This is a genomic window from Pedobacter terrae (assembly GCF_900100705.1).
In the GTDB taxonomy this organism is placed as follows: Bacteria; Bacteroidota; Bacteroidia; order Sphingobacteriales; family Sphingobacteriaceae; genus Pedobacter; species Pedobacter terrae.
Genome location: NZ_FNCH01000015.1, coordinates 1 through 57,527 on the forward strand (window position 1 = coordinate 1; position 57,527 = coordinate 57,527).

Annotated in this window: 60 protein-coding genes (1 of these 60 running past the window's edge); 18 read left to right on the plus strand and 42 right to left on the minus strand. The window is 38.1% G+C overall.

The genetic code is table 11. The annotated features are described in order from the left end of the window. A partial coding sequence (locus BLR60_RS25105; RefSeq protein ID WP_208600666.1) for a hypothetical protein occupies positions 1–207 on the minus strand: 207 nt, incomplete at its 3' end. A gap of 654 nt (positions 208–861) precedes the next feature. Here BLR60_RS25105 and BLR60_RS17235 point away from each other — a divergent pair. After that, the gene (locus BLR60_RS17235) at positions 862–1,827 is read left to right on the plus strand and encodes a lipid A deacylase LpxR family protein (protein WP_090502071.1); all 966 of its coding nucleotides are present in this window, start codon (positions 862–864) and stop codon (positions 1,825–1,827) included. Continuing rightward, entirely contained in the window at positions 1,827–2,936 is a 1,110-nt protein-coding gene (locus tag BLR60_RS17240; protein WP_090502072.1) for an acyloxyacyl hydrolase, read from the plus strand. Before BLR60_RS17235 ends, BLR60_RS17240 begins: the two co-directional genes overlap by 1 nt. Here the strand turns inward: BLR60_RS17240 and BLR60_RS17245 are convergent. The 3 genes from BLR60_RS17245 to BLR60_RS17255 are packed head-to-tail and all read right to left on the minus strand — an operon-like array spanning position 2,933 to position 5,368. After that, positions 2,933–3,292 (minus strand): CoA-binding protein, encoded by a 360-nt coding sequence (locus BLR60_RS17245; protein ID WP_090502074.1) that lies wholly within the window; start codon positions 3,290–3,292, stop codon positions 2,933–2,935. The genes BLR60_RS17240 and BLR60_RS17245 overlap by 4 nt on opposite strands. Positions 3,293–3,325: 33 nt before the next feature. Next, on the minus strand, positions 3,326–3,793 hold the full coding sequence (locus tag BLR60_RS17250; protein WP_090502076.1) for a DinB family protein: 468 nt from the start codon (positions 3,791–3,793) through the stop codon (positions 3,326–3,328). 33 nt (positions 3,794–3,826) lie between these two features. After that, positions 3,827–5,368, minus strand: coding sequence for an NAD(P)/FAD-dependent oxidoreductase (locus BLR60_RS17255; protein ID WP_090502078.1), 1,542 nt, complete (start codon positions 5,366–5,368; stop codon positions 3,827–3,829). A 560-nt stretch (positions 5,369–5,928) separates the two neighbouring features. Between BLR60_RS17255 and BLR60_RS17260 the strand changes: the two genes are divergently transcribed. From BLR60_RS17260 to BLR60_RS17280, 5 genes are all read left to right on the plus strand, one after another. After that, positions 5,929–6,510 (plus strand): LemA family protein, encoded by a 582-nt coding sequence (locus BLR60_RS17260; protein WP_090502080.1) that lies wholly within the window; start codon positions 5,929–5,931, stop codon positions 6,508–6,510. A gap of 82 nt (positions 6,511–6,592) precedes the next feature. Beyond that, on the plus strand, positions 6,593–7,036 hold the full coding sequence (locus tag BLR60_RS17265) for a TPM domain-containing protein (RefSeq protein WP_090502082.1): 444 nt from the start codon (positions 6,593–6,595) through the stop codon (positions 7,034–7,036). Positions 7,037–7,039: 3 nt separating this feature from the next. After that, positions 7,040–7,810 (plus strand): TPM domain-containing protein, encoded by a 771-nt coding sequence (locus BLR60_RS17270; protein WP_090502085.1) that lies wholly within the window; start codon positions 7,040–7,042, stop codon positions 7,808–7,810. Positions 7,811–7,933: 123 nt separating this feature from the next. Beyond that, positions 7,934–8,323 carry a hypothetical protein gene (locus tag BLR60_RS17275; protein ID WP_090502087.1) on the plus strand — a complete coding sequence of 130 codons (390 nt, stop codon included), beginning with the start codon at positions 7,934–7,936 and terminating at the stop codon, positions 8,321–8,323. Between the two features lie 51 nt (positions 8,324–8,374). Then, positions 8,375–8,923: an NUDIX hydrolase gene (locus BLR60_RS17280; protein ID WP_208600667.1), complete on the plus strand. Its 549-nt coding sequence runs from the start codon at positions 8,375–8,377 to the stop codon at positions 8,921–8,923. Between the two features lie 110 nt (positions 8,924–9,033). On the opposite strand, the gene dnaA is transcribed toward BLR60_RS17280, so the two are convergent. The 3 genes from dnaA to BLR60_RS17295 form a co-directional block, all read right to left on the minus strand. Next, entirely contained in the window at positions 9,034–10,464 is a 1,431-nt protein-coding gene (dnaA, locus tag BLR60_RS17285; protein ID WP_090502090.1) for a chromosomal replication initiator protein DnaA, read from the minus strand. Between the two features lie 544 nt (positions 10,465–11,008). Then, entirely contained in the window at positions 11,009–12,556 is a 1,548-nt protein-coding gene (locus tag BLR60_RS17290) for an acyl-CoA mutase large subunit family protein (protein WP_090502091.1), read from the minus strand. Positions 12,557–12,694: 138 nt separating this feature from the next. Then, the gene (locus tag BLR60_RS17295) at positions 12,695–13,225 is read right to left on the minus strand and encodes a DUF7935 family protein (protein ID WP_090502093.1); all 531 of its coding nucleotides are present in this window, start codon (positions 13,223–13,225) and stop codon (positions 12,695–12,697) included. Between the two features lie 92 nt (positions 13,226–13,317). Here BLR60_RS17295 and BLR60_RS17300 point away from each other — a divergent pair, with 92 nt between their 5' ends. Together BLR60_RS17300 and BLR60_RS17305 are read left to right on the plus strand one after the other, a co-directional pair. Then, the gene (locus BLR60_RS17300; protein ID WP_090502095.1) at positions 13,318–13,671 is read left to right on the plus strand and encodes a HesB/IscA family protein; all 354 of its coding nucleotides are present in this window, start codon (positions 13,318–13,320) and stop codon (positions 13,669–13,671) included. A gap of 152 nt (positions 13,672–13,823) precedes the next feature. Beyond that, on the plus strand, positions 13,824–15,053 hold the full coding sequence (locus tag BLR60_RS17305; RefSeq protein WP_090502097.1) for an ABC transporter permease: 1,230 nt from the start codon (positions 13,824–13,826) through the stop codon (positions 15,051–15,053). A gap of 137 nt (positions 15,054–15,190) precedes the next feature. Here the strand turns inward: BLR60_RS17305 and BLR60_RS17310 are convergent, their stop codons facing one another. The 5 genes from BLR60_RS17310 to BLR60_RS17330 are packed head-to-tail and all read right to left on the minus strand — an operon-like array spanning position 15,191 to position 19,832. Next, positions 15,191–15,934, minus strand: coding sequence for a tyrosine-protein phosphatase (locus tag BLR60_RS17310; protein WP_244155688.1), 744 nt, complete (start codon positions 15,932–15,934; stop codon positions 15,191–15,193). Positions 15,935–15,948: 14 nt separating this feature from the next. Beyond that, complete coding sequence (locus BLR60_RS17315) at positions 15,949–16,506, minus strand: hypothetical protein (protein WP_090502101.1); 558 nt, start codon at positions 16,504–16,506, stop codon at positions 15,949–15,951. Continuing rightward, complete coding sequence (gene galE, locus BLR60_RS17320) at positions 16,507–17,529, minus strand: UDP-glucose 4-epimerase GalE (protein WP_090502103.1); 1,023 nt, start codon at positions 17,527–17,529, stop codon at positions 16,507–16,509. 1 nt (position 17,530) lies between these two features. After that, positions 17,531–18,520, minus strand: coding sequence for a UDP-glucuronic acid decarboxylase family protein (locus BLR60_RS17325; protein WP_090502105.1), 990 nt, complete (start codon positions 18,518–18,520; stop codon positions 17,531–17,533). Position 18,521: 1 nt separating this feature from the next. Next, entirely contained in the window at positions 18,522–19,832 is a 1,311-nt protein-coding gene (locus tag BLR60_RS17330) for a UDP-glucose dehydrogenase family protein (RefSeq protein ID WP_090502107.1), read from the minus strand. Between the two features lie 133 nt (positions 19,833–19,965). Here BLR60_RS17330 and BLR60_RS17335 point away from each other — a divergent pair, with 133 nt between their 5' ends. Continuing rightward, positions 19,966–21,213, plus strand: a complete 1,248-nt coding sequence (locus tag BLR60_RS17335; RefSeq protein WP_090502264.1) for a 3-deoxy-D-manno-octulosonic acid transferase — start codon at positions 19,966–19,968, stop codon at positions 21,211–21,213. Here BLR60_RS17335 and BLR60_RS17340 read toward each other — a convergent pair. The 7 genes from BLR60_RS17340 to BLR60_RS17375 all read right to left on the minus strand — a co-directional run bounded on the left by BLR60_RS17340 (position 21,191) and on the right by BLR60_RS17375 (position 27,003). Beyond that, a complete protein-coding gene (locus tag BLR60_RS17340; RefSeq protein WP_090502109.1) occupies positions 21,191–21,697 on the minus strand; it encodes a gluconokinase in 507 nt (168 codons plus the stop codon). The genes BLR60_RS17335 and BLR60_RS17340 overlap by 23 nt on opposite strands. A 14-nt stretch (positions 21,698–21,711) precedes the next feature. After that, on the minus strand, positions 21,712–22,722 hold the full coding sequence (gene hemH / locus BLR60_RS17345) for a ferrochelatase (RefSeq protein WP_090502111.1): 1,011 nt from the start codon (positions 22,720–22,722) through the stop codon (positions 21,712–21,714). Positions 22,723–23,137: 415 nt separating this feature from the next. Further along, positions 23,138–23,812, minus strand: a complete 675-nt coding sequence (locus BLR60_RS17355) for a fatty acid desaturase (protein ID WP_090502114.1) — start codon at positions 23,810–23,812, stop codon at positions 23,138–23,140. A gap of 67 nt (positions 23,813–23,879) precedes the next feature. Next, positions 23,880–24,728, minus strand: a complete 849-nt coding sequence (locus BLR60_RS17360) for a 4-hydroxy-3-methylbut-2-enyl diphosphate reductase (protein WP_090502116.1) — start codon at positions 24,726–24,728, stop codon at positions 23,880–23,882. Positions 24,729–24,740: 12 nt separating this feature from the next. Further along, positions 24,741–25,415, minus strand: coding sequence for a carotenoid biosynthesis protein (locus BLR60_RS17365; protein ID WP_090502118.1), 675 nt, complete (start codon positions 25,413–25,415; stop codon positions 24,741–24,743). Continuing rightward, the gene (locus tag BLR60_RS17370; RefSeq protein WP_090502120.1) at positions 25,385–26,482 is read right to left on the minus strand and encodes a glycosyltransferase family 2 protein; all 1,098 of its coding nucleotides are present in this window, start codon (positions 26,480–26,482) and stop codon (positions 25,385–25,387) included. Before BLR60_RS17370 ends, BLR60_RS17365 begins: the two co-directional genes overlap by 31 nt. Continuing rightward, entirely contained in the window at positions 26,479–27,003 is a 525-nt protein-coding gene (locus tag BLR60_RS17375; RefSeq protein ID WP_244155689.1) for a 1-acyl-sn-glycerol-3-phosphate acyltransferase, read from the minus strand. The genes BLR60_RS17370 and BLR60_RS17375 overlap by 4 nt, the downstream gene beginning before the upstream one ends. A 464-nt stretch (positions 27,004–27,467) precedes the next feature. On the opposite strand from BLR60_RS17375, the gene BLR60_RS17380 reads away from it, so the two are divergent. Further along, entirely contained in the window at positions 27,468–28,013 is a 546-nt protein-coding gene (locus tag BLR60_RS17380) for an REP-associated tyrosine transposase (protein WP_090502123.1), read from the plus strand. A 300-nt stretch (positions 28,014–28,313) separates the two neighbouring features. On the opposite strand, the gene BLR60_RS17385 is transcribed toward BLR60_RS17380, so the two are convergent. After that, positions 28,314–28,820 carry a phosphoribosyltransferase family protein gene (locus BLR60_RS17385; RefSeq protein WP_090502125.1) on the minus strand — a complete coding sequence of 169 codons (507 nt, stop codon included), beginning with the start codon at positions 28,818–28,820 and terminating at the stop codon, positions 28,314–28,316. 189 nt (positions 28,821–29,009) lie between these two features. Here BLR60_RS17385 and BLR60_RS17390 point away from each other — a divergent pair, with 189 nt between their 5' ends. Next, on the plus strand, positions 29,010–29,714 hold the full coding sequence (locus BLR60_RS17390) for a head GIN domain-containing protein (protein ID WP_090502127.1): 705 nt from the start codon (positions 29,010–29,012) through the stop codon (positions 29,712–29,714). Positions 29,715–29,846: 132 nt separating this feature from the next. Here BLR60_RS17390 and BLR60_RS17395 read toward each other — a convergent pair whose 3' ends face one another. After that, entirely contained in the window at positions 29,847–30,260 is a 414-nt protein-coding gene (locus BLR60_RS17395) for a hypothetical protein (RefSeq protein WP_090502129.1), read from the minus strand. 82 nt (positions 30,261–30,342) lie between these two features. After that, entirely contained in the window at positions 30,343–31,773 is a 1,431-nt protein-coding gene (rlmD, locus tag BLR60_RS17400) for a 23S rRNA (uracil(1939)-C(5))-methyltransferase RlmD (RefSeq protein WP_090502131.1), read from the minus strand. Between the two features lie 435 nt (positions 31,774–32,208). On the opposite strand from rlmD, the gene BLR60_RS17410 reads away from it, so the two are divergent. After that, complete coding sequence (locus BLR60_RS17410) at positions 32,209–33,918, plus strand: M28 family peptidase (RefSeq protein ID WP_244155690.1); 1,710 nt, start codon at positions 32,209–32,211, stop codon at positions 33,916–33,918. Between the two features lies 1 nt (position 33,919). On the opposite strand, the gene rhuM is transcribed toward BLR60_RS17410, so the two are convergent. After that, complete coding sequence (gene rhuM, locus BLR60_RS17415; protein ID WP_090502135.1) at positions 33,920–34,912, minus strand: virulence RhuM family protein/type II toxin-antitoxin system death-on-curing family toxin; 993 nt, start codon at positions 34,910–34,912, stop codon at positions 33,920–33,922. Between the two features lie 39 nt (positions 34,913–34,951). Here rhuM and crtD point away from each other — a divergent pair, with 39 nt between their 5' ends. Beyond that, entirely contained in the window at positions 34,952–36,439 is a 1,488-nt protein-coding gene (gene crtD / locus BLR60_RS17420; protein WP_090502137.1) for a 1-hydroxycarotenoid 3,4-desaturase CrtD, read from the plus strand. A 166-nt stretch (positions 36,440–36,605) separates the two neighbouring features. Here the strand turns inward: crtD and BLR60_RS17425 are convergent, their stop codons facing one another. From BLR60_RS17425 to BLR60_RS17445, 5 genes are read right to left on the minus strand one after another with little or no spacing between them, the layout of a single operon-like run. Continuing rightward, a complete protein-coding gene (locus BLR60_RS17425; RefSeq protein WP_090502139.1) occupies positions 36,606–37,109 on the minus strand; it encodes a shikimate kinase in 504 nt (167 codons plus the stop codon). A 19-nt stretch (positions 37,110–37,128) separates the two neighbouring features. After that, positions 37,129–37,575, minus strand: a complete 447-nt coding sequence (locus BLR60_RS17430) for a DinB family protein (protein WP_090502141.1) — start codon at positions 37,573–37,575, stop codon at positions 37,129–37,131. 5 nt (positions 37,576–37,580) lie between these two features. Further along, positions 37,581–38,636 (minus strand): ABC transporter permease, encoded by a 1,056-nt coding sequence (locus BLR60_RS17435; RefSeq protein WP_090502268.1) that lies wholly within the window; start codon positions 38,634–38,636, stop codon positions 37,581–37,583. A 1-nt stretch (position 38,637) separates the two neighbouring features. Beyond that, complete coding sequence (locus BLR60_RS17440; protein ID WP_090502143.1) at positions 38,638–39,789, minus strand: BT_3928 family protein; 1,152 nt, start codon at positions 39,787–39,789, stop codon at positions 38,638–38,640. Between the two features lie 20 nt (positions 39,790–39,809). After that, entirely contained in the window at positions 39,810–40,355 is a 546-nt protein-coding gene (locus BLR60_RS17445; protein ID WP_090502270.1) for a DUF1599 domain-containing protein, read from the minus strand. A 99-nt stretch (positions 40,356–40,454) separates the two neighbouring features. Between BLR60_RS17445 and folP the strand changes: the two genes are divergently transcribed. Then, positions 40,455–41,306: a dihydropteroate synthase gene (gene folP, locus BLR60_RS17450; protein WP_090502145.1), complete on the plus strand. Its 852-nt coding sequence runs from the start codon at positions 40,455–40,457 to the stop codon at positions 41,304–41,306. A 236-nt stretch (positions 41,307–41,542) separates the two neighbouring features. Continuing rightward, a complete protein-coding gene (gene cdaA, locus BLR60_RS17455) occupies positions 41,543–42,334 on the plus strand; it encodes a diadenylate cyclase CdaA (protein ID WP_055907998.1) in 792 nt (263 codons plus the stop codon). A gap of 246 nt (positions 42,335–42,580) precedes the next feature. Here the strand turns inward: cdaA and BLR60_RS17460 are convergent, their stop codons facing one another. From BLR60_RS17460 to recJ, 12 genes are all read right to left on the minus strand, one after another. Next, on the minus strand, positions 42,581–42,991 hold the full coding sequence (locus tag BLR60_RS17460) for a BrxA/BrxB family bacilliredoxin (RefSeq protein ID WP_025145566.1): 411 nt from the start codon (positions 42,989–42,991) through the stop codon (positions 42,581–42,583). Positions 42,992–43,088: 97 nt separating this feature from the next. Then, positions 43,089–43,589 carry a CCC motif membrane protein gene (locus BLR60_RS25110; RefSeq protein ID WP_208600668.1) on the minus strand — a complete coding sequence of 167 codons (501 nt, stop codon included), beginning with the start codon at positions 43,587–43,589 and terminating at the stop codon, positions 43,089–43,091. 8 nt (positions 43,590–43,597) lie between these two features. Next, positions 43,598–43,918 carry a DUF2752 domain-containing protein gene (locus BLR60_RS17470; RefSeq protein WP_090502147.1) on the minus strand — a complete coding sequence of 107 codons (321 nt, stop codon included), beginning with the start codon at positions 43,916–43,918 and terminating at the stop codon, positions 43,598–43,600. Beyond that, a complete protein-coding gene (locus tag BLR60_RS17475; protein ID WP_090502149.1) occupies positions 43,902–44,330 on the minus strand; it encodes a YkvA family protein in 429 nt (142 codons plus the stop codon). The genes BLR60_RS17470 and BLR60_RS17475 overlap by 17 nt, the downstream gene beginning before the upstream one ends. Before the next feature lie 18 nt (positions 44,331–44,348). Next, entirely contained in the window at positions 44,349–45,236 is an 888-nt protein-coding gene (locus BLR60_RS17480) for a YARHG domain-containing protein (protein ID WP_090502151.1), read from the minus strand. A 3-nt stretch (positions 45,237–45,239) separates the two neighbouring features. Continuing rightward, on the minus strand, positions 45,240–45,866 hold the full coding sequence (locus tag BLR60_RS17485) for a DUF2306 domain-containing protein (RefSeq protein WP_244155691.1): 627 nt from the start codon (positions 45,864–45,866) through the stop codon (positions 45,240–45,242). Next, a complete protein-coding gene (locus BLR60_RS17490; protein ID WP_090502152.1) occupies positions 45,863–46,273 on the minus strand; it encodes a hypothetical protein in 411 nt (136 codons plus the stop codon). Before BLR60_RS17490 ends, BLR60_RS17485 begins: the two co-directional genes overlap by 4 nt. Before the next feature lie 12 nt (positions 46,274–46,285). Further along, positions 46,286–46,693 (minus strand): putative toxin-antitoxin system toxin component, PIN family, encoded by a 408-nt coding sequence (locus tag BLR60_RS17495; RefSeq protein WP_090502154.1) that lies wholly within the window; start codon positions 46,691–46,693, stop codon positions 46,286–46,288. Positions 46,694–46,698: 5 nt separating this feature from the next. Beyond that, positions 46,699–46,914, minus strand: coding sequence for a hypothetical protein (locus BLR60_RS17500; protein ID WP_090502156.1), 216 nt, complete (start codon positions 46,912–46,914; stop codon positions 46,699–46,701). 41 nt (positions 46,915–46,955) lie between these two features. Beyond that, entirely contained in the window at positions 46,956–48,473 is a 1,518-nt protein-coding gene (locus BLR60_RS17505) for a GH3 auxin-responsive promoter family protein (protein ID WP_090502157.1), read from the minus strand. A 167-nt stretch (positions 48,474–48,640) separates the two neighbouring features. Beyond that, positions 48,641–49,381 (minus strand): LPS export ABC transporter ATP-binding protein, encoded by a 741-nt coding sequence (gene lptB / locus BLR60_RS17510; RefSeq protein WP_090502159.1) that lies wholly within the window; start codon positions 49,379–49,381, stop codon positions 48,641–48,643. A gap of 82 nt (positions 49,382–49,463) precedes the next feature. Next, positions 49,464–51,164, minus strand: a complete 1,701-nt coding sequence (gene recJ / locus BLR60_RS17515) for a single-stranded-DNA-specific exonuclease RecJ (RefSeq protein ID WP_090502161.1) — start codon at positions 51,162–51,164, stop codon at positions 49,464–49,466. Between the two features lie 223 nt (positions 51,165–51,387). Here recJ and BLR60_RS17520 point away from each other — a divergent pair, with 223 nt between their 5' ends. Next, positions 51,388–52,155, plus strand: coding sequence for an MBL fold metallo-hydrolase (locus BLR60_RS17520; protein ID WP_208600669.1), 768 nt, complete (start codon positions 51,388–51,390; stop codon positions 52,153–52,155). A 485-nt stretch (positions 52,156–52,640) separates the two neighbouring features. On the opposite strand, the gene BLR60_RS17525 is transcribed toward BLR60_RS17520, so the two are convergent. Further along, positions 52,641–53,225 carry a YceI family protein gene (locus tag BLR60_RS17525; RefSeq protein ID WP_090502165.1) on the minus strand — a complete coding sequence of 195 codons (585 nt, stop codon included), beginning with the start codon at positions 53,223–53,225 and terminating at the stop codon, positions 52,641–52,643. A gap of 654 nt (positions 53,226–53,879) precedes the next feature. Further along, positions 53,880–56,756, minus strand: coding sequence for an aminomethyl-transferring glycine dehydrogenase (gene gcvP / locus BLR60_RS17530; protein ID WP_090502166.1), 2,877 nt, complete (start codon positions 56,754–56,756; stop codon positions 53,880–53,882). A 478-nt stretch (positions 56,757–57,234) separates the two neighbouring features. On the opposite strand from gcvP, the gene BLR60_RS17535 reads away from it, so the two are divergent. Further along, positions 57,235–57,527, plus strand: the 5' portion of a protein-coding gene (locus tag BLR60_RS17535; protein WP_090502168.1) for a PadR family transcriptional regulator. Its footprint extends 46 nt past the window's final position; only the first 293 of its 339 coding nucleotides appear in the window; the start codon lies at positions 57,235–57,237; its stop codon lies beyond the right edge, outside the window.

Consider the following 57,527-nt stretch of genomic DNA (forward strand, 5'->3'; position numbering starts at 1 on the left):
TGCCTCGCGGCCCGTCTTTATATATCTGCAGATTTCAGTCTGTTCAAGTCTTGTTCGTCTTAAACATGTTTCCGTCTGTTTCAATCCTGTTTGTTGATCTTTCCGACATCCGCCGTTCTGATTTTTTGTTTTCCCTTCGTTTCCATTGGGGTTGCAAAGGTAAGCATCTTTTTTAAACTTCCAAATAAAATAAATTTTATTTTTCAATCTTCTTTTTCTGGATACCCTTATTTCAATATGCCAGATTAAACCGGCTTTCCGTCCTTCCGAACCGGGCTGCAAAGCTAGCAATCTTTTCCGCTTCCGCAATATTTATTTTAAAATAAATCCTGCTTCTTCCAATCACCACTGCACCTTTTCAGTTTATTGCCCTCTCCTCCGGAGCGGGATGCAAAAGTAGGAAAAATATCTTTCCCTGCAAAAGGAATTTATTAAATACTGTATGGTTAAACGTAAGTCAATGGTTTTCAACAGGAAATATTTTTGGCTGAACCAAAACTTTTTGGAAGGATGCCTGTTTAACACGGCGATCCGGCTTGGAACAGATCGTTTTTCCACCATTGAGGGATTAAGGAGATTAAGTTTTTAAAGCTCTTTTATATTTTAGGCGCCATCACAGTGTGCCTTGCACCGCCCATGCCATCTAAACCCCTGCCCGTTGCAGGCGGGCGATAGCAGCGGAAAACCCGCAGGTGAGGAACGAGCCGAGGATTTGGAGCGGATAGCGGGAACATACTTATATAGTAGCACTGAACCTGCTTTGCTAGAAAAAAAAGCATTAAAATAAGTGATTGATACAACTATGGGGATATTAAACAATAATTAATACTTTTACCGCTTAATAAATCAGCCTTATTATCAATGAAAATTGCGCTTAAAACATACTTACCTTTGCTCTTTATCTTTATTGCAAAGCTTGGCCAGGCTCAGAATTATAAAAATGAGCTCGTAGTTATTACAGAGAATGATGCCTACATTGATATTACCAGCGATAAATATTACACCAATGGCTTTTTTATTAAATACAGGCATGCTTTAAATGGTGAAAACCTGAAGACCGGCCGTAGTAAAGAGGTTATTGGTTTTGAGCTGGGGCAGAAAATATACAATCCTTATTATAGTTATGCACCCAACCCTGCCTTGCACGACCGGCCTTTTACCGCCTATCTTTATGGTGAGGCTAATTACAGCAGGTTTTATCAAAACAAACAGCTTTTAAAGGTTTCGGCACAGATTGGCCTTACTGGTAAGGATGCCCTGGGCGAAGAATTCCAGAAAACTTACCATAAACTGGTTGGCCAGAATCAAATTGCTGGCTGGGAATATGGATTAAATAGCGAACCCACTTTGAATCTGGGTATAGAATACAATAAACGCTTATTAGCCACTCCTAACGAAATATTTGATGTTACCGGAACCACTTCTGCTGCAGTGGGGAATGTGATAACCAAAGCCAATGTTGGCGCATTGCTCAGATTGGGAAAATTTAATGAAATGGATGGTTCAGCTGCATTTAATAGCTTAGTAAGCAACCATCATAAAAATAATGCTAAACGCAAATATGAACTTTTCCTTTCGGTTGCACCGCAACTGCATGCAATAGCTTATGACTCTAGCCTACAAGGCGGTTTGTTCTTGAATGATAAGGGGCCGATTACCTTTAAGCCAAAGCCAATGGTTTTTACCACACAGGTAGGTTTAACCTTCGCCATTGCACGCTGGACAGCCAATTACACTGCTAACTTTACTTCAAACGAAGTTAAAAACAGTGCCACTGGTTACCGTTATGCCTATTATAGTCTCGCTTACCGTTTTAGTAAAAACTAATGAAAAAACAACTATTCCTTTTTATTTTCGTTATTACAGGCTGCTCATTTGCGAAGGCTCAAATTGCTCCTGAAAATCATTCTATTATTCTTAAGCCCATATTCGGGACACATATTAATAACGATCAGGGACACCTGTTTCAGGATCAGATTACAGGTTTTGATGCAGCTTATTTTAAAGATATTAGCCAGAACAGCGATAAATGGATTGGCTTTAGTGGTGCTAAATCTTACGGAATCGGTTTCATTTTTAGAGATTTAAGCAAACTTAAAGGTACAAAAGATACTTCGGCCAATGCTTTTGGGCAGGTGTATGGCTTGGTGGCACAGATGGACTTCCAGTTGTTTAAAATCGGAAAAGCCAAATTTAATTTTACGCCTGGCGTTGGCTTAGGTTACACCAACAAGTATTATTATAATAACACTAAAAACAGATTTTTGGGAAGTCCGGTTAACGAAACCATTAAAGCAGATTTAGGTATGGAACTACCAATGAGCAAATACACTGATTTACTGTTGGGTTTTGGTTTCCTACATGTATCAAACGGAGGGGCAACTGTTCCAAATGGCGGACTAAATACCGGGAATATTTATATCGGGCTTAAACTCAACAACCCTAAAACATTGACAGAGGAGCGGAAAAGCACCTATACCACTTTACAGCGAAGTTCGATTGAGCTTAGTGCCGGTTTGGGGGCGAGGGGGGTATTTAATGATAGAAGTAAAAGCTTATACAAGAGCGGAATATATGCGGGTTATAATTTTTACCTGAATGATGTAATGTCGCTTAAGACAGGTGTTGATGCAGTTTATTACTATACCACATTCGATCCCAATAATTATGTTAATACCTTTCAAAACTACGGTACTTCGTATGACAAATGGCGCACAGGCATTAGTATTGGTGCCGACATTAACTTATGGAGAGTAACTGTTGCAGCTCAAATTGGAAAATACATCCATTACAATAGATTCATGGATAAAGCGACCTGGTACTGGACATTTGGACCAACTTTTAACATTACCCCACACCTGGGTTTACAGGCAAAAACTTATATGCACTTTGCCCAGGCTGATTACGTAAATTGGGGTGTAGTGTACAGATTTTAATATTGTCCGGTACTCAGCAATACTAAAGTGCAGGCTTCAACAGGTTCGATACCATTCATATCTAATAATTTCTCCAATTCGTAATTTTCGGTTCCGGGGTTGAAGATTACTCTTTTAGGTTTAGTAGCCAGAATATAATCATGATATTGTGGCTGCAAAGCAGGACCTATATACAAAGTAATCGTATCTATATCCTGATGGATCTCTCCGGGCTTTTCGATTTCAATACCTGCAACTTCTCCCTGTTTTATGCCAACGTTGACAATGTCATGATTGAAACGCTTGAGCATATGAGCTGCCTTGTATGCATACCTGGATGGATCTGGCGATGCGCCAATAATTAAAGTCTTTTTCATAATCAGATTATACAGACGAATAAATTACACAAATTAAAATTTAGATAATAAAGCAATCTGACCGGAGTGATAGGCGTGGTGCTGTGCCAAACCACTTAAAAGCTCGGCGTTGGTTACCCCCGTGCCTAAGGCAGGATTACGCTCATTTTTTACTTCCTCGTTCCACTGGCTGTCTTTTAAGCTTTCGCAAATGCGGATGAGTTCTTCGTTCGCAAGCTTAAAATCGAAAATAATGCGTTCCCAAGCCTGGGCTGTACGCTCTTCAGGTTCAGGCCAATCACCCCTTTCTGGCTCAGCAGCTGGTTTACCAATCAACCTGGAAGAAACTTCTTCTGTCCATGCGGTTAAATGCAAGGCAATTTCTGCAATAGAATGCGCGCCGGGAACAAAATGGCTAAATGCGCTTTCTGGATTAACATTATTAAGTGTCTGCATTACATGGTTACCATGCCAGGCATCTCCGTTAAAAGCTTTTTTTATTTCGTTCGTAATATTAAACATGCCGAAATAACAATTGGCACGCTATAAAGTTTGTTAAGATGCGTTCAATATTGCATTTGCACAGTTAATTCCGTCAATTGCTGCCGAAACAATTCCACCGGCATAACCTGCTCCCTCTGCACAGGGATATAAACCATTTACCTGAAGATGTTGATAGGTTTCTTTATCTCTCGGAATCCTGACCGGAGAGGACGTTCTGCTTTCTACCCCTACCAAAATGGCTTCGTTGGTATAATAACCTTTAATCTTTTTCCCAAATAAGGGTAATGCTGCACGCAAGCTATCTGATACAAAATGGGGTAAAATATTATCTAGCATAGAACTTTTGGTACCAGGCAGATAGGAGTTCTTTGGTAAATCTATCGATAATTTATTGTTCACAAAATCGACCATACGTTGTGCAGGCGCTACTAAATTTCCGCCACCGGCCTCAAAAGCAGCTTTTTCAATTTCTGACTGAAAATTTAACATCCTCAACGGATCATAACCTTGAACATCATTTAACGTCACCTGAACCACAGTTCCAGAATTGGCAAAAGGATTATTCCGTTTAGATGGCGACCACCCGTTAACCACTATTTCATTTTCGCCGGTAGAACAGGGTGCAATTATACCTCCGGGGCACATACAAAAAGAAAATACGCCGCGTGCACCAACCTGCTCAACTAAACTGTAATAAGCCGGTGGTAAAAATTCAGAACGGATATCACAATGGTACTGAGCTGAATCAATAATTTCCTGAGGATGCTCAATCCGTACACCTAAAGCAAATGGCTTTGCCTCGATCAGAATATTTTTACTGTTCAATAATTCGTACACATCTCTTGCCGAGTGACCAGTTGCCAAGATAATATCATCAGCTAACAATTTCTCTTCAAAATTTATCTCAATGCCTTTTACTTTTCCAAATTCGATCAAAATATCCGTCATCCGGCTATCGAACATCACCTCACCTCCGGCATTCAGGATCGTATCTTTTATCGAAGTAATGATATGTGGAAGTTTGTTGGTGCCTATATGTGGACGGGCATCGATCGCAATATCAGCTTCTGCCCCATGGTTTATAAAAACCTGCAACACTTTATTGATGTCACCACGTTTATTAGAACGCGTATATAGTTTACCATCAGAGTAAGTGCCGGCACCACCTTCGCCATAACAATAATTAGATTCGATATTCACCAAACCTTGTTTATTGATGGCAGCCAGATCTCTCCGTCGCTGTTTAACGTCTTTACCTCTCTCGATAATAATGGGTTTTAATCCATTTTCGATGCATTGCAAAGCTGCAAACAAACCCGCCGGACCAGCACCAATAATAATTACAGGCTTAGCGCCGCTCACATTGGGATAGTTGATGTGATAAACTTCTGGAACGGCTTCTTCATCTACAAAAACCTTTACCTGTAGACGGAAAATAACCTTTCTGGAACGGGCATCGATCGATCTTTTCAGAATTTCGTATCCTTTTATCCTTGTTTCGGAAATTTTCAGACCTTCGGCAAGTTTCTGTTTAATAACTTCAGTCTGCTCAACCTGATCAGGAAGTAAAGTAATTTCGATGTCTTTTTGCATAACTAGTCAGGTTTTTATCCTGAATGGGCACAAAGATAAACATCTGGAAAGAATATTCATTAATTTCCAGAATGCATCTGAAATTTATTTGCTGATTAATGCGTAATTTTTCCCTTTTCAGAAAAGCAGTTTCAGTATTCCATAGGTCGGTTTCTTCCCGCTCTACCTCCTGCCCCGGTAAAGGCCGGGGGCATCCGTTCTATCGGGTTTAGATGGGTTTATTTTCTGCTACTATTTCGGTTTTCCGCGCTACAGGCCTAATGTGATAGCCCTAGTCGGAGCGGGCATTCCGATTAGGAACAAGCTATATAATATTTTGGTATGCTTACTTGTTTCACAGGTTTTCATGGGGATAAAGCGGAGAGCAGGAACATCCGCTTAAAAATGTGGGGAACCTCGCGCTCCAAAATAAAAAAACATTAATATAATCTCATTAAATTCAGGAAATAACTTGTCAACCTGTCAGATAAATACCGAAAGTGTAACAAAGGCATGCAATTTGATATCTAATTCGTAAATTGACCATAAATCAATTCTATTAAAAAGACAAAACCATAAAAATGAAAAGATTAATATTTGGATTTTTAGCTGCAGTTATTGCAGTGAGCACTTTAAGTTCATGCGGTTATAACAGCATGGTTAAATTGGATGAGAACGTTAAATCGAAATGGGGAACCGTGCAGACCCAGTATCAAAGAAGAGCCGATTTAATTCCGAACCTGGTAGCTACCGTAAAAGGTGCAGCTAAATTTGAGCAGGGTACTTTGACTGCTGTAACCGAAGCGCGTGCAAAAGCTACCCAGATGACGGTTAAAGCCGATGAACTAACGCCAGAGAATATCCAAAAATACCAAGCTGCTCAAGGACAATTAAGTCAGGCTTTGGGTAAATTATTATCAATCACTGAAAATTACCCTGAACTAAGGGCTACACAACAATTTAGTGATTTATCGGCACAATTGGAAAGTACCGAAAACAGGATTACTGTTGCCCGCAAAGATTTTAATGATGCAGTACAGGAATATAATGGTAAAATCAGATCTTTCCCTACTAATTTAACTGCTGGCATGTTCGGCTTTAAACCTAAAGGATATTTTGAGGCCGATGCTTCTGCAAAAGACGCACCTAAAGTAGAATTTTAATATTCGACACAACATATAAGGGTAGTGAATGTTTATGAACTGAACATTTATTACCCTTTTTATTTCATATAAAAATAAGTACATGCCATTATTTTCAGATATTGAACAAGAAAGAATAGCAAATGCAATCTCCGATGCGGAAAGAGCAACTTCTGGAGAAATTAGAATTGCTATTGATAAACATTGCGCAGGAGATCCGTATGAAAAGGCCACCGAATATTTTGCTAAACTGGATATGGATAAAACTGCAAAAAGAAATGGTGTGCTGATCTATCTGGCACATGCCGACCATAAATTTGCTATTATAGGCGATGTTGGCATTCACCAGGTGGTACCTGACAACTTTTGGGAAACCACAAAAATTGCCATGACAGCACATTTTGCAAAAGGTAATCTGGCAGATGGTATTATTGCAGGCGTAGCATTGGCTGGAGAAAAGTTAGCTTTGTTTTTCCCTCCGCAAAAAGGTGATATTAATGAATTACCAAACGATATTGTTTTTATGGATAAGCTAGAAAATAAATAAGAGATGAAGAAAATATTCCTTTTATCATTATTCAGTTTATTATTCGCTTTTGCTTTTGCGCAGGATTTCCCGGAAAAACCAAACACTTTGGTTAATGATTATGCAAATGTATTATCGGCAGATCAGAAACAGTCGCTCGAAAATAAACTCGTAACCTTTAACGATTCATCTTCTACTCAGATCGCCGTTGCTATATTAAAATCTATAGGCGATTATGATATTAATGAATATGCCGTAGAACTGGGCAGAAAATGGGGTGTTGGCCAAAATGGAAAAAACAACGGCATTATGATCGTTGTGGCCGTAGGCGACCGAAAAATATCTATTCAAACGGGTTATGGTTTAGAAGGTGCATTACCTGATATTTATGCCAAGCGTATTATTGATAACGATATTAAACCCAATTTTAGAGCTGGGAACTATTATGCAGGGCTGGATGAAGCTACCACATCAATTATAAAATACACCAGAGGCGAATATAAAAATGATAACCCTAAAGCCTCGTCTAAAAAAGGTGGTTCTGGTAGCATCGTCATCATTATTATTATTGTGATTGTGATTATCATCATCATGCGCAAAGGTGGCGGAGGCGGAAGCGAAGTAATTGGCGGACGTGGAGCATCTAACGCACTATTTTGGGCAATGTTGTTTGGAAGTGGCGGTGGCCGAAGCAGTGGTGGCTGGGGAGGTGGTTCTTCTGGTGGAGGCGGCGGTGGATTCGGTGGTTTTGGCGGAGGAAGCTTTGGCGGAGGTGGTAGCAGCGGAAGCTGGTAACAGTAGTCCATAGTCCATAGTCCATAGTCCATAGTCCATAGTCCATAGATTGGAAAAGGCTTTGTTTTGAACGTTACAGAACATTTCAACTTTCCAACAAAACAACATTTCAACTTTACATCCATGTACCGAAGAGATTTAATTACAGCTGAAATACAGAAACTAGCCCAGGTTTTGGCCCGCATTATGGGACTCAAATTAGAAGGTAAGCTGGCAGAGGCCAATCAACTTTTTGAAGAAACTATGGAAGGTGGTTTTCAATTGCCAAAAGAAATTCTTGAAAATGAAGATCTTTCGGTTTTTGAAAATTGGTTAACTAAGAGTAACCTCCCTCCCGAAAAGCTCGATTCGTTGAGCGAATTTCTGTATTATGAGTTAGGCGTAAGCCAGGAGCGAAACCAAATCATTGCGCCAAAACTTAATTTAGTTTATCAATACTTGTCTGATGAGCATAAGATTGTACATTTGGTAAACTTACACCGCCAGAAAACAATACAGCAGTATATCAGTTAGGGGTTGGCAGTTTTTAGTTTGGAGTAAAGTCGATTAACATAAATAAATTAAATGGTTATAGAAAAGTGGCAGAAACTTGCCTCTAAATATTTAGTACGCGAACAATGGGCTACCTTGCGCGTTGATGAAGTGAAACTTCCGGATGGCGTGATCAAAGATGATTATTACGTTTTAGAGTATCCAAACTGGGTTAATGCAATAGCACTTACGGAGGCTGGAAAAATAATTATGGTACGCCAGTACCGCCATGCAGCCGATATTGTTTCGCTTGAGGTTCCCGGTGGTGTAATTGATGGTGATGAAACTCCGGAGTTTGCGGTGAAACGTGAGCTATTGGAAGAAACCGGCTACAGTTTTAAAACCTGCAAACTTATTGCTGAACTTTATCCTAATCCGGCAACTTCAGATAACAGAACCTTCACTTATTTCTTAACAGGCGGCATCAAAACCCATGAACAGCATTTAGATGAACATGAAATTTTAAATGTTGAAGAATATACTGTTGAAGAAGTAAAACAATTGATTAAAGAAAATAAAATAGCCCAGGCATTACATGTTGCCGCTTTGTTTTACGGACTCGAAGAAATAGCTAAAGGTTAATAAAATCTGAGATAGGCCCCTTATTCCTACCTCAAAAATTACAGTTAAAAAAAGCAGCCAGATTTTAAACATCCGGCTGCTTTTTTATTGAGCAATAAGCCTGTAAAAGCTTAACTCATTTTTAGTTTTTTCTGGATATCGTGTACGTAAGCTTTAAACTTCTTATCGGTATCGATTAAATCTTCTACAGTTTGACAAGCATAAATTACGGTACTATGATCGCGGCCGCCAAAGAAAGCACCAATTGTTTTTAATGATGACTTAGTATGGCTTTTAGAAAGGTACATTGAAATCTGACGGGCCTGAACAATTTCACGCTTACGTGTTTGCGACTTCACCATATCAACAGGAACCTCGAAATACTCGCAAACCAATTTCTGAATGTATTCCATTGAAATTTCTTTTGAAGTATTTTTGATAAAATTCTTCAACATCTGTTTAGCCAGGGCTAAATCGATTTCTTTTTTATTCAAAGTAGCTTGTGCTAAGAGAGATACCATCGCGCCCTCTAACTCACGCACATTATTATCAATGTTATGCGCCACATACTCTACTACCTCGCCTGGTAACTCAATACCATCTGCATACATTTTCTTCCTTAAAATAGCAATACGTGTTTCGAGATCGGGAATCTGTAGATCGGCAGATAAGCCCCATTTAAAGCGGCTCAATAAACGCTCTTCCAAACCAGCTAAATCTTTCGGTGCTTTATCAGATGTTAAGATTACCTGTTTACCCGATTGATGTAAGTGATTAAAAATGTGGAAGAAAATATCCTGTGTTTTTTCTTTGCCTGCAAAGTTGTGTACATCATCCATGATGATTACGTCCATTGCCTGGTAAAAATTAACAAAGTCGTTAATGGTGTTGTTTTTTAAGGAATCTACAAACTGCTGACAGAATTTCTCACAACTTACGTAGATCACCAATTTATCTGGCATGCTGCGTTTAATCTCATTGCCGATTGCCTGCGCCAGGTGTGTTTTACCCAAACCAACTCCACCGTAAATCATTAAAGGGTTAAAAGACGTACCACCTGGTTTAGCCGCTACAGCGTAACCTGCAGAACGTGCCAGGCGATTGCAATCTCCCTCAATATAATTTTCGAAAGTATAGTTAGCGTTTAATTGTGGATCAACATTTAATTTTTTTAATCCAGGGATAATAAATGGGTTTTTTATATCCTTATTAATGGAAACCGGAATCGGCATCGATTGTACCTTTGCCTCCGCTCCATTTCCATTTGAGGGCATATTGGTAGTATAAGGATTACCGCTGTTAGATGATTTATCTACAACGATATTATATTCCAACCTGCCATCCTCTCCAAGTTGTTTTTTTACAGTCTTGCGCAGCAAGCCCACATAATGTTCTTCAAGCCATTCGTAAAAGAACAAACTTGGCACCTGTATGGTTAAAACCTTGCCTTCCAATTTAAGAGCCGTTATTGGCTCGAACCAAGTTTTGAAACTTTGGCCCGGAATATTATCCTTAATAATTTGAAGACAGTTCTTCCATACTTCTGTACAAGTTTTTTCCATTGCGATTTCTATAATTTATTGGTTTACAGTGCCTATTCGAATTAAAGGGATGGTCCGTTTAGGGACTACGAATATTGACAAAATTATCAACATTTTAAACAAAAATTTCAAATAAATCGTAACCTACTGATAAGGAATATAGTAGGCCGCTTAACCTCAATTTTTTATGTTGATAACTATTTATTAACACTGGTTATCCACATTAATTGTTATGCATCATCAATATTCGTTCATCACGTCGAATTGCTGCTTTAAAAGCAAAATTTAAGCCATTCTAGCTATCGGTCGACCCGTTTTAGCATTATAAATCTCAAATAAACTGGGAATCAAAGCCATAACTTTAATAAATTAATATCGATTCAACAGCGCAGCTTAAAACATTTCACTAAAAGCGATTATTGTATGAATTTTACGACAGTTTCGAACCACATTTTTAAAGTAAGCCAAAATAACTTTAAATCGTTTCATCGCCAGTCATCGAATCTGAATACCATTAGTTTTAAACTTGCTATTAAGCAACAAAAACAAGCGGTTCACTATTCATTTAATAAACACCAAAAGTATTTCTAAATACATCTGCAATTTCGCCAAGCGTAGCATATTTTTCAACGGCATCAATAATCAAGGGCATCAGGTTGGCTTCGCCTTTGGCCGCTTCGCTCAATTGCTGCAGCGCTTGCTCAACCGCTAACTGGTTGCGGGTTGATTTTAAATGATCAAGTTTTTCAGATTGCAGCTTGCGGATCGAATCATCTATATTGAATACCTCAGTTAAACCTTCCTCCTCCTGTGTAAACTTGTTTACCCCAATCGAGATTCTTTCGCCACTTTCGATTTCTTTTTGATATTGATAAGCTGCAACAGCAATTTCATTCTGCATATAGTCGCTTTCAATGGCATTAACTGATCCTCCCATGGCATCTATCCTATCGATATAAGCCCAGGCAGCAGCTTCTACTTCATCTGTTAAACTTTCTACAAAAAACGACCCAGCCAATGGGTCTACCGTATCGGTAACCCCGCTTTCAAACGCAATAATCTGTTGGGTACGCAAAGCAATTTTAGCAGCAGATTCTGTTGGAAGTGAAAGTGCTTCGTCATAACCATTGGTATGCAGCGACTGGGTTCCACCTAAAACCGCAGCCATTGCTTGGTTGCTAACCCTGATTACATTGTTTAATGGCTGTTGCGCGGTTAAGGTTGAACCTCCTGTTTGGGTGTGGAACCTCAACATCTGGGCCTTTTCATCTGTTGCGCCCAAATCTTTGGTAATTTTCGCCCACATCCGCCTTGCAGCTCTGAATTTAGCTATTTCCTCAAAGAAATTATTATGGCAATTGAAGAAGAATGATAAACGTTTGGCAAAGATATTTATATCTAAACCTTTGTCTAAGGCCGCTTTTAGATAAGTTTTGCCATTAGCCAGTGTAAAAGCAAGTTCCTGTACAGCCGTAGACCCAGCTTCGCGAATATGGTAGCCAGAAATGGAAATGGTATTCCACTTAGGTACTTCTTTACTGCAAAATTCAAAAATATCGGTAATTAACCGCATAGATGGCTTTGGCGGATAAATGTATGTTCCTCTCGCTGCATACTCTTTTAAGATATCGTTTTGTATGGTACCCGAAATCTGCTTTAAATCTGCACCTTGCTTTTTGGCCAGCGCAATATACATGGCCAATAAGATCGAGGCCGTTGCATTGATCGTCATCGAAGTGGTGATATTTTTCAGCTCGATACCATCAAATAAAATTTCGATATCCTTTAACGAATCGATAGCTACGCCCACCTTGCCTACCTCTCCATCAGCCATTTCATGATCGGAGTCGTAACCAATTTGCGTTGGAAGATCAAAAGCAACAGATAATCCGGTTGTTCCCTGAGCCAATAAATAATGATAACGCTTGTTTGATTCTTCAGCAGTAGAAAAACCGGCATACTGCCGCATCGTCCACAAGCGCCCACGATACATATCTTTCTGAATTCCCCTGGTAAAAGGAAATTCTCCGGGTAGCTCTTCCATTGGCTTTGCTTCTGTATACAAGGCTTTAATTTCAATCCCTGAAGTAGTGGTATGCTTTTTCTCGCTCATTTGGTTAGATAATTAGTGCATTGGTTTATTAGCCTGCCATGTTCATATCATCATTGATGAGACTGGTTAACTAAGTTAATCAAATTAATACCTGATAATTTGCTAATTAATTTAAACAATTTATAAAGTTTACCACGCCTAAAAAAGCCTATGAATGTCTTTCTTGATCAACTCAATTGTTAAATCGTATGGATTTTCATCTATACTGGCCATGTGCTGCAAAATTGCCTTGCTCAGTTCAATTCCATTTACATCGGCCGGTAAACCTTGTACGGCATTATTCACCATGGCAATAGTATCATCTTTTAACTTTCTTACCACTCCCCAGGTCACACTGTCTATATACAATTGTTGGGTAATGTTATGTTGGTACTCTGAGCGGATTTCGTTTAAAATCCCAGCTTGTAAAGTAGCGATTGCAATCCCTTGCTGATGTAAACGAACAAGTAAGTTAGGCGGATTAATACGGTCAATAAATATAATTAAACGTTCATGTGCCTGCAAGCGTAAGGGCAAAATATGTGCACGGCTTTCTTTGTTCAGTTCAGTGGTTTTTAAGTTAAAAAAACGCTGGATATCATTCTTTAGGATATAATAAACTGCCACTAACGCAATGAAAATGCCCGCAAATAAGATTATTATATCGGCTAAAACCTGTTGTATATTCATAAGTATTGTTTAAGTACAGTAATATTAACTGACTGTTAAAAGCAAAAATGTACATTATTATTTATATTTGTAACAGATAAAATTTAAATAACATGAGCACAACAGTTGATACAGCATTTGCACCAGTTACTTTTTCTGAAGGAGCAGCTAAAGAGTTATATAAATTAAAAGATCAGCAAGAGATTAGCGATGATTACGGGTTGCGCGTTGGCGTAGAAGGCGGAGGCTGTGCCGGCATGAATTACGTTTTAGGCTTTGATCAGAAAAAAGATGGCGACCAGGAATTTCTTATCGATGGCATTAAGGTTTTCATGAACAAAGCCCACCAGATGTACTTAATGGGCATGATGATCGACTGGCAGGATGGTTTAAATTCACGTGGTTTTACTTTCGTTAACCCCAATGCAACCAGTACTTGCGGCTGTGGCACGAGTTTCTCGGCATAAATAAAATATTATTGTAACATATCGTACAGTCCCCTTGTCTAAACATCGGGACTTTTTTTATTTTTACACATAGCGGTTTAAGGCAAAAGGTATAGGGTGTAAGGTTAATCTTCATACTTGATACTCAATACTTGACCTGATACTTACAATAAATGAATTACAGAGAAAACATCCGACTGGCATTAGAATCCATTAAAGCGAACCGCTTGCGCACTATGCTTACCGCCTTAATTATTGCCATTGGTTTAATGGCTTTGGTGGGGATTTTAACTACGCTTGATGCTGTAAAAAAAAGTATGACAGATGCTTTTAGTAGTATGGGCGCCAACTCATTCACCATCAGGAACCGTGGCACGGGAATCAGGATCGGGAATGGGAAAAGACCAAAACCTTTTAAAGCCATTCGTTACGAAGATGCCGTTAAGTTTAAAGATAGCTTAAATACTCCGGCTACTGTTGCCGTGAGTGTTTTTGCCAGTAGTGGCTCCACTATAAAATATGGCAGTTTAAAAACCAACCCAAATATTAACGTTCAGGGAATTGACGAAAATGGTTTGGGCGCTCAAGGTTTAAATCTCTCGCAGGGAAGAAATTTTAGCGTTTCTGAAATACAGTTGGGAAGTAATGTTTGTATTGTTGGTGGCGAAGTAGTAGAAAAATTATTCAAAGATGCAGATCCTTTGGATAAGTTGATTAACGTAGGCAATAACCGGTTTAAAATTGTTGGCATATTAGAGAAAAAAGGATCGAGTATGGGCTTTAGTGGCGACAGGGCTGTTTATGTGCCGCTGCTAAAAGCAAAGCAGATTAATGCCAATGCCAATCCATCTTACACCATTACAGTAATGGTACCTAGTAATGAGATGCAGGAAAACATTATTGGCGAATCTACTGCCTTATTTAGAAACATCCGCAAAGTAAAAGTAAACGAAACCAATAATTTCGAGATCACTAAAAGTGATGCCATTGCGCAAACATTATTCGAAAACCTGGCCTTTGTGGCCATTGGCGGTGTTGCAATTGGTATTATAACTTTAATTGGAGCATCAATAGGTTTAATGAATATCATGCTGGTTTCAGTTACGGAACGTACACGCGAAATTGGTATCCGTAAAGCAATTGGTGCTAATCCAAAAGTAATCCGCCGTCAGTTTTTAATTGAAGCCGTTGTAATCTGTTTAATAGGCGGGGTATTTGGCATTTTCCTTGGAATTGTTTTAGGAAATCTGATTTCCCTGGCTATGGGTGGTTCATTCTTAATTCCATGGTTGTTTATTATTGGCGGCTTTGTACTATGTGTACTTGTTGGCATTCTATCTGGCTATTATCCCGCAAAAAAAGCATCAAGGCTAGATCCTGTAGAGGCGTTAAGGTATGAATAGCCTGGTTCAATAGTTCACCGGTTGCTGATAGTCGCAAAATTTACCCTGTTACAGATCCTGAAACAAGTTCAGGATGACGAAAACGACACTGGCAAGATGCAAAACCAATGAACTAATGCCAAATGAACCAATGAACATTAAAGCAACATGTTATTCAACTGATGTTGTGTAAGCAATTGTTGCATTGAAGGCGTATTGAGACTATCTTCGAGCGCGGCAGCATGTTTTAAATGATGCATATCACTACCGAGGAAATCGATCAGACGTTTGTCTACCATGCTTTCCGCTGCTCTTTTCGCACCTTTACCGTAATAACCTGTTAAAGCAATAGAATTTAACTGGAATAAACAACCTGTTTCTCTAATTTGATGATAATTTTCGAAAGTGTTATGATAATAAGAATATCTTTCTGGATGAGCCAAAACGGGTTTGTAACCAGCATCTTGTATTATTTTTATGAAATCAATAAGGTTTTGAGGCGGGTTGATATAAGAAAGTTCGAACAACAGGTAGTTTTGCCCAAAGGTTAACACCTCTTTCTGCCTGATTTTCTTTTCCAGCGTTTCATCCAAATAATATTCAGCCGCAGCATCAACTTTTAAATGGATTTCATGCTCTTCGAGTCCTTTTCTTAAGCTATCCAATCCACGGTTAATGGTAGCTGGTGTATTACGGAAATAATCAGCCATGATGTGAGGAGTAGCAATCAGTTTTTGATAACCCAAGGCCTCAAACTTTTTAGCAAGCAGCAATGCATCTTTAAGGTCTTTTGCACCATCATCAATCCCAGGAATAATATGGGAATGCATATCTGTCTTAATACCTGAAAAATTAAATTCGGGTGCTATTTTCTTCTTCTTTTTAAATAATCCGAACATCATGATAGGTCATAGCTTTAACTGATCTCTTTTGGCAAATTACTAGCCTCTGCTGCGCCAGCTAATTTAGAGGAATAGATTTTATCAAGCAGCTGATTCAAGCTTTCACTTAAATCGAACTGCAGGTCTTCATGAAGCTTTTTGAATTTGTTAATGGTTACCGCAACTGTTTTAATGTAATAAACACTAAAAAGCATCATAAAATCGCGGTAACCAAAAGTTGATTTTTTATAATCTAAAGGGATGGCGTTAAGAATAAAAAGTTTTAGTTCAACCTCTCCTATAGGGTCTTTTGTCACTTTATAAAAATGATTAACAGAAGTGATCATCTTCCTTACTTTTACCAAAGCCTCTTTGGCATTTAGTTTTTTCAGTTCAGGAATCTGTTCATCAACATCAGCTTTAATCCTTTCTTTGCGATCTTCCAGATCGGTCTCATCCTCTAATAGTTTATAGTGAAGGTGTTCTGTAAGCACTTTGTCTTTTGCTACCAAACGGAGTAACAGCTTGTCTTTTTCTTTAACAGGCAGTTCGGTAATGGCAGTTTTTAAATCTTTGTGCTCCGATAACTTCATTTAAAAAGGATTAGCCTTAATGTATTTTTCCCACTCCCAGGCCGAGCGCATCATCTCATTAATATCGAGGCTAGCCTTCCAGCCGAGTTCTTTATTAGATTTCTGAACGTCGCCATAAATCTGAACAACATCTCCTGCCCTCCTTGGGCCGATTTTATAATCCAGTTTTTCACCGTTTACTTTTTCGAAAGCAGCAATAATTTCTAAAACGGAAGATCCTTTACCGGTACCAATATTGAAAACATCGTAATTACCATTAGGATTTCCATCTTCTAATTTTTTTATAGCCGCAACATGTGCTTTTGCAAGATCTACCACGTGGATATAATCGCGAATAGCGGAACCATCTGGCGTATCGTAATCATTGCCATAAACTGTAATCGGACCGCGTTTACCAATGGCCGATTGGGTAATGAAAGGAACCAGGTTTGCAGGCACCCCGTTTGGCAGTTCTCCGATCAAAGCGGTATCATGCGCACCAACCGGATTAAAATAACGTAAAGCAATTACATTTAAATCAGGTGTTACCGCAGCAGTTTCAGCTAAAATTTCTTCAGCGATTTGTTTAGTATTTCCATAAGGAGATTCTGCTTTCTGCACAGGTGCAGCCTCGGTTACAGGCAAGCTTTCCGGCTGCCCATAAACAGTACAGGATGAAGAAAATACAAAATTAATTTTCTTGTTAAACGAAGTTAACAGGTTAATCAATCCGAAAAAATTGTTTTTATAATATTTTAAGGGTTGCGCTACCGATTCACCTACTGCTTTGGACGCTGCAAAATGAATAATTCCATCAATATCCGTATGGTTTTCTGCAAATTCTTGTACTGCTTTTTCATCGCGGAGATCAATTTCATAAAAATCGAACCATTTGCCGGTGATGGCATGCAGCTGGTTTAAGATTTTGATATTCGAGTTAGAAAGGTTATCAATAATTACAACTTCGTATCCTGCATTGTGTAATTCTACAGCTGTGTGCGAACCGATGTATCCTGTTCCACCAGTAACTAATATTTTTGCCATTTTAACGGTTAAATGTGGTAAAGTCTTTATGATCAATTTTCGCCAAAGCCTCTGGCGGCAATGACTTAAAGTATTCGTAGGTAATTTTTAATCCTTCCGCACGGCCTATTCTAGGCTCCCAATTTAATAGCTCTTTTGCTTTGGTAATGTCTGGTCTGCGCTGTTTCGGATCATCTTGTGGAAGTTCCTTATACACAATTTTTTGCGTGGTGCCAGTAAGTTTAATAATTTCCTCACAGAACTGTTTGATCGTAATTTCATCGGGATTACCAATGTTAACGGGTTGGGCATAGTCACTCATTAATAACCGATAAATGCCTTCAATCAGATCATCTACATAACAAAAGGAGCGTGTCTGACTTCCATTACCAAAAACAGTTAAATCTTCACCCCTTAATGCCTGCCCAATAAAAGCAGGTAAAACTCTTCCATCGTTTAAACGCATTCTCGGTCCGTAGGTATTAAAAATCCTAACGATACGCGTTTCTACACCATGGAAAGTATGGTAAGCCATGGTAATGGCCTCCTGAAAACGTTTAGCCTCATCGTAAACACCACGCGGACCTACAGGGTTTACATTGCCCCAATATTCTTCGGGCTGTGGGTTTACGTTTGGATCGCCATATACCTCAGAAGTTGACGCAATCAGCATCCTTGCGTTTTTATTACGCGCCAATCCTAAAAGATTATGTGTGCCCAAAGAGCCTACTTTAAGCGTCTGAATCGGAATTTTAAGATAATCAATCGGACTTGCAGGTGAGGCGAAATGCAAGATATAATCCAGCTTACCTGGAACGTGAACAAATTTGGATACATCGTGGTTGTAAAATTCAAAATTCTCCAGTTTGAACAGGTGTTCGATATTCGCCAAATCCCCTGTAATCAGGTTATCCATTCCAATAACATGGTAGCCTTCTTTTACAAAACGGTCGCAAAGATGCGAACCCAAAAATCCGGCTGCGCCCGTAATCAATATCCTTTTCTGCCCCATTTTAATCTATCAATTTTCTACCAATACTATTATAATAATAACCAAGATCGATCATTTTTTGCAGATCGTATAAATTCCGGCCATCAAAAACGATTTTATTTTTGAGGATGCTGTCAATTTTATCAAAATCAGGGTTACGGAAAACCGACCATTCTGTTGCAATCAAGAGTGCATCAGCACCTTCCAAAGCTTCATATTGGTTTTTAGCGTAGCTTACCTTATCGCCAATAACGTTTTTGACATTGGCCATTGCCTCCGGATCAAAAACAGCAACAGTAGCACCGTTCTTAACCAACTCATCAATAATATATAAAGCCGGTGCCTCACGGATATCGTCGGTTTCTGGCTTAAAGGCTAAACCCCAAAGTGCAAAATGTTTGCCTTTTATATCACCTTTATAATATTTTAATACCTTATCAACAAGAACTGTTTTCTGTTTTTCGTTAACTTCCATTACCGATTTCAGGATCTGAAAATCGTAGGCATAATCATCAGATGATCTAACTAAAGCCTGAACATCTTTCGGGAAACATGAACCACCGTAACCTACCCCTGGGAAGAGGAAGCGTTTACCGATACGCTCGTCAGAACCTATCCCTTTTCTTACTGCATCAACATCAGCGCCTACGAGTTCGCAAAGGTTTGCAATCTCGTTCATGAAAGTGATTTTAGTAGCAAGGAAGGAGTTTGCCGCATACTTGGTCAGTTCAGACGAACGCTCATCCATAAAAAGAATAGGATTACCCTGACGCACGTAAGGACCATATAATTCAGCCATTAATTTCTTGGCCTTTTCACTTTTTGTACCCAATACCACACGGTCTGGTTTCATAAAGTCATCAACCGCTACACCTTCCCTTAAAAATTCAGGGTTCGAAACTACATCTACTTCAACTGAAGTATTTTCAGCAAAAACAGATTTTACCTTATCGGCAGTACCCACCGGAACGGTTGATTTATTTACGATTACTTTATATTCAGTAATCAATTTAGAGATATCTTTTGCAGCACCCAGAATATAAGATAAATCGGCTGCGCCATCACCACCCGGAGGCGTTGGCAATGCCATAAAAATAATCTGCGCTTCTTTTACCGCATCAACAAGATTGGTGGTAAAGGTTAATCTTCCCTGTTCGATATTTCTGTGGAACAAAAGATCTAAACCAGGTTCGTAGATCGGCACTTGGCCGGCCTGCATCTGTTTTACCTTTGCTTCATTAATATCAACACATATTACATCATTTCCTGTTTCTGCTAAACAGGTCCCGGTAACTAAACCTACATATCCAGTACCAATAACGGCTATCCTCATCTGTTAATTTATTTTTATCAACTATTAACTATACCACAATTTTATTTATTTAGTTTGAATGCCAGGTAAAATCTTATGGCTTTCATATATTTTAAGCTTTTTAAATATATTCGTTTTATCTTGGCACGAAGATATGAAATTACTTTACATCATCGGAATCTGGGGCTATACTTTACTGATCAGGATATTCTCATTATTTAATCCTAAAGCCAAATTGTTTATTAATGGCCGCAAAAATATCTTTAGCTCAATTGCCCAGAAAATTAACCCTGCCGAAAAACATATATGGTTCCACTTTGCTTCTTTAGGCGAATTTGAACAAGGCAGACCCGTTCTGGAAAAATTAAAGGCCCTTTATCCGGCAAAAAAAATTATAGTTACTTTTTTTTCACCTTCGGGATATGAAATCAGAAAAAACTACGCCCTGGCAGATGTTTTTTACCTGCCCATTGATACTGACGCTAATGCGAAACGTTTTATAGCAAGCATTAATCCGGAGTTGGCCATTTTTACCAAATATGAATTTTGGCATTTCTATTTTAAGGAATTAAAAGACCAGGGCATCCCTTTGTATGTAATTTCTGGAATCTTTAGAGAAAGCCAGGCATTTTTTAAGTGGTACGGCGACTTTTACCGCAATATTTTAAAATGTGTGACGTACTTTTTTGTACAAAATAAAGAAAGTGAAAATCTTTTAAAATCAATCGGACTAAATAATGTAACCATAAGTGGTGATACCCGCTTTGACCGGGTTTATGAAAATGCGCAATCGCCTAAACAGCTCAACATTATCGAAAGCTTTATTGATGGCGCGCCTACTTTAGTTTGCGGAAGTACCTGGCCCGAAGATGAAAAAATACTATCAGGCTTGTCTCAGGAATACCCTAATTGGAAATTTATCATCGCGCCTCACGAAACCCATGAAAGCCATATCGAAAGTATTGAAAAGCAGTTTTCAGTGGGCAGTATACGGTTTTCAGTTTTCAGTTCCCAGTTAGAAGTTAACAGTTCTCAAATCTCAGATCTAAAATCTAAAATCTTAATCATTGATAACATTGGCATGCTTTCCTCTTTATATCAATACGGGAAAGTGGCTTATATTGGTGGTGGTTTTGGCACAGGGATTCATAATACTTTAGAGGCCGCGGCATTTGGATTGCCGGTAATTTTCGGACCTAAATACGATAAATTTCAGGAAGCAAAAGATCTTATTGCCATTGGGGCAGGAAAAAGTATATCCTCAACAGAAGAGCTGATTGATGCCTTTAATACTTTTATAGACAATCAACCCTCAGCCGATGCGGCGAGAAAATATGTAGACGATAAGAAAGGAGCAACAGATCAGATTGTTTCGGTAATTACGAAATCAGATCAGCCTTAACAATTTCTTCAACTATTTCGGGGATACTTTGATCGATGGAAACCGTAAATACATCCGGTTCATCTGTTTGTGGTTCTTCCAGGGTTTCAAACTGGCTTTGCAATAAGCTGGACGGCATATATTGGTGAGCACGTTTAACAATCCGATCGTGAATTAAATCGAAACTTCCTTTTAAATAAACAAAACGTATCGATTCATTATCCTCTCTCAAAAGATCCCGGTAAGATTTTTTAAGCGCAGAACAAGCAATGATACAGTTGGCTCCATTGCCAGCATGCTCGCGGCCAACTTTAGCAATCAATTGTAGCCAATCTAAACGATCGGCATCTGTTAGCGGGATACCGGCAGCCATTTTGTCTACATTACGCTGCGAATGCAGGTTATCGCCATCTATAAATTCTGCATTTATTTTTTGCGCCAGGGCTTTTCCAATTACTGTTTTACCACTTCCAGACACCCCCATTAAAATGATAAAATTTGCCATCTTTAAATCTAAAACTATTTAACCATTCCGGCAAGTGCCTCAATAAAAACGGGGCTATCGTTCAAACTTTCTACCAACTGAACATGTTCGCCACCTAAAGCTTTAAACTCTTCGTGGTACTCTACCGTAATTTCGTAAAGCGTTTCCAAGCAATCGGCCACAAAAGCCGGACTAAAAACCAAAAGACGTTTTTTGCCTTCGGCAGCCAATTTCTTTAATACATCGGTAGTGTAAGGCTGTACCCATGGCTCCTTACCTAAACGCGACTGGAAACAAACGGTATATTGATCTTTCGATAGGTTTAATTCTTTGGCAATTAACCTGGCCGTATCATGCCCCTGTGCAGAATAACAAAATTTATTGGTATCGTTTAATGTCTGGCAGCAATCGGCACTTTTTAAACAGTAACTTCCAGTGTGGTCACATTTTAAAAGTTGACGCTCTGGCAAGCCATGGAAACTGAACAATATGTGATCATAATTTTCTACGTGATGTCTCCTGGCGTTTTCGGCAAAAACCTTAATCATTAATTCATTATCGTGGAATGAGTTAATGAATGAGATGGGTGGAACTGTTTGCCACTTGCTCACCAATTCCATTACCAGTTGCATTACCGAACCGGTACTGGCAGAAGCATATTGCGGGAACATAGGTATTACCTGTATACTTTCTACCAAACCTGCTTTTAGATTAGCCAATGCCGATGCAATGGAAGGACTTTGATAACGCATTGCCAATTCAACATGATAATCGTCGCCTAATCTTTCCTGAAGCATTTTGGCCTGCAACCTACTGTAAAACAATAACGGTGAACCATTTTCATCCCAAATCTCTTTATATAACTTAGCTGTTTTTGGGCTACGGAAGGGAACAATAATGCCTTTAACCAATAATGTTCTGTTCAGTTTAGGAATATCAATTACCCGCTCATCCATCAGAAATTGATCTAAGTATTTTCTCACATCGGCTGTTGCCGGACTATCAGGTGTTCCTAAATTTACCAGTAAAATTCCCTTCTTGCTCATCTATAAAGAAATATGTTTTGTGGACGCAAATATCGCCCTTTTTATTGTTTTTTCACTATGCTAAAAATATGATTGCCGACATTTTTAAGTCAAAAAAAGATCGTATTGTTATAAGAAAAGCTAATGCAGCGGTTCTATTTAAGTGTAGTCCTGCCTTCCCTACAATCTTTTTGTGGCCGGTATTGCTATTTTTAATGGGTATACGACAAAAAGGATTTCGTACAGTCAGGTTTATCAACCTGGTTTGGTGCAGATTACAAAAGTCTGCCTGATCCGTTAGTTTTCAAATGTGCTGTCAGATATAACCTGGAAGTTAGCATAATAAGAGATCATCATGAAAATCAAAAGATAGCAAATCCAGAAGGCTTAACCTAGTGTCAGATGGCAAAATGTGGCACCACTCCTAATCATATTGTTATCCTTTTGTTTTATAAAGCTGCCACCAGGGCATTCCTGGTTTTTGATGATGCTCATAGTGATAACCAAAAAAGTAACAGGTTATAAAAGCTACAAAATGGTTTTTCTGTAAAGTATTAGCGTGGTATTCATTATCATGTTCACCTTTGTGCGGTAGATATGTACCAAAATAAAACAACTGAAAAGTGCTTAGTAAGGATGGCAACACCCAAAATAATAACAGATTTTTTTCATCAACCCAAATTTTCAAAACATTGAAAGCTATGGCCATAATGACCAATTGGATAATGGAAACATAATTTAACATGAAACTGAAGTACCATTTCCAAAAGCCATGTGGTGCAAAATCAGGATCGTTTTCAGTATGTACGTAACGGTGGTGTTGATGATGTTTCGCATACAAACGGTTATAAAAAAAACCTGCGTAGATAAAAACGGAAAGATAGCCAATAAAATTATTTGCTTTTTTATTGGGCGATATGGTTCCGTGCATAGCATCATGAGCGGTAATAAACAAACCGGTGTACAGATGCATCTGCACAAAAATCAGGAGATAAACCAAAGGATTGTCCCAGGCAAAATCCCATGTTAACAAAAGATAAAGAGAAATAAACCAACAGGTAATTACTGTTAATGCAACCAGAATTCCGGTGTATGGGTTTGTCTTTTTCAATGGCTTTTATTTTATTCGTCATGCTGATCTGATCACTATCGGATCAGCATGACGCCTACTGTAGAAATTAATACTGCTCCAGAGCGACCTTAACATTTTCCATCAGCCACATTGGTGTAGAGGTAGCCCCACAAATACCTACTTTATCATTTTCATTAAACCAGGTTTTGTCTAACTCTTCTACATTCGAAATGAAATAAGAATTATCATTATATTTTTTACAAACATCGTAAAGCACCTTTCCGTTCGAAGATTTCTTTCCGGAAACGAAAACGATCTTATCATAATGGCTCACAAAATCTTCCAGCTCTTCGTAACGATTAGATACCTGCCTGCAAATGGTATCGTTAGCCTTAACTTCATAACCACGGCTCAATAATTCATCTTTAATGTGGTAGAATTTATCGGTGCTTTTAGTGGTTTGGCTATATAATGTAAATTTAGCAGGAAGCTCAACGTGATCTAATTCAGCTAAATCCTGAAAAACAATGGCTTTACCATCTGTTTGCCCCTGTAATCCAATTACTTCAGCATGGCCATGCTTACCAAAAATAAGGACCTGCTCATCTTCATCATGCGAATTTTTAATCCTGTTCTGTAATTTCAGCACAACAGGACACGAAGCATCTATTAATGTCAGGTTATTTTCTAAAGCCAGTTGATAGGTTGAGGGTGCCTCACCATGTGCCCTGATTAAAACCTTTTCGTCCCTTAAGTTTTTTAATACTTCGTGATCGATGATTTTTAATCCACGGTTGGTTAAACGTTCTACCTCTTCATCATTATGCACAATATCGCCAAGGCAATATAAATAACCTTCGTTATCCAGAATATCTTCGGCCATTTCTATGGCATATACTACCCCAAAGCAAAAGCCTGATGATTTATCGATGTTAACCTGTAAGTTGTAACCCATTGTGACACAAAATTAAGCAAAAATATTTGATCCGGTTGTCATGTATAAGACAACAAAAAAGATTAGCTGCGAGGCAAACATGGCCACGCCTATATATTTCTGCTGTTTTAAGCCTAAGGCATAATAAAACTTCAATAAGATGACGGAAACAATAAACCAGGCCACATAATTTTGAACCGGAATTTCGTGCCAATCCCACTGCCAGTAATTAAACTTCATCGCCACAGGCTCTAAAAAGAAATCAAAACTAACCAGTATAAACGCACCGAGCACCGAAGCTAAAATACTGTGTCTGACTTTCATGCTTTTCATCATTTGCCCAATACTGAAAATAAGGATTACCCAATTTACCCCCATTAACAATGGGACCGCAGCAACTTTGTAACCTAATGTATCGCCGTAATAATAACTGCCAAATATTTTTCCGGTATGCACACCCAATACCTCGACTAAAAAGCCACAGAGAAACACTCCCGAAACGAATAATAATAACCGTTTTACATCTGCATTGTACGAAAAAACAATTACGGCAAACATCAGCAATAAATGAAAAGGGACTAATTTGATAAAATAAGGCTGGGCAGCAGGGATTAAGAATCCAAACAAGCCAACTATATGAAAAACGATAATTATTGCAACTGCAATCCTTTTAACCTTTAAATCGTTTTGATCGTTCTGCCCTTCCATGTGCTCGTTTTAAAAATATGTTTCTTTATAGAAATGAATGAAATGATTAGGAAGAATAACATCTGTAAAGGATGTAGAACCAAATTTATCAGCACATGTTGCCCGGATAAATAAGAGATCATCATTCTGCTTAATACTATTAAACTTAGTGGTAATACAAGTAAAGTAAGATTAAAGTTTAGGATTAAAATTAATGGTCCTATGGTTACCAAAAGCTGGTAAAGTAATAATATTATGATGTTATTACCAAAACCTGCAAGTAAATTTTTACTAAAACCATTTAAACTTTCGCTTAAATTCCTGTACATCCTGCAATAGATCAGTCCGTTGGCCAGAAGCGCTTCTGCATTAAATTTTTCCTGTTTTACCAACTTCATAATCTCCACATCTTCTACAACCTGATGTTTAACCCGCTCATGCCATTGGTTTTCTTTGTAGTGATTGGCATTAAAAAACATACATTGTCCGCTGGCCGCTGCAAATGCTGGATTTTTCGAAAGCTTAACCAAACGCAAAGGCAACAAATTTAATAAGATAAAATGCATTAAAGGCACAGTTAACCATTCGCCTATCGATTTCATCGTTTGATTGGTAAAAACGCTGAGCAGGGTCAGGTTTCCAATTTCCATCCGGCTAATGAGGCTATTGATCAATCCTATTTTAATGGTTTCATCAGCATCAATAAACAAAAGGTATTTACCAGTAGCCAATTCGCTAAGCTGCTGGCAGGCATAGTTTTTTCCAAGCCAGTTTGGAGGTAACGCTTTACCGCTTATTACTTTGAATTGTGGATTGTTTAGGCAAAATTTTTCGACAAGCCCTAAGGTATTATCGCTACTGTTATCATCCAAAACTATAACCTCATAATCGGCATAATCCTGATTTTTTATTGAAACAAGCAATTCTAAAATATTCTCCGCCTCATTTCTTGCTGGGATCAGAATTGAAACCTGATCATGATGGTGTTTCACTACTCTTGGCAGTTTTGGGTTAGAGAGGAAATTGAAAACAGTTACCGAAAACCGGATTACCAAAAAAATTAAAACGGCGTAAATAAGAATTGTCATTCAATTAGCTGATTTTGTTTAACAACCGATTGATCATAATGTTTATTATAAGCGCTTTTTAACAATTGCAAACTTACATACTCCTCATTCTCCCAATGCTGTAGATAAGTATAAGCCGTTGGTTTTCTTTTCGCAAAGAAATCGATAAAGGTGGCAGCAAAAATAATATTGATCTTTTTCTGACTGCCATTTATGATCTGCATTACCCCTTTTTCAAAACCAACGCATTTTAAGTGGTTAGAATACAATTTTCCCTGAGGAAACACCAACACTAAGTTTGCAGGATTATCTAACAGTTTGCCTGCATAATTAAGCGTTTCTAAAATGTCTTTACCTTTATTTTCAGCAGCAAAAGCACCAAGATATTTCAAAAAACCTATTTTAGTGTAGTTTTCGGCATTCACTAAAACATGAAACTGTTTTTTTAATATTTTTTTATTGATGTAAAACAGAAAAAAGCCATCCCACCAGCTGAAATGGTTGGCCAAAATCAGAACAGAAGAGTCAGATTTGGTTTCCAATCTATTATAATTAAATGCAGCAAAATCTTTTTTGATAATAAATTGAATATACCATGAGAAAAACTTGAAAATCAGATTATTTTTTCTGGGCAGATACATTTTGGAAAATTGCAAAAAATTGAGGTGAATTACAAATATCCTTTAATTACAATGGCTTTAATCTCTTTAATAGCTAGATTATAAGTCAGGTTATAAGTTTGCAAAACTCAATAAAGCTTTAATCAGTAAAAACTATAGTCCTCGTTTACAACGAGGATCAGCGAGCCCCATATTTGTAATGTGCGGCAAACGATATTATGACTCATCAATAAGCGATGAAATCGCTGTTTTCATTCATCCTCGTTACAAACGAGGACGATAATCCTATTATAATAAACGAATATTTATTTATATTTACTGTAAATCTCCCAAACACCATGTTATTGGTGGCATAATTTTATCAAAAGATTTAAGTATCTAATATTATGGGAGGAAGCAGATACATCATTACTGATCAGCATCAAACTTATTTTATAACCTGCACAATCGTTGGTTGGATCGATCTATTTACACGACCGGAATATAAAAACATAATTGTCGATTCATTAAATTACTGTATCAAGCATAAAGGGTTAATATTAAACGCATGGGTATTGATGACAAACCACATTCATTTTATTGGAAGATGTGAAGAACCAAATAAAATGTCTGATTTTCTAAGAGATTTTAAAAAATTTACATCTAAAAAACTTGCAACAGCAATTAAAGAGATACCTGAAAGTAGAAGAGATTGGCTTTTAGATAAGTTTAATTTTGAAGCTCGGAGAACCAACCGAGCGGAAATTTATAAAATCTGGCAAGACGACAATCATCCTATCGATTTACAAGAAATCGATGCTTTTCAAAAATTATATTATATACATGAAAACCCAGTTAAAGCTGGTATCGTTGAATCTCCCGAGCAGTATATTTACAGTAGTGCTAAAGATTATGCCGGCATTAACGGCTTATTAAAAATTGAGCTAATTTAGATAAAAATATATGGTCCTCGTTTATAACGAGGATCGTTGAGGTCCACATTTGTAATGTGGTTTAAAAATGCTAAATAAATCTTTATTTAGCGATTAAATCGCTGTTTTCAGTCATCCTCGTTACAAACGAGGACGATATTGGATGGTTTTACATAATAAATTATGGTCCTCGTTTGTAACGAGGATCAGCGAGACCTACATTTGTAATGTGAAGAGAACTATATAATAATTCCTCAATAAGCGATGAAATCGCTTATCTCATACATCCTCGTTACAAACGAGGACGATACCAATTCTTAATTAGCTCAAATAAACCCGATCCTCTTCACCCTCCACATCCATCACCACGTCTACATGTTCTTTTAAGATGGTAGCAAGTTCAAGACCAACAAAATCAGTTGCAATAGGAAAGATTTTATGGCTCCGGTCAACTAAAACTACCGTACGGATTTTTTTATGTGGCGTGTTCAAGAAAACCCCTAAACCATAAGCGAGGGTTTTACCACTGTTAAGCACGTCATCAACAATAATAATTACCTTATTTTTCCAATGGCTTTCATCCAAATCTGTTGAAGCCACCAATTTGCTACTTTCCTTTTGCAGGTCAATACGCAATAAGGTGAGTTTAAAACCTGAAATCTTTTTAAGTACTTTTTCTAACCTTAACGCCAGTTTATAGCCACGGTCCCAGATACCGGCCAGTACAATTTCTTTCTCGTTCAGGTTATCCTCTAAAATCTGATAAGCTATACGATCTATTTTCTGCTGAATTTGTTTCTTATTAAGGATAAGTAATTGCGATGCCATTGTATAATCGGATTGAATACAAAAAGAACGATTTTAAGGATGAAATTCAAACTATTTGAAAAATAATTTAGATTGTTTGCAACGTTTTCTCCATAGATGCGTCTAATCTATAACCAAAACAGAAAATCGAAGCCTAGCATGTAAATATTGCAACATAGCTGGCTTCAGAATCATTTAACGAAAACAAATATGAAAATCTTTCTCAAATTATCCGCCATTCTATTTATAGTAGTTACCAGCTATATCGCTAAAGCACAGGAAACTAAAAGTTTCACCGCTAAAAACTTCAACAGCATCGGGGTAAGCAGTGGAATTGACTTGTACTTAACCCAGGGAAATAGCGAAAGCGTGAGTATAAAATCTGATTCGGAAACATTAAAAGATATTGTTGTGGAGCAAAGCGGCAGCAATATTACCATAAAATTTAAAGATGGAATCAATTGGAGTGGCATGTTTAAAAACCGTACCATTAAAGCTTATGTAAGTTTTAAAACCCTAAACGCAATTGCAGCCTCAGGAGGTTCGGATGTCTTTACCCAAAACCAGATTAAGACGGATAAACTTGCCATTCGCTCTTCTGGCGGATCAGATTTAAAGCTTAATGTTGTTTGTAAAGATTTATCTGTTCAATCAAGCGGGGGCAGCGATATTGATTTAACAGGCAAAACAGAAAACATGACCATTCAATCAAGTGGCGGTAGCGATATCGATGCTTATAAATTAATTGCTGATTATGCAAAGGTGCAGGCTTCTGGTGGTTCTGATGTAAATCTATATGTAAATAAGGGCTTAGAGGCTAGCGCAAGTGGTGGTGGCGATGTAAGTTATAAAGGCAATGCCTCACTCAAAAAAACTTCAACCTCAAAAAGTGGAGATGTACACCACGTCAATTAAGACTTTAGTTTAGTTAATAATAATTCGCTGCTTTGTGGATGCAAAGCGGCGTTATTTTTACAGATAGATTTCAGGGATTATACAGATTCTGGCCATTATTGGCTATGGCAACTAAACCTTAACCCATCCTTCCTATCCTCTACCTTTTTTATATGGATAATAAATAAAGTTGGCACCTTCAGGAACAATCACAAATACACACATAAAGTCTTCCGGTTTCTTATACACTTTTAAGAAAGGTTCTCTTTTCTCTTTACTGATAATTCCTTTTTCTACAAATTCTTCTAATGTGGAGGCCTGTATAGTCCAATTGGTATTAAGTTCTTCTTTATTTAAAATAACCTCCCCTAAATTTACTTCGTGCTGGTGAGCAATAAAAATCGGATAAGCTGAAATGCCTTCCACCATAATTTCAATGGATACCTCTTTAATGGCATCAGCATAAAACTCCAGGTCTTTTTCTAAACTTATCAGTGGACTTTCCTGTTTCTGTTGTGATGCTCCACCATCTTCTGGCGTTGCACTTAATAATTCTTCTCTATCCATATCTTAACTAAATTATTGAATTTTGAATGATTGAATGCTCAAATCCGCTGCTTAATTCTCATTCAATCCTTCACTCATTCAATTACTTTAACCTTAACAATACTACGTTCTCTACGTGCTGCGTATGCGGAAACATATCCACAGGTTTAATGCGTGCCACATCGTATTTTTCTTTTAATAATTCAAGGTCTCTGGCCTGGGTTGCGGCATTACAACTCACGTATACAATTTTTTCGGCCTCCATTTCCAATAATCTTTGTATCACATCTGCATGCATTCCGGCACGTGGTGGATCGGTGATCACCACATCAGGCTTACCATGTGCCAATATAAATTCAGAGGTGAGAATATCTTTCATATCACCTGCATAAAAGAGCGTATTATCAATTCCGTTTAGCTCAGCGTTGAATTTAGCATCTTCAATCGCAGTTGGTACATATTCTACGCCTACAACCTGCTTTACATTTTTGGCCACAAAGTTGGCAATGGTTCCTGCTCCTGTATATAAATCGTAAACCAGTTCGTCGCCTTTAAATTCTGCAAAATCACGCGTGATCTTATATAATTCGAAGGCTTGTTCTGAATTGGTCTGATAAAAAGATTTTACCCCAATTTTAAAGCGTATGCTATCCCCGCCTGTTAGTCCGGCAGGCATTTCTTCAAAAATATGATCGCGGCCAGCAAAAACTTCTACTTCCTGATCAAAAATGGTATCGTTTTTCTTTTGATTAATGATATAAAGCAAGGAGGTAATTTGTGGGAATTCATTTTTAAGGAACTCCATTAAACCGTCAACCTGTGTTGGTTCCGGATAAGCAAAAACTACCGCAACCATCACTTCTCCCGTGCTGGAAGTACGGATAATCAGGTTACGCAAAACACCTTCATGGTTACGCAGATCGTAAAACGACAACTCATTTTCCAAAGCATATTTACGGACAGCGTTTCTAATCGAATTAGATGGCTCATCCTGTAGATAACAATGTTCGATATCTAAAATTTTATCGAAACGTAAGGGCACGTGAAAACCCAATGCGTTCATATCAAAATCTTCATCGCGTTCTACATCAGTTTTTTCCAACCAACGTTTATTCGAAAAAGTAAATTCTAATTTATTACGGTAATATCTGTTTTTTGCCGACCCCAAAATAGATTCTGTTCCTGAAGTATCTATTTTGCCCAAACGTTGTAAAGCCGCCTCAACATTCTTTTGTTTAAACTTTAATTGAGCATCGTAGCCCATGTGCTGCCATTTACAACCGCCACAGGTTCCGAAATGAGGACAAAAAGGATCGGTACGCAATGCTGATTTTTCATGAAGCTGATCGATGATTGCTTCAGCAAAATTCTTTTTCTTTTTTGTTAAGCGTACATCTACTACATCGCCAGGAACGGCTTTATCTACAAAAATGACTAATTCATCAGCCTTGCCAACACCTTTTCCTTCTTCAGCAATATCAATTATTTGTACGTTTGGAACAATAGTTACCGTACCAGGTTTTCTTCTACTCATTATTTTGCAAAGATAAGAAAAAGAGGTTGAAGGTGGAGGACAGAAAGATGGAAGCCTTAAAAACTGCTAAATAAAAGACTCAGGACTGGTAATCAATCGCGTTCATAGATAGGCGTAAGATTCAAAATTTAAAAAAAATACCGCATAACTTTTCATCCGGAAGCTAATTGCCCGTCAAATAATTACAGCTTTAAAAAATCATTTTCCAAAAAATTTAAACGCTACACCCCAAAAGCCGTCCAGCCAGTTAAATTTTAGGTCAAATTTTTCATCTACTTGTACAGAAAACTCTAATATTTCTTTGCTCATGATAAAAAACCTATCTATTTAAGCAATAATACTAAATCCATACCAAAAACCGAAACGGTATAGATTAATTTTCTGTTAATTTTACATATAATAATCAAACAACATTGTTATCTTTCCTTTTTACAAATGATGATGAAAACGAAGATACTTTTTCTACTGCTTCTGGCGGGAGTGCCATGTTACGCACAAAACCTGACAGATCAATATTTTAAGCTCACCAGGACGGGCTTCATTGAAAAAAATGCTTACGAAACAACGGCTTTTGTAGAAAAATACTTCCGTGTACCTGGCAACACAGGCTTTAATGCGAGCATCCGTTACGTCGAAAATATCCTTAAAAAGGCTGGTTTTGTAGAACAGAAACAAGATGAGTTTGAAGCGCCTTTAACTTATCGGATTGAAAAACGGGCGATGAAAAACAGCACATGGGAGCCTGTTGATGCCAATATTCATATCATAGGTGAAACACAGCCACTCATTTCTTATCAAACCAACCGGAATATGATTCCCATCAACTGTGGCTCAACCCCAGTTGATGGCGTTACAGCCAATGTAGTTTACATCGAAAAGATAGTTCCGGCAGAAATAGAAAAGATGGATCTGAAGGGAAAAATTCTGTTTTCGGAAAATAACCCCTCACGTTTGCTGCAAATCGCAACGAAAGCCGGAGCTATTGGTGTATTAGGCTACTCGATGCCAAAATATACTCAACCAGAAATTCATCAAACTTCGATTCAGTTCGGCAGCATGAAAGCCAATAGCGAAGTGTGGACATTGCTCCTATCTTATGCCGCGAAAGAAAAATTAAAAGCCGCTTGCCTAAAAGGTGAGACCAAATTGAAGGTAAATATTCAAACCAAAATTTATCCTTCCGAAGAATTAACCGTTGTGGCAAATGTTAAAGGAAGCGTGAAACCAGATGAACGGTTTGTATTTAGCGCACACGTACAAGAACCAGGCGCAAACGATAATGCCAGTGGAGTGGGCACATTAGCAGAAATGGCAAGGTTAACGGCAGAATTGTATCTGGCAAAAAAGATAAACCCCAAACGCAGTATAACTTTTTTATGGGGCGACGAAATCGTATCAACAAGAAGATATATTACCGAAGATACCACGAGAGCCAAAGGCATTATGTGGGGAATGAGTCTGGATATGGTTGGCGAAGACACCAAAAAAACCGGTGGCTCTTTCTTAATCGAAAAAATGCCCGATCCATCAGCCATTTGGACCAGGGGAACCGATAAACATACGGAATGGGGTGCTGGTGATGTAGGTGAGAAAGATCTTTTTCCGCACTATTTTAACGATTTTATTTTCGATATCTGTAAAGCCCAGGGTAAATTTGCCAACTGGACGGTTAACCATAACCCTTTTGAGGGCGGCAGTGACCATACGCCTTTCTTACAAAATAGAATACCAGGCTTATTGATGTGGCACTTTACCGATGTTTTTTACCATACCGATAACGATAGAATCGATAAAGTGTCGTCAACAGAAATGAAAAATGTTGCTGTAAGTGGCTTGACTGCTGCCTATACATTAATTTCTGCAGACGAAAACACAGCTACTGCTACCGTCTCTCAAGTTAAAGAAGATGCTTTGATACGTTTAAAAAAAGAATTTGAGCTCAGCAAAAAAGCAATTGCGAATGGAAAATCGGCAGATGATCAGAAACATATTATCGAGGTTTGGTGCAAATGGTATGTTGATGCACTGGAAACCATCAATAAAATGCCAGTTAAAACAGAAACCACAAGAGTAGGTTCGTCCATTAAATTTGCGACCAATGAGATTGAAAAACAAACAAAAGTGTATTTAGCGGAATTGAAGTAGGTTAGTTTTTATAGTTGATCAAATTAATAACTACTTTAACCATCATTTCTTTTTCTTTAGGATCACTTTCTGCTATGAGTAAGGTTAGTGCAACTAACGCATTATCGGCAATTCTTTTTGTACCATCTTCACGATAGAGCATTTTATTTTTATCGAGAAACCAAACAAATAAAAAGGCAGCGATCCGTTTATTTCCATCCGAAAATGAATGGTTTTTTACAACGAAATATAATAGATTGGCCGCCTTTTCTTCCATACTTGAATAAAGCTCTTCTCCATCAAATGTTTGATAAATGGTATACAATGAACTTTTAAATGATTGGTCTTTTTCATTTCCAAAAAGTTTGCTTCCACCAAACTTGACTCTCAAATCATCTATTGCTTCAAGTGCAGAATCGTAATCTATTTTAAAATCGCCCCTATGCCCAGAAACTTCATTTTCTAGCTGCTGATGGTCGTAACGATCAAGAACATCTAAAGCATAAACATAATCAGTAAGGATTTTAAAAGTATCTTTTAGCTCATCATTATTAAGCAAGTGGTTATTTTGAACAGCATTAACCAACTTAATCGCCTGCTTTAATTCAATGAGTTGCTGGCTTTGTTCTTGTAATTTTTTATAATTTAAGGCATATCCATTTAGTAGGTAATCTTTTAAAATCTGGTTGGCCCATATACGAAATTTTGTTCTCTCAACCGATTTAACCCTATAGCCAACTGATATAACCACATCTAAAGAATAAAATTCGATTTCTCTGCTAACCGACCTATTACCTTCTTTTTGAACTGTCAAGGATTTCTTGACAGTTGAACTTTTATCCAGTTCATTTTCAGTAAATATATTCTTAATGTAGAGACTAATATTTTGTTTAGTTTTATTAAAAAGCAGCTGCATCTGCTGTTGAGTAAGCCAAACAGTATCATTGCCGAAAACCACTTCTATTGCTGGCAGTCCTGCTTCATTTTTATAAATGATAATTTCATCCTTAGTCATTGCCTCAGGTTAGTAAAATATTTATGCTATTTTCGCATTATGCCTAAACCAAAAGCCATAATTATTGGAGCCGGAATTGCGGGAATTGCATCTGCCATTCGCCTCTCTGTAAAGGGTTATGATGTTGATGTTTTTGAAGCCAACTCAAAACCCGGAGGTAAGCTAGGGGAAATAAAAATGAATGGTTTCAGGTTCGATGCAGGTCCGAGTCTTTTTACCATGCCGCAATATGTGGATGAACTTTTTAAACTGGCCGGAAAAAATCCTGAAGATTATTTTAAATACACTAAATTAAAAGAAATTTGCCGTTACTTTTACGAAGATGGCTTACGGTTAAACGCCACTGCTGATCTCGACAAATTTGCCAGGGATATTGAAGAAAAGACCCATTCAACCGCAGCAGAAGTACAGCGTTATTTAAAAAAAAGCGATACAATCTATGAGGTTACACATCGCGTTTTTCTAGAAAGGAGTTTACATAAACTTAAAAGTTACCTGCATTGGGATACTTTAAAATCGATATTACGTTTTGGTCAGATTGATGCTTTCAGAACACAGGCAAAGGCAAACCGATCATTTTTTAAAGATGAGCGCACTGCGCAGCTTTTTAACCGTTATGCCACCTATAATGGCTCAGACCCATACCAGGCACCGGCTACATTGAATGTAATTCCGCATTTCGAATATCATTTTGGCGCTTTTATCCCAAAAGACGGAATGTATGGTATTGTTAATGCTTTAGTAAAATTAGCTGAAGAACTGGGCATTAGGTTTCATTACAGCCAAAAAGTTGAAGAAATTTTATATAGCAGTGTGGGCAAACCTAAAATAGAGGGCGTTAAAGTTAACGATAAAACTCACAAGGCAGACATCGTGATCTCTAACCTTGATATTTGGTTCACCTATAAAAATCTACTTAAAGGTATAACTGAACCTAAAAAATTATTGACCCAGGAGCGAAGCAGTTCTGCATTAATTTTTTACTGGGGCATGGATAGTAATTACAGTGACTTAGGCTTGCATAACATTTTCTTTGCTGAAGATTATCAAAAAGAATTTAATGCCATCTGGAAAGATAAAACTGTGAGCAGCGACCCTACCGTTTACATTAATATCAGTGCTAAATACATCAGAGCAGATGCACCGGCAAATGCTGAAAACTGGTTCGTAATGATTAATGTACCCGCCAATAGTGGCCAAAACTGGGATCATTTGATTAAGGAAGCAAGAGCAAATATTATTAAAAAAATTAGCCGGATTTTAAACCGGAACATTGAAAAGGATATCGTTTGCGAACAGATTCTTGATCCAAGATCGATAGAAGGCAAAACAGGATCGTATCAGGGCGCGTTATACGGTAATAGTTCCAACAATCAGTTTTCTGCCTTTTTACGACACGCTAATTTCAGCTCTAAAGTGAAAAATCTATACTTCTGCGGTGGCAGCGTACATCCAGGTGGCGGAATCCCATTGGCATTGTTGTCGGCCAAGATTATTGATGATGATATTAGTTCAGTGGTTCAATAGTTCATTAGCCATTGGTTCATTGGTCAATGGTTTAATAGTTCATGGTTGATAGCCTATTAGTTTAATAGTCATTGCTTAAAGCGATCGTCAGACCTTAATTTTTCTTAACTTCTTAATGGTCAAACTACGGGCAAATCGTTTATGGCTTCGAACCACGGACTGCAGACTAATGACTTCCCTTAATCACTTCCTCCAGCTTCTCCCCATCGAGATCGAATGCATCTACAATTATTTTCGCTTTTGTATAAAAAGGATCGCGCTCCTGAAGTTTTTCTTTGATGAATACCAATAGTTGTTCATCATCCAAATCTTTAATTAAAGGACGTTTTTGACGGTTATGTAAACGCGATACCAAAGCAGCAGGTTCCATTTGCAGGTAAACCGTTTCTCCATGTGCATTCATCCATTCCATATTATCGAAAAAACATGGCAATCCGCCTCCGGTAGCCACCACGCAGGTTTCCGGATAGTCGAAGGTTTTAAGCATTTCACTCTCATAATCCCTGAAACCACTTTCTCCAAATTCTGCAAAATATTCGGCTATACTCTTGCCAGTTTTCGAAACAATTTCGGCATCCAGGTCAATCACCGGACAATCTAAACGGTGTGCCAGTTGTTTTGCTTTGGTACTTTTGCCGCAGCCCATATAGCCAATAAGGAAAATTTTCATGTGATTTCTTATTGCCGACCTAAAATAATTGGTCGCGTTTTAACATAATGTAATCGGTTACCGGTGGAGTAAAACCTGCTTTTTTTAATAAAGTTACCACCTGTCCGCGATGATAAGTAGAATGATTAAACAAATGAAATAAAATTTCATCTACACGGTTTTCATATTGATTGCCTCTCGAATTCGAATATAAAATCCGTTGATCTAAAGGATGATTATTCAATGCCTCCTTAATCAGTTTAAAATTTTCTAAAGAAAGGCTTTCAAATTTTTCTTTAGGGTGAATATCCCAAACACCGTATTTTTGTTTTTGTAGTGAAATGCGATATATCCAGATATGCTGTGCATTGAGGACATGGCTAAATAACCGCTCTGCATCAAGTATTTCGACCCTTACTTGCTTAAAGATTTCGATAATACGCTGATCTGCAAGCTGAGTATAATTTATCATTTCTTCTTCGCTCATCGTACTTAATTTAATTTAACCCTTGGATCAACATAGGCATATAAAATGTCGACAAGAATATTAATGACCACAAAAACAAAGGCAATAAAAAGAATAGAACCCATGACCACTGGAAAATCAGACATCTCTAAAGCAGTTACCGTTGTTCTTCCTAAGCCATTATAGCCAAAAATATATTCTACAAAAAAAGATCCGGCCAATAAAGAGGCAAACCATCCTGAAATAGCTGTAATTACAGGATTCATGGCATTTTTTAAGGCATGTTTATAAATAATCGTATTTCTGCTCAAACCTTTTGCCTTTGCTGTCCTGATGTAGTCCTGGGCTAAAACATCCAGCATGGCGCTACGGGTTAATTGTACAATAATGGCCAATGGCCTTAAACCCAGCGTAATCATTGGCAACCATAAATTTCTTAAAGTTAACACCTCTCCATTGAAAGGATCGTAAGAATATAAACTACCACTCATCTTTAAACCTGTATAATTACTTAGTACAAAGCCAAATAGCCAGGCAATGATAATCCCCGCGAAAAAAGAAGGTGCTGATATTCCCAAGATAGCAAATGCATTGGCTGATTTATCAATCCACGAATCTTTATAAACGGCAGACAACACCCCTAAAAACACACCGATTATGGTGGCAAAAATCATTGCAGTTAAAGCCAGGATAAAAGTATTGGGTACCGTTTCTGAAAGAATCGCAGTAACGTCGCGTTTGGTTTGGTAAGAACTGCGCAGATATGGCCATTTTAGCGCCAGTACTTTTTGATCGAAAGCCATTAGTTTGACGTAATGGTATTTTTGCTGACTGGTACTGTCATTATTCAGCATACTGAGAGGTGATAAATCGTTTAGATATAAAATAAACTGAACCGGCTTGGATCGGTCTAAACCAAATTCTTTACGAACAGCCTCAAGTGATTGTACATCCGCCCGCTGCCCCATTGTCATCCTTGCAGGATCGCCGGGCAAAATATTAAACAGCACAAAAACAACCAATATTACACCGCCCATTACAAGCAGTCCATACATTAGTTTTTTTAGTGCATACCCGATCATGTTATTTATCGAAATATTTTCTGCTGAGTTGATCGAAAGTGGGTACATTATGGTAATGCCATTTATTAATCACCACGCCATTCTTCATTAGCAAAACACCAGGATTTGCCCTTACCATACTTTTTAAAGGCACTGCATCTGCAAAAAACACTTCCGAAAACAGGTTGTTTTTTTTAATAAAAGCCTGCGCATCCTGTGCCGAATTAGAAGTAAGCAATACCGTACGGATATTAAACTGTTGTGTGGCATTTAAGGCTAGTGCATTTAATTTACCAATAGCAGCTTCATTGGTGGCATGCAGATCGTAAGCCACAAAAATTAAATTATAGTATGGGTTTTCGATCAGTTCCTTTGTATAATCGGTTCCGGAAGCATCAGTAATATTCAAATCTTTGATTTTAGGCTCAAACCCTTTTTTAACCAGCCTTTTTGCCGGTTCGCCGATAATTTCCCAATTGTTATCTTTCCATATCTCCGTTTTAAGATAGGCTTTATCGCTCATGTCTTTTTCCGCTTTGGTTTTCTTGTTCATGAGGTGATACATGATCTCAAATTCATCGGGTTTTTCTCCCGGAGGAATCACCATTAACGACGGGATATGTGCGCCAACTTTATAGGGCAGAAAATCAATAATGGGCAAAACATTGTAAGTATATAACCCAAAACCCAAGGATATAACCGTTACTGCAATGGCAATATTTCTTTGTGTAGCTTCTTTTTTAAATAATGGCTGAATGAGGTTTTTGTTTAAGAAAACCACAATGATCAGCGCCAAAAGAATCAGATCTTTGGTAAACGACTGCCACGGTGTAAGCGGGATAGCATCACCGAAACAACCACAACTGGTTACTACTTTAAATGCAGCAGATATAAAGGTGAGCAGGGTAAAAAAGATAATGAGCAGCAACAGTCCCCAGGCTACTTTTTTGCTCCAAAAACCCAATAACAATAAGGCACCGAGAATAATTTCTAAAGTACAAAGCAAAATGGCAATGCCGGTGGCCATTCCACTCAGGAAATTCATGTGAAAAACTTCAAAATATTCCTGTAGTTTATAGCCAAAGCCAAGCGGATCGTTTGCTTTGATTAATCCTGAAAATATGAATAATGCCCCGACAAAAATTCTGGAGAATCTTAAAAGTATATTTCGCATCTATGTATCTATTTTACCATTTATTTAACACCGAGTTTGATCAGCGCAAAAACCGAATAGTTCAACATATCCTGATAATTAGCATTAACACCTTCCGAAGCCAGCGTTTGCCCTTCGTTATCTTCTATCTGTTTAACCCTAAAAATTTTCATCAGAATCAGGTCGGTTAATGAGCTAATACGCATATCGCGCCAGGCCTCTCCATAATCGTGGTTTTTAGCAAACATCAAATCTTTGGTTTCCGTTACCTTATCGTCAAACCTTTTTTCTACCTCTTCAAAAGGCATTTCATTCGGGTCGCTTTCTGTCAATTCGAGTTGCATCATGGCAATCACGCAATAGTTTACAATGCCGATGTATTCAGATATCACACCCTCTCCCACCTTACTTACTTTTTTTTCTTCCAGGGTACGGATGCGTTGTGCTTTGATAAAAATCTGATCAGTTATCGAACTTGGTCTCAAAATTCGCCATGCGGTGCCATAATCTTTAGTTTTTTTTAAAAATAATGATCTGCAAACTGCAATCACTTCATCAAATTCTGTAGAGGTATTTGTTTGTGCCAAAGCCAATAATTATTTAGTTTTTAGTGTATTTTTGTGCTGAAAAAACAAAAGCTAAAGATACATTTTTAAAGCGAAACCCAAATCCCGAAAGGGTTTATTATGGCAGAAAAAAACTTTTTTGAGCCCAAACAAAGCTTAAATATAAAAGGCAGACTTATCGATTTAAGCACGCCAAAAGTGATGGGAATCTTAAATATCACCCCCGATTCTTTTTATAGCAACAGCCGTACAAAAACGATAGATGAAGCCTTGACCAAAGCCGCGCAGTTTTTAAATGATGGGGCTACATTTATTGATATTGGCGGTTATTCATCGAGACCAGGCGCAAAGGACATCTCAATCAATGAAGAAATAGACCGTGTGGTGCCTGTGGTGGAAAGTATGGTAAAAACATTTCCGGAAGCGATTATTTCCATTGATACTTTTAGAGCAAAGGTTGCCCGGGAAACCATTGCAGCTGGTGCACATATCATTAACGACATTGCCGCCGGCGATATGGATGAGCAGATGTTCGGGACAGTAGCTAAGCTACAAGTACCTTACATGATGATGCACATGCAGGGTACCCCTCAAAATATGCATCAAAATCCGGTTTATAATAATGTATTGCTGGAAGTAATCGATTATCTGGCGAAAAAAGTTGCGGCACTTAGAGCTCTGCACATCCATGATGTAATCATAGATCCTGGTTTTGGCTTCGGAAAAACGACCGAACATAATTACGAGTTGCTCAGGCAAATGGAGTCTTTTAAAATTTTCAAATTGCCCATTTTAGTGGGCTTTTCACGTAAAGGAATGATTTATAAAACACTTCGAACTTCAGCAGCAGAGGCCTTGAACGGAACTTCCGTACTTAATACCATTGCACTACAAAAAGGTGCAGGCATTTTAAGGGTACATGATGTTAAGGAAGCGGTGGAGTGTGTGCGGTTGGTAGAGAAGTTGGGCTAGGATGCCCCTATCTGAACGTATTACCATTGATAAATATTTGTTATAGCATCCTGAATAAATTCAGGATAACGGCTCTTCTTAGATTCGTCCTGCTGAACTTGTTTCAGCATCTATTTTCCCGACAAAGACCCTGAAATAAATTCAGGGTGACGGTCTTTCTTTAACAATCAACTTAAAAAAAACTAACATTGAACCTAATATTGTAAACTGGAATCCGTTTTGCTATCTTGCCACTAATGAAAGGTTTTGATTTTGACTTCCTTAAAGTATCGCCAACTGATATCGTTGATATTATTTTGGTGGCCTTATTAATTTACTACGTTTACACACTAATCCGCAATACACTAGCCGTTAACCTGCTTGTTGGGATGTTTATTATCACCGTTTTTTACTGGATAGTAAAGGCCTTACATATGGAATTGTTGACCGCCATCATAGAAAAGTTTATGAGCGTGGGGATTATTGCATTGATCGTAATTTTCCATCCGGAGATCAGGCGCTTTCTATTACTGATCGGGAAAAATGCCTTTTTGCAAAAGAATAAAGCCTGGTGGGGTTATTTATTTGGCCGGAAGGAAATTGAAAGGAATAATTTAACCCGTATAAAACCGATCATAGATGCTTGTAAAAGCATGAAAAAAACGCGGACAGGCGCATTAATTGTATTCGTTAAATTTTACGACGAACAGTTTTTTGCCAATAGCTGCGAACTTGTTGACGCCAAAATATCTAAACGTTTGCTAGAAAGTATCTTTCAGAAAAACAGTCCGCTGCATGATGGCGCTGTGGTTATTTCTGAAAACAAGATTAAAAGTGCCAGCTGTATTTTGCCTTTAACAGATAATGACCAGTTACCTTCGCAATTTGGTTTAAGGCACCGTGCAGGTATCGGTGTTTCAGAAACGACTGACGCTGTTGCCGTAATTATATCGGAAGAGACTGGAGAAATATCTTATGCTAAACAAGGCCGTGTACGAATGAATGTTTCTTTCGGCGAACTGGAGAAATTATTGAATAAAGATTTTTAATGTACAGATTAAAAAACTAGAATAATCTGTTATCACACCATTATTATTGACAGGCCTCAATAAAAGCTCCGTCATCTGAAATCGCTGTGGAATGTAGAGACCAGCCAAGATAGATCTCTCGGCTACGTTGCACTCCGCTCGAGATGACGGAATCCAACAAAACAAAAAGGCGAATGTTTCCATTCACCTTTAAATATCATTTTAAGATCACCAATCGGTGTATCCCTAAATCTTTGCAATTATTTACTAGCAGTACTGTTCAAAAGCACCAATCAGGTTATCAGCAATCATTTGTGCTGGCCTGCCTTCAATCTGGTGACGCTCAATCATATGTACCAATTTGCCATCTTTAAATAAAGCCATGGCTGGAGAAGATGGAGGAAAAGGCATCATATAATTTCTAGCCTGATCTACTGCCTCTTTTTCCATACCTGCAAAAACAGTAACCAGTTTATCAGGGTGTTTTTCGTGTGCTGCCGCTGCGCGGGCTGCCGGACGTGCATTTGCTGCCGCACATCCACAAACTGAATTTACAACAACCAGCACCGTTCCCTCACCTTTAATTGCCTGATCTACGTCTGCTGCATTTTTTAACTCTTGAAAACCAACGTTAGTTAATTCCTTACGCATTGGTTCTACTAAATATTCTGGATACATTATCTTTATTTTTTATTTACAATATCAATAGTACAAAAATAAGAAAATCGAATGGCATGCACCATCCGATTTATATTTTTAAGGTAAAATTAACAACCTATTTCATTCCTTTGATAAAATTATCAAACATATGAGGATTGGAGATGGCTCCAACTATAATTAATATAAACATCACGATAAATAGTGCGCTTAAAATAGTCGCGATCATTCCACAGATTTTGCCTGCTTTTGCATTTTTATAGGATGACTCGGTGTATAACCCCGGATTAAGCTGATATTTTTTCATATCACCAGCACCTAAAATCCAGGCAATTACACCAAATATCAATCCAAATATGCCATAAAAACAACAAGCTGGAATTGCTAAAATGCCCAATACAAGAGCGGCCGTGGCGTTTGGCAAATTCTGCTGACCAAAACCTCCCCCTCCTCCAAACTGGCCAAACGGTGGCGGTTGCTGAAAAGGTGGCGGCTGCTGGAATGGCGGTGGAGTTGCAGGCCCCTGATTAAGCGGCTGAAAAGGTGCGGGTTCTGGCTGTTGACCTTTAGAAAGATCAATAGGTTTATTTTCCTGAGGGTTTTCCTGTTCTTCTGACATAGCTATATTTAGATCAATTGATGAGTGTATATTTTGTAAATGTAATTGATTAAAATAATTACTGCAACTCCTGCAAAAACGATTTTAATCAGCTGGGCGCCAAACTTAAAATCAACTTTAAGATGAACAATAGTGAATAAAACTATAAAAATAAGGGGAATTGTTGCAGGATAAAACTTAAAAGATGCAGTTAAATCGCCCCGAAATAAAGCCAAAATTGAACGTTGCAAACCACATCCCGGACAATCGATCCCGAAATGAGCTTTAAACGGGCAACTAAAAAGGTGTTCGCCCAACCATTCTAAAAAACTTTTATGTGGCTGAGCCATTTATATCGATTACTTTTCCCTGGGCATCTTTCCAGGCTTTATATTTTTCCAGGTCTTTAAGTACCTGCCTGTACACTAGGTTTAAAATGTATATATCATCAATAAAACCCAAAACGGGCACAAAGTCCGGAATTACGTCAATTGGGGATAGGAAATAAATCAGTCCTCCTAAAATGGCAATGATAGATCTTTTAGGGATTTCGGTATAATCCCCATTCACATAATCTTTAGATACCGCAAATAACAATACCAGTTTCGTCCAGACACCTTCTAAATCACCTTTATTGGTAACCGCCTTGCCCAGCGCATCCTTAATGGTATTGCTGGCTTTGGTTTTATCACTCAGGATTACCGAAGCTTTGCTTTGCGATTTCTTAAAAAAACCTAATATTTTTTCCCTGTTCAACTTCATGGTTAAGCGTATTACAAATTAACGGCCAAAAGCATCATAATTGTCTTCCGCATATTTGGTAAAACGATCTAACAGCTTGATATTTTTATTTTCTATCGGGGTTAAATCATCATCAACATTGTTTTTTACGGGGACATACCATTCTACAGGATCGAAAAAATTTCTAAAAGTCTGTTTTTTAAAAGCATAACCATGTCTTGCAAAAATGGTATTTTTAATAATCTGCAGGTCTAATTTTCTTAAGTTCTTTATATCATCTTCTTTTAGTACGGTGGTTGAGGCATTTAATTTAAAAATCTGTTCGGATGCACTTCTGTAAAAAGGATTAGCCTCAAGGGAATCAATTGTACCATCCTCTAAAGTATCCACTCTTTTTACCATCTTGTGGTCACTCCAGTCTACATAATTCGATTCTGATGGCAGCATCAGGTCTGCATTATATTCAAATTTCTTTTTGAGTAATTTGAATTCTTTTTCGGGCCATTTAAGCTCTTTTTTATACGCATTCCACTTTCCTGTTAAGGTGTCGCCAACCAGTGTGATTTCAAATTTCCCATCGTATTTTTCGGTACCGGGCTCATTTAAAACAAAAGTAATTTTACCTCCATCGTCTGATAGCTTGCCCAATAATGGCCTGCTGTTACCAGAAACTACGCTCTGTGCAATTACGGTATCCTTCGTGATTTTTTTAATATTTATACTGAGCTTTTTTAGCGCATCGATCATATCGCCTTCGTATTCTAATTCATCTGTTGTGTAAAAATTACCGACCCAAAAACCGTAAAGTTCTTTGTGTATTTCGGGCTGAACTATTTGAACAGTTTTTTTTGGTTCATTTGTTTTTTTAGCGTCCCTGCAAGAAAGCATCAAAACTGGGAACAGCGTTAATAAGAAGATCTTTTTCATCAATTAAATTATTTTCCGTTTAATAAGCCACTCGGCGATTAATAAATTGGGTATCCAACCTAACCAGGCTATAATCTGATAAACATCCATTGGTGCAGGATGGAATAAATATACTAAAATAACTTTCCACAGCCTTAATGTAATAGCTGAAGCGGCCAGGGCGAAACTTCTATACATAAACTTTTTATGGGCTATTATCTTCCTTTTTAAGATAAGCAAAACAGCCTTTAAAGTAAACCAAAACCATAAAAAACCTAAAACAATAAATGAGGTTTTTGCCATCAAGCCACCATTTGCAAAGTAGCCTATAAAAATACCAGATGGTGCGGCAAGGAACAGCACAATGCCTACATACCAATAGCCCAGCCATTGGTGTAATTTCGGGTATCTGGATAATATTTTTGGATTAAATTGCGTAAAGCCGGCCAGTAAAACAAATATAGCACTGTAAACGTGCACATAAAATATGGGAAGATAGGTTTTGATGCCTGCTACTTCTGTCTGTTTAATCTGCAGGAAAGAAACTTCACTGTTTAATGGAATGTAACGGAATGTAATCTGCACCATCAGCATAAAAAAGTAGGTAAAAAACAATACCCATGCTACCTGTTTATAGCTGATGCTTTTCATCTAATTTTATTAAAGCGTTTTAGTAACTTTTTGTCGAAAGCGATGGCGATCAGTTGATCATTTAGCACATCTTCTTCGTAAAGCTGTTGCTTTTTTGGATCAAACACAAAACGAGCTAGGATAGGCATCCTATCGGCATAACTTTCGTGCAGGTTAAAATTATAGGTTTTAGCGTATCCCTGCGATGGATCGGTTTTAGGATTGGGGCTGCTCTCGAGCATAACACCATAAGAGGTACCACCATTTTTAACAATCCTTTCGTAGAGTCCTTTGGTAAGCTGTTTGCAACGCGGAGAAGTTTCTACAATTTTATAGGCAATCTGTGCCTTGTAGCTTTCTTTTAATTGGGCTTTTGATTGGTATATTGATGATCCTAAAATAAAAAGAAGAATTAAAATGTTTTTCATGATTGTGTAGCGTTATTCTTCAATTACTGATAAAAATTCATCGATTGTTAACACATTAACTTTAGGAAATTCTATTTGCTTCAAGATTTTAAAGTGATGGTCATTTGTTATAATATAATCAGCATTACTACACACATAAGCATCAACATACTTATTATCATCTAAATCGGATAAAATTAGTTTCCACTCAAAATAGATGTCAACTTTTTCTACATTCTTAAGATTTAGCAACAACTCTGCAACATTACTCGCTATGAGAAAATTTGTTTTTTGTTCTAAAATTTCGACGTATTCCGAAAGAATATCGTTACTAATTACTGAATGAAAATATCCACTAATTAAAGCATCAAAAATCGGCCTATATTTTGATTTTTTAGGAATTGAGACAAGAAGTACATTAATATCCAGTACAACTTTCATTAATGTTATTTTTTTCTTAGATGTTCATTCTTCCAAGATTCTATTGTACTTTCGTCCCAATTTTTCTCATCCCAGAGTTTATCCATTTCATCCGATGCCGATTTTGCGAAATATTTGGTCAACATTTCTTTAATATCATTCAATTGATTATCTGGTAAATTATATTGAAATAATTTTAATAGTTCTAGCTGAACATTTGTCAATTTCCCTGTCGCTTCCATATTTTTTATTGTGAACTAAAACAAATATAATCAATAATATGCTAAGCTGATTTCATTATCTCCAAAATATCATCTACGTACTTGCGCTCATTGGCTAAACGGGGAACTTTATGCTGTCCACCTAATTTATCTTTTGCTTTTAACCAGTTGTAAAAAGTATTGGCGGGGGCATTATGTACTTTAGGACGGGCCAATGCCATGTCTTTAAACCTTTTGGCATCGTAATCAGAGTTAACTTCACGCAAGGTCTGGTCCATCACATCCACAAACTTTTCAAAATCATTGGGCTGCTTATCAAATTCAATGATCCATTCATGTCCGCCCGCTTTTTCATCTTTAAAGTAAATCGGCCCTGCAGTATAATCTTTTATTTCAGCACCTGTTTGCTGGCAAGCTTTGGTTAATGCTTGTTCTGCATTATCAATAATTACTTCTTCGCCGAAAGCATTGATAAAGTGTTTGGTACGCCCGGTAATTTTTATCCGGTAAGGAGAAAGTGAGGTAAACTGGACAGTGTCACCGATCATGTATCGCCATAAACCACCGTTTGTAGAAATCACAATAGCATAGTTTTTATGCAGTTCTACTTCGCCCAGTAACAAAGCCTTAGGATTCTCTTCTCCAATGTTTTCCATTGGAATAAATTCGTAGAAAATACCGTAATCCAGCATCAGCAACATTTCTTCTGAGTGATCCTGGTCCTGAATACCGAAAAATCCTTCCGATGCATTGTAAGTTTCCAGATAATACATGTCGGCGGACGGAATCAGCTGTTTAAACTGCTCACGATAAGGCGCAAAGTTTACCGCTCCGTGGATATATAATTCAAGGTTTGGCCAAACCTCCAATAAGTTTTGCTTTCCGGTAAGTTCGAGCACTTTTTTAGCCAGTACGATAGTCCAGGTGGGTACGCCCGAAATACTGGTTACGTTTTCATTGATGGTGGCTTCAGCCATTCTATCCATCTTGATTTCGTAATTATCCATCAACGCGATAGACATGTCGGGCGTACGATAATATTCTGCCCAAATGGGAAGGTTTTTAATCAGCACAGCCGATAAATCGCCATAAAAACAATCCTCGTTTAACTGGTTCACCTGATGGCTGCCGCCTAAAACCAACCCTTTTCCGGTAAACATCTGGTTATCCGGGCGGTTATTGCAATAGATAGAAAGCATATCTTTCCCACCTTTAAAATGGCATTCTTCCAAAGATTCCGGAGACACCGGGATAAACTTACTTCTATCGCTGGTGGTACCAGATGATTTTGCAAACCATTTGATATCAGATGGCCATAGGATGTTCTGTTCGCCATTAAGCATACGCTCAATGTAAGGTTTTAGGGTATCGTAGTTTTGAACCGGAACCCGCTCCTGATATTGTTGTGGCGTTAAAATTGATTTATAATCGTATAATTTACCCCATTCCGTATTCTCAGCACTATCAATCAAGCTGTGGAACCACTCTTCCTGAACATCGTACGGATATTTCATAAAAAGCTCGATCTGGTGGATCCGCTTTTTCATTAACCAGGTAAAAATTGAATTTACAAATGCCATCTTTAAATGTTAAAATTAACGGACATTCTATTGCCACAGATTTTCACACCTGCCCCTTGGTTAAATGGGGATACACAGAGATTTTTATACACAGTAAACTTTATAGTTTTTGGTTTAACGTCGCGATTATGCAACAGGTCAATTTAAATTTTGTTTGTTAAATCTTATTAAACATCAAATTTCTTACGTTTCAACACAAAATTCGATCCCAAATATACTTTTCTCACCATTTCGTTTTCAGCGAGCACTTCAGGAACACCTTGCTCCAGGATTTTTCCTTCAAAAAGCAAATAAGCCCTATCGGTAATGGAAAGCGTTTCCTGTACGTTGTGATCGGTAATTAAGATCCCTATATTTTTATGTTTCAGTTTGGCAACAATACTTTGGATTTCCTCTACCGCAATTGGGTCTACCCCGGCAAAAGGCTCGTCCAATAAAATGAAATTAGGATTTGCGGCTAAAGCACGGGCAATTTCGGTACGGCGGCGTTCACCTCCCGATAATAGATCGCCACGGTTTTTGCGTACTTTGTGTAAACTAAACTCGTTGATCAGTTCTTCGAGTTTATCACGCTGCTCCTCCTTAGTCAGTTTGCTCATTTCCAAAATGGCCAGGATATTATCTTCTACGGTAAGTTTTCTAAAAACAGATGCTTCCTGGGCCAGATAGCCAATTCCTTTTTGCGCCCTGCGGTACATCGGATCTTCGGTAATATCTTCTTCTTCTAAAAAGATTCGCCCTTCATTTGGTTTGATCAAACCTACGATCATGTAAAAGGAAGTTGTTTTCCCAGCACCATTAGGGCCCAAAAGCCCAACAATTTCTCCCTGACTTACGTTAAAGGAAACGTTGTTTACAACAGTACGCTGCTTGTATTTTTTAACCAGATTTTCGGCTTTTAATATCATATATCTATGGGTCCGTCATGCTGAACTTGATTCAGCATCTTACTCGAAAGATCCTGAAATAAATTCAGGATGACGATTTTAGTTATTTAACTTTTATTCCTTTAATATTTAACTGCAAACGTTTCTTATCACGCCATACATTTTCTTCTAATGTATAACAAACAGAAAACGGCATTCTGGGTTGTAAAAGATTTTGAAATTCTGCCAATCCGAATGCAATACCTTCAAAAATAGGCGAATTTTGTTGCTTTATGTTAATTTTTAAATGATTTTGACCTACTGCCATGGCATGCTGTGCGAGATATACGTTATGGGTAACAAATATTGGTGCCATATTTTCTGGCCCAAATGGCCCCATTTGTGATAAAACGCGGTAGAATTTACCATCTATCTGCGCCAATTCAATTTCAGCGTCAATCCTGATCATGGGCGTAAGCAGTTCATCCGTAATGCTTGCAGATACAATTTCTTCAAATTTATCGGCAAAGGCATTCACATTTTGTTCCTGCATGGTTAAGCCAGCAGCAAATTTATGTCCACCGTATTGATCCAATAAATGCGCGCAACCACTTAAAGCTTCATATAAATCAAAACCCACTACCGAGCGGCACGAACCAGCTACATGTCCGTTAGACTTGGTAAGGACAATGGTTGGGCGATAATACTTTTCAGTTAAACGTGAAGCTACAATTCCGATTACCCCTTTATGCCAGTTTTCGTTAAATACCACCGTAGTTTTCCTATTAATGAGGATTTCACTTTCGCCAATTAAAGCCAAAGCTTCGCGGGTAATGTCCTGATCGTAGGTTTTGCGCTCGGTATTTTTAAGGTTAATCAGTTCGCTTTGCTCTAGTGAGTTGCTATCTACCTGACAAAGCAGCATGGCAACGGCATGTTTTGCATGGTCTATCCTGCCAGCGGCATTAATCCGTGGACCTAAGGTGAAAACCACATCAGTAATGCTGTAATTTTCGGTTCTGCCCGAAACTTCCATCAAAGCCCTTAAACCTTCACAAGGATTGCTATTTAATTTTTTTAGCCCATAATAAGCCAAAGTTCTGTTCTCCCCCACTACGGGAACAATATCTGCAGCGATGCTCACCATTACTAAATCCAGATACTGGAGGTAAGTTTCTTTTGCTAGTCCATGTTTTTGGGCATAGGCTTGCGCTAGTTTAAAACCAATCCCGCAGCCGGCAAGTTCTTTAAAGGGATACGCGCAGTCTGAACGTTTAGGATCCAAAACGGCTATAGCCTGTGGAAGTTCATCTCCAGGTAAATGGTGATCACAGATAATGAAATCGATCCCGAGTTGATTGGCATAATCAATTTTATCGATCGATTTTATACCACAATCTAACGCAATAATTAGGGAAAATCCATTTTCATTTGCATAATCGATCCCGGCAGTAGAAATCCCATAACCTTCCAGATAACGGTCTGGAATGTAATATTCTATATTTTTAGTGAGCTGAGAAAAGAAACTGAAGGCCAGTGCAACTGAAGTAGTACCATCAACATCGTAATCGCCATAAATCAATATTTTTTCGTGGTTGGCCAATGCCGTTTCAATCCGGGCAATAGCAACATCCATATCCTTCATTAAAAAGGGATCGTGAAGGTGATTAAGCTCTGGTCTGAAGAAATCTTTCGCCTGATCAAAATCACAGATATTCCGCTGCACGAGGATCTGTGCCAATGAGCGGTCTATGTTAAGCTCTTCTGCTAATTTTGCTACTGTATCATCATTACAATCTGATGCCAGCACCCATCTTTTTTCCATTTTATACTGTCTCCGAACAGTAAATATACATTTTAATTGGATAATAAGGAATGGAACATGAGCGGTATACCTAACAAGCATCTCTAAAACAAAAGCTTAGGTTTTTCGCCGATTTTTTACCGATGCGTTACTCAAGTCTGATCTAATTGTAAATTGTAGCATTAAGGAAATCTTTAATCATGGATAGATTGTTACCTTTGTAGAAACATTAAAGATCTATATTTTGCAAGTTCACACGCTATTCGAAGGAACCTACTCTGTTGATGCCTCAAAGAAATTTGTGCCTTTTGACCCCGCTATACATCACTTTAAAGACAGGCCTGCTTCATTATTCATTAATGTTCAGCCTTTTTTGGTGGAGCTGAAAAATGACCTTGTACTTTTTGATACGGGTTTAGGATTTAGTGATGACCACGGAGAATTGATTTTACATAAAAATATCCGCAATGCAGGCTTTGATCCTACTGATGTGACTAAAGTTTTAATGTCGCACCTACATTACGACCACTCTGGGGGTATGATCCACAAACAAGGCAATGCTAAGGTGGAACTGAGTTTCCCTGATGCAGAATATGTAATTAACCGAGGCGAATGGGAAACAGCTTTTAGCAGTACTTCATCATCTTACCATACCGATATTTTCGATTTTGTACAGCGCAATGCTCAATTGAAATTTGTTGAAGGTGACGGTGCTTTGGATGAGACTATTGCTTACGAATTTACCGGAGCCCACTGTCCAAACCACCAGGTTTTTCTTTTAACAGAAGGTAATCAAAAAATATTTTTTGGTGGCGATGTTTTACCTGAACCTGAAGAACTGGTTAAAAATTTTATTGCCAAATATGATTTCGACGGTCGTAAGGCAATGGAATTACGAAAAGAATTTGGAAAAAGAGCCGCAGAAGAAAACTGGGAATGTTTGTTCTATCATGGCAAAAGTGCCGCAACTGGTTTTGTTGATATTGTTGAAGGTGGATTTAGGATTAGATAGGTTTAGGGTTTAGGGTTTAGGGTTTAGGGTTTAGGGTTTAGGGTTTAGGGTTTAGGGTTTAGGGAAAACAGATCCTGAAGTGATTAGTATGATTTAAGTTTAAAAAATCAATTTATTTTATTTCGGTACGCACTTACATCGTTTCGTCATCTCCTGGAGCAACGCGAAGTGGAGAGATCTTTGGACTTTGCAGCACCTTGCCGCCTGGTTTCTTGCCATTACCTGAGTTTTTAAAGTCTCTATTTTTTACCGCAAAGCACGCAAAGAAGGAAGCGCAAAGCAGCAGAGTTGCTTTTTTACCACAAAGTACACGGAGAAAAGGCACAAAGTAAACCGAGCTGGGTGCATATTTAGTATTATTGATAAACTCTGCACTTCTCTGTGAAAAACTCAGCGTCCTCTGTGGTTAACCTTTGCGTCACTTTTCGGTTAACAAAAAAAGCCCCGATAAATGCCGGGGCTTTAATTTTCCGAGACCGGAAAAATTATTTTTTAGCTACTAATTTAACCGATAATTCGAAGTTATCATCAATTGCTTTGTCGCCAATGCTATCGAAGAATGATTTTGAACCGTATTTAATGTCATATTTAGTTCTGTCTACAATGATTTTACCAGCTAAAGCTGAAGCTGTTCCGTCTGCATTAACCGTTACAGTTGCAGGGAAGCTTAATGGTTTAGTGATACCTTTGATAGTTAAATTACCTGTAACCGTTACGTTAGCACCTGACCCCGCAACTTTAGTAATAACGAAAGTTGAAGTTGGGAATTTTGTTGTACCAAAGAAATCATCTGCTTTTAAGTGACCTTCTAATTTAGCACTACCATCAGCATCTTTAATTGAAGTCATATCGATTACAAAAGTACCACCTGTTACGCTTTTACCATTAACTGCTAATGTACCTGATTGTAAAGCCACTGTTCCGTTATGAGAACCGGTTACTTTTTTACCAATCCAGGTAATAGTCGATTTTGCTACATCTACAGTATAAGTTACTGGTTTAATAGTTGTAAAAGCTGATAAAGAAACAACTGCCACTAATAAAAAAATTGAGCTAATTTTTAATTTCATTTTCTGGTTTTTTAAAATTTGATACAAATATAGATGAACTACCGATCTCTTGTTGTTGACCTATGTTAAGTTTTTTCAAAAATAATCGATTTATTTAAAATCATGATATTGACTGTAGAGTGATACTAAGGTTTAGTCTATCAAAGAAAAAAATGGAAGATAGGTGACCTAAAGCCAGCAAGCCATTCATTCTAAACCTGGCAGCAGCGGAAATCCTTTTTGTTTGTGCTTACCGGAAAAGATTGCCGCGTGGTTCCTCCTTGTAATGACGAAAACGAAAGCAGAAACCACAAAAAGATTGAAGCGCCCGCCTGCAGTACGGGCAGGAATGGCAGGGCTGTAGCTGCCGATGGAAAGCTGATATTTATTCCTAAAAAAATCCTTTGTATCTTCCCTTGATATTCATAAGAAAAATCGTCATCTCGGCTGAAACGCAGTAGAATGCCTGCCCGTACAGGCGGGGAGAGATCTATCTTGAGATAGATTTCTCGACTTCGCTGCACTCCGCTCGAAATGACGGTATCGCGATAGAAGATCTCTTCTTAACTTCAACAACGTTCATCATAACAAAAAAAAGGTTTAAGATTTTCTGTTGCATGCTTTACGCACGCTGCAAAAAACCTTAAACCCTCTACCCTTCCGCCTTCTACCTTACTAAGGAACGATCTCTTCCAAATAACTCTCCACCGGAGGGCATGCACAGATCAATGATCTATCACCATGACTATCGTTAACACGACCAACTGATGGCCAGAACTTACGTTCTAACACATAAGGAAGCGGGAATGCGGCGGTTTGGCGGCTATAAGCATGTTCCCATTCGTTAGCAGTAATTACTGAAACCGTATGCGGTGCATTTTTTAAAGGATTATCCGTTTTATCGAAAGTTAAATTCTCTACCTGATCTATTTCTTTTTTAATGGCGATCAACGCATCACAGAAACGGTCTAACTCATGTTTAGGTTCAGATTCTGTAGGCTCAACCATTAAAGTACCCGCAACTGGGAACGAAACCGTTGGTGCGTGGAAACCATAATCCATTAAACGTTTGGCAATGTCAGTTACTTCAATTCCGAAAGCTTTGAATGAACGGCAATCTAAAATCATCTCGTGTGCACAACGTCCCTGAGCACCAGAGTAAAGCACCGGATAATGTTGTTCTAAACGCGCTTTCATATAGTTGGCGTTTAAAATAGCATATTTAGTAGCATTCGTTAAACCTTCAGCGCCCATCATTGCAATATAGGCGTGAGAAATGATCAGGATGGAAGCCGAACCCCATGGTGCAGATGAAACTGCAGAAATAGATTTTCCTTTGTCGATATCAACCACAGCATGGCCAGGAAGATAAGGAACCAGGTGTTTAGCCACGCCGATTGGGCCCATACCCGGACCACCACCACCGTGAGGGATACAGAAAGTTTTGTGTAAGTTTAAGTGACAAACATCGGCACCGATATTGGCCGGACTGGTTAATCCAACCTGCGCATTCATATTTGCACCATCCATATAAACCTGTCCACCATTAGCGTGGATGGTTTCGCAGATTTCGATAATGCTTTCTTCGAACACCCCGTGTGTAGATGGATAAGTTACCATTAAACACGATAAGTTGTCTTTATGCAACTCTGCTTTTGCTTTTAAATCTTCAACATCAATGTTACCGTTTTCTAAAGATTTAACCACGACAATTTTCATATCCGCCATTGCAGCAGAAGCAGGGTTGGTTCCGTGTGCCGAAGCAGGAATTAATGCTACGTTACGATGGAAATCTCCCCTATCGTGGTGATAAGCACGGATAACCATTAAACCAGCATATTCACCCTGAGCACCAGCATTTGGCTGTAAGCTCATTGCAGCGAAACCGGTAATTTCACTTAACCATTTATCCAGTTCGTTAAAAACTGAATAGTAACCTAATACCTGATCGGCAGGGGCAAATGGGTGGATTTTACCGAAGTGAGACCAGGTAACCGGGATCATTTCTGCAGTAGCATTTAATTTCATGGTACAACTACCCAAGGCAATCATCGAGTGGCAAAGCGATAAATCTTTTGCTTCTAATGATTTGATATAACGCAACATCTCATGTTCTGAGTGGTGCGAGTTAAAAATCGGGTGTGTTAAGTAAGCCGAAGTACGTTGTAATGCAACCGGAATAACGGTTTCTACATTTTCTACTACTTCAACCTGATCTGCTGCGATAGCTTTAACCTTTGCAAAGATTTTAGCAATTAAAGCTACATCTTCGAAAGTGCTGGTTTCGTCGAACGAAATGGTGGCAACGTTACCAACATAGTTTAAGTTGATTTCATTATCGATGCATCCAGAATGGATACCACCTTTTAAATCGCCTAAATCGAAACGAATAGTGTCGAAATAAGCCGAGTTTAATTGCTCAAAGCCTAAGCCTTTTAAAGTAGCGGCTAAACTGATGGCCAAACCGTGTGTACGTTCTGCTATGGCTTTTAATCCTTTCGGACCGTGGTAAGCGGCATAAAAACCAGCCATAATAGCCAATAAGGCCTGTGCAGTACAAATGTTTGATGTTGCTTTATCTCTACGGATGTGCTGCTCGCGGGTTTGCAAGGCCATACGTAAAGCGTAGTCGCCATGGCTATCGATGGTTACACCGATAATACGACCAGGGATGTTACGTTTATATTCTTCTTTAGTGGCAAAAAATGCAGCGTGAGGTCCACCAAAACCCATTGGTATACCTAAACGCTGTGTTGTACCCACTACTACATCAGCACCCCACTCGCCTGGAGGCGTTAATAAGGTTAAGCTTAAAATATCGGCAATTACGGTTAATTTAATATTTTGACTGTGCAAAGCTGATGCAAAAGCCGCATAATCGAAAACTTCGCCATTTCCTGCCGGATACTGCACAATTGCACCAAAAAATTCTCCGCTAGCAGTAAAATCTAAATGGCTTCCGATCACTAGCTCAATACCATAAGGATTGGCACGTGTTTTTAAAATATCGATGGTTTGAGGGAAAAGTAATTCAGAAACGAAAAACTTTTTAGCTGCCTGGTTTTTGCGTAAGCTGTATTGCATAAACATAGCCTCAGCCGCAGCTGTACCTTCATCCAATAGAGAGGCATTGGCAATTTCCATTCCGGTTAAATCGATAACCATGGTTTGGAAGTTTAATAAAGCCTGTAAACGGCCCTGTGCAATTTCTGCCTGGTAAGGCGTATATTGTGTGTACCATCCCGGGTTTTCGAATACGTTACGTAAAATTACCCCTGGTGTAATGGTGTCGTAATAACCTTGACCGATAAAGCTTTTGAAAACTTTATTCAACAATGAAGTTTGTTTTAAAGCCCCAAGATATTCAGTTTCTGATTTCGCTGCAGGCAAGTTTAACGGTTGTTTTAACCTGATGGCCGTCGGAACAGTCTGTTCAATCAGCTCGTCGATAGAATTTACGCCAACAGTTTGCAACATTTCGGCTGTATCAGCCTCATTAGGAGCAATATGACGATTTTGAAAATCTTCCTTGTAGTGGATATTTAAGCTCATGCGGTATGAATAATAAATTTGCGTGCAAAGGTAGCAAAAATGAAGCTGTATTTCACTATCAATCAGTGTAAAAAAGGCGTCTTATTTACACTTAAAAGCGACAAAATAGATAGGATTTATAAGTAAAAAGCCAGACAATGCCTTTTCAGTTTTAAGCTGTTTTTTTGATTATTTGGAAAGCAGTGGCTGTGCTAAAATTTAAGTTTGTTCCCGCCATTCCTGCCATACTGCAAGCGGGCGCTACAATCTTTTTTGCTACTTTCTAACTGAAGTATAAAGTATCTGAAGCAAAAAGGGTTGCCAATGTTGTCGGGTTTACACATAAAAGGAACTGCAAAAAACCAACATACTGCGTTAAACTTCAAATTAGCCATAGAAAATAAAAATTAAAACACTCAATTTCAATCATTTACACTAACAATCAAATATAATCTACACATACATTGTTATACTATGTACTTTGTTATACCTTTACATTATGAACGAAGATTTTATTCATAAATGGATATCGCAGGTTAAAAAGGGAACACTATCCTTTATTGTGCTCAATGTTTTAAAGGGCGGAAAGGCTTATTACGGCTACGATCTGATCAATGAGATAAAAAAGATTACGGAAATTGAAATTGCCGAAGGAACCCTATATCCACTTATGAACCGGCTTAAAGATGAAAAACTGATTAAATCAGAATGGGTGGAACAAGAATCGGGCATCCCCAGAAAATATTACAGCATTACGCCAGAAGGAAAAAACACGGTAACCAAAATGGAAGA

Coding starts and splice junctions, on each gene's coding strand:
- cdaA (WP_055907998.1), top strand. CDS start 41,543: ATGAAAGGTTTTGATTTTGACTTCCTTAAAGTATCGCCAACTGATATC.
- BLR60_RS17430 (WP_090502141.1), bottom strand. CDS start 37,575: ATGAGCGAAGAAGAAATGATAAATTATACTCAGCTTGCAGATCAGCGT.
- folP (WP_090502145.1), top strand. CDS start 40,455: ATGGCAGAAAAAAACTTTTTTGAGCCCAAACAAAGCTTAAATATAAAA.
- BLR60_RS17385 (WP_090502125.1), bottom strand. CDS start 28,820: ATGGCATCGCAATTACTTATCCTTAATAAGAAACAAATTCAGCAGAAA.
- crtD (WP_090502137.1), top strand. CDS start 34,952: ATGCCTAAACCAAAAGCCATAATTATTGGAGCCGGAATTGCGGGAATT.
- BLR60_RS17255 (WP_090502078.1), bottom strand. CDS start 5,368: ATGCAAAAAGACATCGAAATTACTTTACTTCCTGATCAGGTTGAGCAG.
- BLR60_RS17500 (WP_090502156.1), bottom strand. CDS start 46,914: ATGGAAGCGACAGGGAAATTGACAAATGTTCAGCTAGAACTATTAAAA.
- BLR60_RS17245 (WP_090502074.1), bottom strand. CDS start 3,292: ATGAAAAAGACTTTAATTATTGGCGCATCGCCAGATCCATCCAGGTAT.
- BLR60_RS17250 (WP_090502076.1), bottom strand. CDS start 3,793: ATGTTTAATATTACGAACGAAATAAAAAAAGCTTTTAACGGAGATGCC.
- BLR60_RS17425 (WP_090502139.1), bottom strand. CDS start 37,109: ATGAAAATTTTCCTTATTGGCTATATGGGCTGCGGCAAAAGTACCAAA.
- BLR60_RS25110 (WP_208600668.1), bottom strand. CDS start 43,589: ATGTCAGAAGAACAGGAAAACCCTCAGGAAAATAAACCTATTGATCTT.
- BLR60_RS17265 (WP_090502082.1), top strand. CDS start 6,593: ATGCCATTATTTTCAGATATTGAACAAGAAAGAATAGCAAATGCAATC.
- galE (WP_090502103.1), bottom strand. CDS start 17,529: ATGGCAAAAATATTAGTTACTGGTGGAACAGGATACATCGGTTCGCAC.
- BLR60_RS17480 (WP_090502151.1), bottom strand. CDS start 45,236: ATGAAAAAGATCTTCTTATTAACGCTGTTCCCAGTTTTGATGCTTTCT.
- BLR60_RS17440 (WP_090502143.1), bottom strand. CDS start 39,789: ATGCGAAATATACTTTTAAGATTCTCCAGAATTTTTGTCGGGGCATTA.
- BLR60_RS17365 (WP_090502118.1), bottom strand. CDS start 25,415: ATGGAAGGGCAGAACGATCAAAACGATTTAAAGGTTAAAAGGATTGCA.
- BLR60_RS17335 (WP_090502264.1), top strand. CDS start 19,966: ATGAAATTACTTTACATCATCGGAATCTGGGGCTATACTTTACTGATC.
- BLR60_RS17525 (WP_090502165.1), bottom strand. CDS start 53,225: ATGAAATTAAAAATTAGCTCAATTTTTTTATTAGTGGCAGTTGTTTCT.
- BLR60_RS17325 (WP_090502105.1), bottom strand. CDS start 18,520: ATGGGGCAGAAAAGGATATTGATTACGGGCGCAGCCGGATTTTTGGGT.
- BLR60_RS17380 (WP_090502123.1), top strand. CDS start 27,468: ATGGGAGGAAGCAGATACATCATTACTGATCAGCATCAAACTTATTTT.
- BLR60_RS17300 (WP_090502095.1), top strand. CDS start 13,318: ATGAGCACAACAGTTGATACAGCATTTGCACCAGTTACTTTTTCTGAA.
- BLR60_RS17305 (WP_090502097.1), top strand. CDS start 13,824: ATGAATTACAGAGAAAACATCCGACTGGCATTAGAATCCATTAAAGCG.
- BLR60_RS17260 (WP_090502080.1), top strand. CDS start 5,929: ATGAAAAGATTAATATTTGGATTTTTAGCTGCAGTTATTGCAGTGAGC.
- BLR60_RS17470 (WP_090502147.1), bottom strand. CDS start 43,918: ATGGCTCAGCCACATAAAAGTTTTTTAGAATGGTTGGGCGAACACCTT.
- BLR60_RS17270 (WP_090502085.1), top strand. CDS start 7,040: ATGAAGAAAATATTCCTTTTATCATTATTCAGTTTATTATTCGCTTTT.
- BLR60_RS17505 (WP_090502157.1), bottom strand. CDS start 48,473: ATGGCATTTGTAAATTCAATTTTTACCTGGTTAATGAAAAAGCGGATC.
- rlmD (WP_090502131.1), bottom strand. CDS start 31,773: ATGAGTAGAAGAAAACCTGGTACGGTAACTATTGTTCCAAACGTACAA.
- BLR60_RS17280 (WP_208600667.1), top strand. CDS start 8,375: ATGGTTATAGAAAAGTGGCAGAAACTTGCCTCTAAATATTTAGTACGC.
- BLR60_RS17395 (WP_090502129.1), bottom strand. CDS start 30,260: ATGGATAGAGAAGAATTATTAAGTGCAACGCCAGAAGATGGTGGAGCA.
- lptB (WP_090502159.1), bottom strand. CDS start 49,381: ATGATATTAAAAGCCGAAAATCTGGTTAAAAAATACAAGCAGCGTACT.
- BLR60_RS17315 (WP_090502101.1), bottom strand. CDS start 16,506: ATGAAGTTATCGGAGCACAAAGATTTAAAAACTGCCATTACCGAACTG.
- BLR60_RS17235 (WP_090502071.1), top strand. CDS start 862: ATGAAAATTGCGCTTAAAACATACTTACCTTTGCTCTTTATCTTTATT.
- dnaA (WP_090502090.1), bottom strand. CDS start 10,464: ATGGAAAAAACTTGTACAGAAGTATGGAAGAACTGTCTTCAAATTATT.
- BLR60_RS17460 (WP_025145566.1), bottom strand. CDS start 42,991: ATGTATCCAGAATATTTAGTAGAACCAATGCGTAAGGAATTAACTAAC.
- BLR60_RS17330 (WP_090502107.1), bottom strand. CDS start 19,832: ATGAGGATAGCCGTTATTGGTACTGGATATGTAGGTTTAGTTACCGGG.
- BLR60_RS17435 (WP_090502268.1), bottom strand. CDS start 38,636: ATGATCGGGTATGCACTAAAAAAACTAATGTATGGACTGCTTGTAATG.
- BLR60_RS17495 (WP_090502154.1), bottom strand. CDS start 46,693: ATGAAAGTTGTACTGGATATTAATGTACTTCTTGTCTCAATTCCTAAA.
- BLR60_RS17340 (WP_090502109.1), bottom strand. CDS start 21,697: ATGGCAAATTTTATCATTTTAATGGGGGTGTCTGGAAGTGGTAAAACA.
- BLR60_RS17370 (WP_090502120.1), bottom strand. CDS start 26,482: ATGACAATTCTTATTTACGCCGTTTTAATTTTTTTGGTAATCCGGTTT.
- BLR60_RS17485 (WP_244155691.1), bottom strand. CDS start 45,866: ATGAAAAGCATCAGCTATAAACAGGTAGCATGGGTATTGTTTTTTACC.
- BLR60_RS17360 (WP_090502116.1), bottom strand. CDS start 24,728: ATGGGTTACAACTTACAGGTTAACATCGATAAATCATCAGGCTTTTGC.
- gcvP (WP_090502166.1), bottom strand. CDS start 56,756: ATGAGCTTAAATATCCACTACAAGGAAGATTTTCAAAATCGTCATATT.
- BLR60_RS17490 (WP_090502152.1), bottom strand. CDS start 46,273: ATGAAAAACATTTTAATTCTTCTTTTTATTTTAGGATCATCAATATAC.
- BLR60_RS17240 (WP_090502072.1), top strand. CDS start 1,827: ATGAAAAAACAACTATTCCTTTTTATTTTCGTTATTACAGGCTGCTCA.
- rhuM (WP_090502135.1), bottom strand. CDS start 34,912: ATGACTAAGGATGAAATTATCATTTATAAAAATGAAGCAGGACTGCCA.
- BLR60_RS17275 (WP_090502087.1), top strand. CDS start 7,934: ATGTACCGAAGAGATTTAATTACAGCTGAAATACAGAAACTAGCCCAG.
- BLR60_RS17410 (WP_244155690.1), top strand. CDS start 32,209: ATGATGATGAAAACGAAGATACTTTTTCTACTGCTTCTGGCGGGAGTG.
- hemH (WP_090502111.1), bottom strand. CDS start 22,722: ATGAGCAAGAAGGGAATTTTACTGGTAAATTTAGGAACACCTGATAGT.
- BLR60_RS17295 (WP_090502093.1), bottom strand. CDS start 13,225: ATGAATATACAACAGGTTTTAGCCGATATAATAATCTTATTTGCGGGC.
- BLR60_RS17390 (WP_090502127.1), top strand. CDS start 29,010: ATGAAAATCTTTCTCAAATTATCCGCCATTCTATTTATAGTAGTTACC.
- BLR60_RS17310 (WP_244155688.1), bottom strand. CDS start 15,934: ATGATGTTCGGATTATTTAAAAAGAAGAAGAAAATAGCACCCGAATTT.
- BLR60_RS17290 (WP_090502091.1), bottom strand. CDS start 12,556: ATGAGCGAGAAAAAGCATACCACTACTTCAGGGATTGAAATTAAAGCC.
- recJ (WP_090502161.1), bottom strand. CDS start 51,164: ATGGAAAAAAGATGGGTGCTGGCATCAGATTGTAATGATGATACAGTA.
- BLR60_RS17475 (WP_090502149.1), bottom strand. CDS start 44,330: ATGAAGTTGAACAGGGAAAAAATATTAGGTTTTTTTAAGAAATCGCAA.